The sequence below is a fragment of the Pseudomonas sp. YQ_5 genome (assembly GCF_043103305.1).
In the GTDB taxonomy this organism is placed as follows: Bacteria; Pseudomonadota; Gammaproteobacteria; order Pseudomonadales; family Pseudomonadaceae; genus Aquipseudomonas; species Aquipseudomonas putida_Y.
This window is the reverse complement of record NZ_JBICJS010000063.1, coordinates 1-56,094: the sequence shown is the minus strand read 5'-3', so window position 1 is coordinate 56,094 and position 56,094 is coordinate 1. Positions and strand designations below refer to the sequence as shown.

Sequence of the window (56,094 nt, the reverse complement as noted above, 5' to 3'; positions counted from 1 at the left end):
ATCAGCATGAGCAGGCTCATGTAGAGCAGCCACCCGGCGCACTGCAACAGCACTGTCTGGAGCCTTTGCATGTTCAGCATCCGTCGAGAATTCGGGAAAGGGGGGGCAGCGAGGGGGCGGCTCTTGTCGAGTGCCTCATCGCTGCCCGGCCGGGCACTTACCAGCAGATGCCTTCGGTACGGTTGGTGGTGCAGGTCGGTTTGTTCATGAACCCGACCAGGTCGATCACCTGCTTGCCGGCTGGCGCTTGCAGGGCCAGCGCACGGAACTGCTCGTCACGGTTGCCGAGGACGATGATGTCGGCGTTGTCGATCACCTGCTGCAAGTCGGCGTTGAGCAGCGACGACACATGGGGGATCTTCGACTCGATGTAGTCCTTGTTGGCGCCGTGGACGCGGGCGTACTGGACGTTCTCGTCGTAGATGTCCAGCTGGTAGCCCTTGCCGATCAAGCGTTCGGCCAGTTCCACCAGCGGGCTTTCGCGCAGGTCGTCGGTGCCGGCCTTGAAGCTCAGGCCCAGCAGGGCGACCTTGCGCTTGTCGTGGGCTTCGATCAGCTCGAAGGCGTTCTGCACCTGCGATTCGTTGCTGCGCATCAGCGAGTCGAGCAGCGGTGCTCGGACATCGAGGCTGGCGGCGCGATAGGTGAGGGCGCGTACGTCCTTGGGCAGGCACGAGCCACCGAAGGCGAAGCCTGGGCGCATGTAGTACTGGGACAGGTTGAGGACCTTGTCCTGGCAGACCACGTCCATCACTTCACGGCCATCGACGCCCACGGCCTTGGCGATGTTGCCGATTTCGTTGGCGAAGGTGACCTTGGTGGCGTGCCATACGTTGCAGGTGTACTTGATCATCTCGGCCACCTCGATCGGCTTGCGGATCACCGGGGCATCGAGTTCTTCGTACAGGGCCTGGAGGATGTCACCGCTGGCGCTGTCCAGTTCGCCGATGACCGTCATCGGTGGCTGGTCGTAGTCCTTGATCGCGGTGCTTTCACGCAGGAATTCCGGGTTGACCGCCACACCGAAGTCGACGCCAGCCTTCTTGCCCGAGCAATCTTCGAGGATCGGGATGACCACGTTCTTGACGGTGCCAGGCAGCACGGTGCTGCGCACCACGATGGTGTGACGGCGGGTGGTGTCACGCAGCACATAGCCGATTTCGCGGCACACCGACTCGATGTACTCCAGGCCCAGGTCGCCGTTTTTCTTGCTGGGGGTACCCACGCAGATCATCGACACGTCGCTGGCGCGGATGGCTTCGGCGAAGTCGGTAGTGCCGCGCAGGCGGCCATTGGCGATGCCCTGTTGCAGCAGTGCTTCCAGGCCAGGTTCGACGATGGGCGACTTGCCCTGGTTGATCAGGTCGATCTTGGTGCTGGACACGTCCACACCGATCACTTCATGGCCACGCGCCGTCAGGCAGCCTGCACAGACTGCACCCACATAACCCAAACCAAAGATGCTGATACGCATCGCTATCACCTCATGTGTTTATCACGCCGACACCTCCGAAGAGAGCCGGGCTGGGTTGATTAACAACAGTTTTCGGGCGCACGGATCCATGGCGAATGCACACTTCGCCGAGCGCAGGCAAAATAAATCCGGAGCGCAAAAAGTTATGCACTCAAAGTTGGCACTCGATAGCCATTAATTAAAAAACGTGCCCTGAAATGCAGCCGTCTTTATTGCAATGCGCTACTTGGCGCGTTGCTGTGCTTGTTTTTTCAAGTGGATAAATCCTTTGAAATCAACCACTAGGACGATTTTTAAGGGGCGCGTCTCTCCTGCATGGACAAGGTCTTCGGGGGTTTCCGTAATACCTGTCGAATTTCTCATGGCGGGCAGTGGATACCCGCCGCTGTCATCTGTAAGTCATCTCTCACAGCCCGTAGGCAGGAAAATCGTTACGGCACTATGAGCGATTGGCTTCGGCAGAAGTTCCTGAGCCAGTTTCACTCGAATGAAAGATTTCTAAATATTTATTCAGTTGCGGACAGTTTCAAATTGATAGCACGCGGGTGTTTCACCCCCGTGTATCAAGGACGTAACTGTTGCGAGATATTTTTATGCCAGCATCTGAAAAATTTTTTCAGAATTCGTCAAAAAAGGTATGAACGGTCTTATGGCGTTTGACGATAAAGGGAGGTGTGCCGGATTTTTGGCGTCGAATTTGTGGCGTGATGGCGGTTTGCAGCGTGCCCTGTTGCAGGGCAGAGGGGATCACGGCAACTGACCTCTTCGCAGCTTTAGCCGCGAAGAGGGCGTGGCAGGCTCACTCCGCGGGGTGATCGCGCAGGAACACCAAATGGTCCGGCTTGGACTGCTCGGCACTGTAGTAGTAACCCTGAGCATCGAACTGCTTGAGCTGTTCCGGGGTGCTGATGCGCTGCTGGATGACGAAGCGGCTCATCATGCCGCGGGCTTTCTTGGCGTAGAAGCTGATGATCTTGTACTGGCCGTTTTTCTGGTCCTTGAAGTCGACGTTGATCACCCGGGCCTTCAGGGCGCTGCGTTTCACTGCACTGAAATACTCGTTACTGGCCAGGTTCAACAGCACGTCATCGCCTTGGTCGGCCAGGGCCTGGTTCAGCCATTCGCTGATGCGCGTGCCCCAGAAGGCGTACAGGTCCTTGCCGCGGGCGTTGGCCAGCTTGGTGCCCATCTCCAGGCGGTAGGGCTGCATCAGGTCGAGCGGGCGCAGCAGGCCATATAGGCCCGAGAGCATGCGCAGGTGGCCCTGGGCGTAGCTGAAGTCGTCTTCACTCAAGCTCTCGGCATCGAGGCCGGTGTATACGTCACCCTTGAACGCCAGCAGCGCCTGCTTGGCATTGGCCGGGGTGAAGTCTGGGGTCCAGCTGCCAAAGCGCGCAGCATTCAGGCCGGCGAGCTTGTCGGACAGGTGCATCAGCTCGCTGATCTGCGCCGGCGACAGTTCGCGCAACTGCTGGATCAGGGCCTGGGATTCATCCAGGTACTGGGGCAGGGTGAAACGCTCGGTCACTGGCGGGGTGTCGTAGTCGAGGGTCTTGGCGGGGGAAATCACCGTCAGCATCGGGTCGGCTCCTGGCATCGTTGGCCGAGGATTCTACGGGGTGGGCGGTGCAAGTCCAAACTATGGCGACGATAGTCACAGACCATGGTCGGTGCAGGCGCTATAGTTCGCGTTTTGCCGTTGCGGAGCCTTCCACTGTGCGCATTGCTTCTGCTTTGCTGGCCTGCCTGCTGAGCCTGGCCGTGCAAGCCGCCCCTTCACCCCAGGTCAGCCTGGACCGCAGTCTGTGGCCCGAACAGCTGGACAGCCCGGCGCTGTTCGATGTGGCCTCTCGGGCAGAAATCCTTTCGTTCGCCCAAGTACTGCACGAAAGTGAGTTGCTGGATGACGCGACCCTGGCGGCCCGGCTGGGGCTGCGGCAGATCAACCTGCAGAAGGTGCGCCAGGTTCGGGCGCGCATGTGGCTGCGGTTGTGGGAGGGTTATCAACAGGCTCAGCGCAGTTGTGAGCAGGATGCCTCATTCTGCTACCCGGTTACGTCCATGGCGGAGTTACGCACACAAGCGGCAACGTTCGCCACCGATGTCGGTGCGTTCTATACCGGTTGGGTCGAGCCTAGCCACCAGTTCCATGTACGTTACCTGGACGAGCAACTGCGCAAGGCGGCGTTGCTACCGCAGACCAGCAGTGAAATTGAGCGGTTGTCTTCGCGCGAGCGCAAGGGTGACGAACTGAACGACCGCATGTTCCTGCTGACCTTTGTCGGCGGGCCCGGCCCCGAGGGGGGCAGTACGGATCTACTCACCGATTACCTGCGCCGGCAAAAGCTCGAAGGCACGTTCTTCACGCTCGGTAACCGTTTGCAGCAACGTCGTGATGGCGCCTCGGTACACGCCTTGCGCCAGCTCTATGGCGGGCAGTGCGTGGGCATCCAGGGGTGGGAATACCGCTCCCATGCGCAGTGGATCGACTGGCAGGATTCGCTGCGGCGCAGCCAGGCGCAGGTGCAGGCTGATCTGCCCGAGCAGTATGTACCGCTGTTCAGCCCACCTTATGGCCAGCGCCGGGCTGACGGCGAGGCGTTCATGGCCCGCCAGCAGTTGCGGGTATCGTTGTGGGACATCGATGCCCAGGATGACGGTGTATTGAGCGCAGAGGCGTCCGCGCAGCGCGTATTGACCCTGATGCTGTTGTGGCGCAAGGGTGTGATCCAGTTTCATGACAGCCTTCCCAAGGCGCAGCCGGCGGTGGAATGGCTGCTGCGCAATACCGCGCAAAGCGGTATCGGCTGGGAGGATTGCCGCGAATACGGATACCGCGAATAGAGGGTATGACTTTTGAGCGTAGTCCCCTCTGACGCTGGCGCCAAGGCCTCTTCGTCAATCGGAAAAATAAACTTCAAAAATACGTAAAAGTGCTTTTTTCGGTCATGGTTTTTGCGGTATGAAGAAACCAGACAGCCGATTCCTGCAGCACAGGTGGCGTCATCCGGGCTCACCTGGCCAGGTTCGCTTCCCGCCCGTAACAACGCGGATACGGGGACAGCGGCAGTCACTCTGCGGCGTAACAGACCACGCCGTGTGGCTTCGACATAAGGTGACCGAGTATGGATGACCAAGGACGCAACCCTTCCTCCAGCAAGCCAATCCTGTATGTGCTCGATACCAACGTCCTGATTCACGACCCTAACGCGTTACTGAACTTCGAGGAGCACCATGTCGCCATCCCGATGACGGTGCTGGAGGAACTCGACAAGCTCAAGACCGGCAAACAGAGCATCGCCGCCGAATGCCGCCAGGCCATCCGCCTGATAGACCAGACCCTCGGTGACGCTTCGCCCAGCGATGTCGAGCAGGGCGTGCCGATCCAGCGCAACAAGAGTGGCCCCAAGGGGTTCCTGTCCATCCTGATGACCCCGCGCAACGAGCCGAACAAGCTGCTGCCGGAAAACCTCAACGACAACATCATCATCAACCAGTTGCTCGAAGTTCGGGCCCGGCGCACCGACCTGGATGTCGTGCTGGTCACCAAAGACATCAACATGCGCCTGAAGGCGCGCGCTTGCGGTATAGCGGCTGAGGACTACAGCACCGACCAACTGGTCGATGACGTGTCCCTGTTGTCCAAGGGCTACCATTCGGTCACCGGCTCGTTCTGGGACCGCGTGAGCAAGGTCGATACCCGTCAGGAGCGTGGCCGCACCTGGCATCGGGTGCAGATGATCGACAACCTGCCAGCCGTGCACGTCAACGAGTTCATCATCGATGAGCAGGGCTTCGTCGGATGGATCAAGGGCATCCGTGACGACGAACTGCTACTGCTCGACCTGCACCAGGAACCGTTGCTGCATCAGGAAGCCTGGGGCCTGAAACCACGCGACATTCACCAAAGCCTGGCACTGTTCGCCCTGCTGGACCCGGATATCCACCTGGTGAACCTGACCGGCGCCGCCGGCTCCGGTAAAACCATCCTGGCGCTGGCTGCGGCCATCGAGCAAACCATGGTCAGCAAGCGCTACCGGCGCATCATCGCCACCCGCAGCGTGCAGGGGCTGGACCAGGAGATTGGCTTCCTGCCGGGCACCGAAGCAGAGAAGATGGAGCCGTGGCTGGGCGCCATCACCGACAACCTCGAAGCTTTGCACATGGATGACGAAAGCACCCATGGCAGCGTCGAATACATCCTCGAGCGCGTGCCGCTGCAGTTCAAATCGCTGAACTACATCCGTGGCCGTAGCTTCCAGCAGAGCCTGATCCTGATTGACGAGTGCCAGAACCTGACGCCGCACCAGATGAAAACCATCATCACCCGTGCCGGCTCCGGGTCCAAGGTGGTCTGCCTGGGCAACCTCGCGCAGATCGACACCCCCTACCTGTCCGCGACCAGCTCGGGGCTGACCTACCTGACCGAGCGCTTCAAGGACTTCCCAAATGGCGTGCACATCACCCTGCAGGGCGTGCCTCGCTCGGTGCTGGCCGAGTACGCCGAGTCGCATTTGTAAACCATGTAGCCGGGCAGATTACTGCCCGGCCTCTTCACGGGCACGCCCGCTCACAGGATGTCCACTTGAATCGAGATCGTGGAGCGCCTGTAGGAGCGGGCGTGCCCGTGAAGAGGCCAAACCTGGCGACACATATCTCTGCTCAAACCTGACCCACAGGTTTACACTGCGAACTCCCTTCACAGGAGCAGAGCAGTGCTGACACATCTTGATTCCCAGGGGCGGGCCAACATGGTCGACGTCACTGAAAAGGCCGTGACCGAGCGCGAGGCTACCGCCGAGGCGCGGGTGCGCATGTTGCCGCAGACCTTGCAGATGATCGTCGACGGTGAACACCCCAAGGGTGACGTGTTCGCCGTGGCGCGCATTGCCGGGATACAGGCGGCGAAAAAAACCAGCGACCTGATTCCGCTGTGCCACCCGCTGATGCTCACCAGCGTCAAGGTCGAGCTCAGCGCCGAGGGACAGGATGCCGTGCGCATCGTCGCCCGCTGCAAGCTGGCCGGGCAGACCGGCGTGGAGATGGAGGCGCTGACCGCCGCCAGTGTGGCCGCGCTGACGATCTATGACATGTGCAAGGCTGTGGATAAAGGTATGGTCATCGAGCAGGTGCGCCTGCTGGAAAAACTCGGTGGCAAGAGTGGCCATTACAAGGTGGAGGCGTGATGAAGGTCAAGGTGATGTACTTCGCCCGTTACCGCGAACTGTTGGGCGTGGATGCCGAGCGGGTGGAGGGGGCGTTCAAGGTGCTTGATGATGTGCGCCAGGCCTTGGTAGCCAAGGGCGGGCAGTACGAAGTGCTGGCCGAGCAGAACCTGATGTGCGCGCGCAACGAAGAGCTGTGCAAGCTCGATGAACCGCTGGAAGAGGGCGATGAAGTGGCGTTCTTCCCGCCGGTGACCGGAGGCTGAACATGGCTGTGCGAGTACAGGAAGGCGCGTTCGACCCCGGGGCCGAGACCAATGCCATGCATGCGGCCAATGTGGGCGTGGGCGCGGTGGTCGGTTTTGTCGGCTATGTGCGGGATTTCAACGATGGCCGCGAAGTGGCGGGGATGTTCCTCGAGCACTATCCGGGCATGACCGAAAAGGCCCTGGCCAAGATCGTCGTCGAGGCCGAGCAGCGTTGGCCGCTGTTGAAGGTGGAGGTGCTGCACCGCATCGGTGCGCTGGAGCCGGGTGAACCGATTGTGTTCGTGGGGGTAGCCAGTGCCCATCGACAGGCGGCGTTCGATGCCTGCAACTTCATCATGGACTACCTGAAAACCCGGGCGCCGTTCTGGAAGAAGGAGAATACCCAGGAAGGGCCAAGGTGGGTGGAGGGGAAACAGAGTGACCAGGATGCGGCGCAGCGCTGGTAATCAAGGCGCCACCGATCGCCTGTAGGAGCGGGTTTACCCGCGAAGGGGCCGGGCCTGCTGGCCAATCTCCACCCGCCGTTCACCGTTGCCGCCACTACCGTATTCGCGGGTAAACCCGCTCCTACAGGGGGCCTTGTGTCGCGAAAGGGCCGCGTAGCGGCCCCCGGACAATCTCTGCATTAAAGCCGAAATCCCGGGGCCGCTGCGCGGCCCAATCGCGACACAAGGCCGCTCCCACAGGAGGCATGCAGCCCGCTTAGGGTCAGTGATGCTTGCGCGGCACCGGCTTGAGCAGCTCATCCGGCGGCATCTCGCACTTGATCTTGCGCCCCAGCAGCTCTTCGATCGCCGGCAACTGATACGAGTCGTCCTCACCGGCAAAGCTGATCGACACACCGCTGGTGCCGGCACGACCGGTACGGCCAATGCGGTGCACGTAATCGTCAGGGTCTTCCGGCAGGGTGAAGTTGATCACGTGGCTGATGCCATCGATATGGATCCCGCGCCCGGCCACGTCGGTGGCCACCAGCACGGTGATGCGCCCTTCGCGGAAGCTCTCCAGCGTGCGGATGCGCTTGTGCTGCGGCACGTCGCCCGACAGCTGGGCGGCATTGATGCCGTCGCGCACCAGCTTTTCTTCGATGCGCCGCACTTCGTCCTTGCGGTTGGCGAACACCATCACCCGTTCCCACTTGTTCTGGGTCACCAGGTTGTACAGCAGTTTGTACTTGTCGCTGCCGGCCACCGCATACACGTGTTGCTCGACCGTTTCGCTGGCCACGTTCTCCGGCTCGATCTCGACGATGGCCGGGTTGGTGGTCCACTGCTTGGCCAGGTTCATCACATCGTCGGTGAAGGTGGCGGAGAACAGCAGGGTCTGGCGCTCGCTTTTCGGCGGTGTCTGACGAATGATTTGGCGGACCTGGGGGATGAAACCCATATCGAGCATGCGGTCGGCTTCGTCAAGCACCATCACCTCGACCATGTCCAGGTGCACTTCGCCGCGCTGGTTGAAGTCCAGCAGGCGGCCCGGGGTAGCCACCAGGATATCGCAGTGGCGCGCCTCCAGGGCTTTGAGCTGTTTGTCGAAGTCCATGCCACCGACGAAGCTCATCACGTTCAGGCCGGTGTACTTGGTCAGGGCAGCGGCGTCCTTGGCGATCTGTACCACCAGCTCGCGGGTGGGGGCAATGATCAGCGCGCGCGGTTCGCCCATGTAGCGCTCTTTAGGCGGTGGCGTCTGCTGCAACTGGGAAATGATCGAGATCAGGAAGGCGGCTGTCTTGCCGGTACCCGTCTGGGCCCGGCCGATGGCGTCCTGGCCACGCAGGGTGTAACCCAGGACCTGCGCCTGGATCGGCGTGCAGTACGGGAAGCCCAGGTCGTGGATAGCGTGCATCAGCTCGTTGGACAGCTTGAAGTCGTGGAAGCGGGTTTTGCCTTCCTGTGGCTCGACCACGAAGTCTTCGGGCTTCCACAGGCTCGCCTGTGGCTTGGGCTTGCGTTCGCGACGCGGTTTGTCCTTGGCCGGCTGGTCGGCAGGTGGTGTAGCGGCGGCAGCTGGCTCAGCCTTGGGAGCGGGGTTGGCATGTGTTGCGGCCGGTATTGTCGCGGGCCGGGCTTCCGGCGTCACGCTGGCAGCAGGAGCGGCGGCTTGCGGCGCGGCCTCTCCCTTGCCGAATATTTTTCTGAGTGCTTTGAGCACGGTCGTCTCATCAACTGATTAAGGAATGTACGCCGGGCAGTGTAATGCAAGATCCGGGCGCGGCGTAGCGGAATACGCCCACAACTACAAGCGAGGCAACCTATTGCAGCTGCTTGCTCAGCCAGTCGTGGATATCGTTCAGCTCTTCGACCACCACTTCGTGTTCCATCGGGTATTCGTACCAGCGGGCAGCGACGCCCCAGATGTTCAGGTACTCGAATGCGGTGCGGCCCATGGACGGGATTACCACTGGGTCATGCACGCCATGCAGGCACAGGGCCGGGGTTCGTTGCTGGCAGGCACTCAACTGGTGCTGGTCATTGAAAGTGGGGGCATAGGTGGACAGGGCGATCACTCCGCCCAGTGCCTCCTGCCACTTTATATAGGCAGTGTGCAGCACCACCGCGCCGCCCTGGGAGAAGCCGGCCAGGAAGATCCGCGACAGGTTGATGCCTTTGGCCTGCTCGGCCTTGATCAGTGCGACCACCTGCTCGGCAGACTCTTCCAGCTGCGCTTCGTCGATGGCGCGGGCCGGGGTCATGGCCTTGATGTCATACCAGCTGGGCATGGCATAGCCGCCGTTGATGGTCACGGGGCGGGTCGGTGCCTGGGGCATGATGAAGCGTGTGCTGAGCAAGCGCTCCTGCATGAATTCGGCCACAGGTAGGAAGTCGTAACGGTCGGCCCCCAGACCGTGCAACCAGATCACACAGGCGTCAGCGGTTTTCTGTGGTTCGAGAATCAGCGGGTTGGTCATGACTGCTCCGAAAGTGTGCGGGTCTTGTTTTGGCGTGCGTGAAAAGTAGGCACCGGGAATGATTGTCGGAAAAAGAATGTCGCAACGATACAACTTTTCCTACTTGACGAGCGCTTAAACGCTACAGCGCGACAATCTGGTACGCGCTTTGCAGTTCAACCTGTGATGCAAAGGGCAGGCCGTGACGGTAACACCCTCTGCACGCGAAGGCTGTCACAGAACAGTCCATTGCGCCAATTGACCCAATAACAAGCCAATACGGGTCGGATACGCCTCAAAAGGGTGCGGTGCAATTCCGGCTCGATACAACAAGAGCGATTTGGAGGTTGTGAATGAAGATGTTGAAAACCACCCTGGCAGTCCTGACCGCTGCCGCTGCGCTGGGCGCCGTGAGCAATGCCCAGGCCGGCGCCACCTATGATGCGGTCAAGAAGAAGGGCTTCGTCCAGTGTGGCGTGAGCGACGGTCTTCCAGGCTTCTCGGTACCTGATGCGAAGGGCAAGATCGTCGGCATCGACGCCGATGTCTGCCGCGCCGTGGCCGCCGCCATATTCGGCGATGCCACCAAGGTCAAGTTCAGCCAGCTCAACGCCAAGGAACGCTTCACTGCCCTGCAATCGGGCGAGGTCGATGTGCTGTCGCGTAACACCACCTGGACCAGCTCGCGCGATGCCGGCATGGGTCTGGTATTCACGGGTGTCACCTACTATGACGGCGTTGGCTTCCTGGTCAACAAGAAGCTCGGCGTTTCCAGCGCCAAAGAGCTCGATGGCGCGACCATCTGCATCCAGGCCGGTACCACCACCGAGCTGAACGTCTCGGACTTCTTCCGCGCCAATGGCCTGAAGTACACCCCGATTACCTTCGACACCTCTGACGAGAGCGCCAAATCGCTGGAGTCTGGCCGTTGCGACGTGCTGACTTCGGACAAATCGCAGCTGTTCGCCCAGCGCTCCAAACTGGCCGCGCCGACCGAATACGTGGTGTTGCCGGAAACCATCTCCAAGGAACCGCTGGGCCCGGTAGTGCGTAAAGGCGACGAGGATTGGTTCAGCATCGTCAAGTGGACCCTGTTCGCCATGCTCAACGCCGAAGAGGCGGGCATCACCTCCAAGAACGTCGAGGCCGAAGCCAAGTCCACCAAGAACCCGGATGTCGCCCGACTGCTGGGTGCGGATGGCGAGTACGGCAAGGACCTCAAGCTGCCCAAAGACTGGGTAGTGCAGATCGTCAAGCAAGTGGGTAACTATGGCGAAGTGTTCGAGAAGAACCTGGGCCAGAACACTAACCTGAAGATCGACCGTGGCATGAACGCCCTGTGGAACAACGGCGGCATCCAGTACGCGCCTCCAGTGCGCTGATGGCTGCACCCTGCGGCGGCATTCGGCCGCCGCAGGTTGTTCGGAACCCTACTTTCCGGGGCATTTCATGCAAAATCGAATCGGCGCACAAAAGGGGCTATCCCTGAATGATCCGCGTGTGCGCGCGTGGCTGTTCCAGATTCTCACGATCGTCTTCGTGGTCGGTCTGGGCTGGTACCTGTTCCACAACACGCAGACCAACCTTCAACACCGGGGCATCACCTCGGGCTTCGAGTTCCTCGACCGCAGTGCCGGCTTCGGCATCGCCCAGCACCTGATCCCCTATGTGGAATCCGACAGTTATGCGCGGGTGTTCGTCATCGGCCTGCTCAATACGCTGTTGGTGACCTTCATCGGCATCATTCTGGCGACGATACTGGGCTTCATCATCGGTGTGGCTCGCCTGTCACCGAACTGGATGATCAACAAACTGGCGACCGTGTATGTGGAAACCTTCCGCAACATTCCGCCGTTGTTGCAGATCCTGTTCTGGTACTTCGCCGTGTTCCTGACTCTGCCGGGACCGCGGGGCAGCATCAACTTCGATGACAAGTTCTTCATCAGCAACCGTGGCTTGAACATGCCTGGCGCGACCATGGCTGATGGCTTCTGGCCATTTGTGGTGGCCTTGGCAATAGCCATTGCCGCTATAGCCGTGATGGTGCGCTACGCCAACAAGCGCTTCAACGAAACTGGTGTGCCGTTCCACAAGTTCTGGGCAGGGCTGTTGCTGTTCATCGCCATCCCGAGCCTGAGCGTGCTGTTGTTCGGCAGCCCGGTAACCTGGGATATGCCGCAGCTCAAGGGCTTCAACTTCGTCGGGGGCTGGGTGCTGATCCCAGAGCTGCTGGCGCTGACCTTGGCGCTGACTATCTATACGGCAGCCTTCATCGCCGAAATCGTGCGTTCCGGCATCCGTTCGGTCAGCCATGGCCAGACCGAAGCGGCTCGCTCGTTGGGCCTGCGCGAGGGCCCGACCCTGCGCAAGGTGATCATCCCCCAGGCACTGAGGGTGATCATTCCGCCGCTGACCAGCCAGTACCTGAACCTGGCGAAGAACTCGTCGCTGGCGGCCGGTATCGGCTATCCGGAGATGGTCTCGCTGTTCGCCGGTACCGTGCTCAACCAGACCGGACAAGCCATCGAGGTGATCGCCATCACCATGAGCGTCTATCTCGCCATCAGCATCAGCATTTCGCTGCTGATGAACTGGTACAACAAGCGCATTGCGCTGATCGAGCGATGAGGATACGCCCGTGAATGCCCATGTTTTCAAACCTGACATGCCGCCACCGGTGAAAACCGTCGGCGTGCTCGCATGGATGCGCACCAATCTGTTCTCCAACTGGCTCAACACGCTGCTGACCTTGTTCGCGATCTACCTGATATGGCTGATTGTGCCGCCATTGCTACAGTGGGCGTTGCTCGACGCCAACTGGGTCGGCACCACCCGTGCCGATTGCACCAAGGAGGGCGCCTGCTGGGTGTTCGTGCAGCAGCGCTTCGGCCAGTTCATGTACGGCTACTACCCCACCGAGCTGCGCTGGCGCGTGGACCTGACCGTGTGGCTTGCAGTCATCGGCGCCGCGCCATTGTTCATCAAGCGTTTCCCGCGCAAGGCCATCTACGGCCTGGCCTTCCTGGTGCTGTACCCGGTGTTGGCCTACACCCTGCTGCATGGGGGGTATCTGGGCCTGCAAAACGTACCCACCAGCCAGTGGGGCGGGCTGATGCTGACCCTGGTGATCGCTACCGTGGGCATTGTCGGCGCCTTGCCTTTGGGCATCCTGCTGGCCCTGGGCCGGCGTTCGAGGATGCCGGCCGTGAAGGTGGTGTGTGTGACCTTCATCGAGTTCTGGCGCGGCGTACCGCTGATCACCGTGTTGTTCATGTCGTCGGTGATGTTGCCGCTGTTCCTGCCCGAAGGCATGAGCTTCGACAAGCTGCTGCGGGCGATGATCGGTGTAATCCTGTTCCAGTCGGCGTACATCGCCGAGGTGGTGCGTGGCGGCCTGCAGGCCATCCCCAAGGGTCAGTACGAAGCCGCCGCGGCCATGGGCCTTGGCTACTGGCGCTCGATGGGGCTGGTGATCCTGCCGCAGGCGCTGAAGCTTGTGATTCCCGGCATCGTCAACACCTTCATTGCCCTGTTCAAGGACACCAGCCTGGTGATCATCATCGGCCTGTTCGACCTGCTGAACAGCGTCAAGCAAGCAGCCGCAGACCCGGCCTGGCTGGGCATGGCCACCGAGGGCTACGTGTTCGCCGCCCTGGTGTTCTGGATTTTCTGTTTCGGTATGTCCCGCTACTCCATGCATCTGGAGCGCAAGCTGGACACTGGCCACAAGCGTTAGGAGTTTCGAAATGAGTGAAGCGATCAAGCAGCCTGCTGGCCCCGAAGGCATCATCCAGATGCAGGGTGTGAACAAGTGGTATGGCCAGTTCCATGTGCTCAAGGACATCAACCTGAACGTGCGCCAGGGCGAACGCATCGTGCTGTGCGGGCCATCCGGCTCGGGCAAGTCCACCACCATCCGCTGCCTTAACCGTCTGGAAGAGCACCAGCAAGGGCGTATCGTGGTCGATGGCGTGGAGCTGACCAACGACCTCAAGCAGATCGAGGCCATCCGCCGCGAGGTGGGCATGGTGTTCCAGCACTTCAACCTGTTCCCGCACCTGAGCATTCTGGAGAACTGCACCCTGGCGCCAATGTGGGTGCGCAAGATGCCACGGCGCAAGGCCGAGGAAATTGCCATGCACTACCTGGAGCGTGTGCGGATTCCGGAGCAGGCACACAAGTACCCCGGGCAGTTGTCCGGCGGCCAGCAGCAGCGTGTGGCCATCGCCCGCGCGTTGTGCATGAAGCCCAAGATCATGCTGTTCGACGAGCCGACGTCGGCACTGGACCCGGAAATGGTCAAGGAAGTACTCGATACCATGGTGGGCCTGGCCGAGGATGGCATGACCATGCTCTGTGTGACCCACGAAATGGGCTTTGCCCGTACCGTGGCGAACCGGGTTATCTTCATGGACAAGGGCGAGATTGTGGAGCAGGCCGCGCCGGATGATTTCTTCGACCGGCCGCGCAGTGACCGGACCAAGTTGTTCCTCAGCCAGATCCTCCACTGATGCTGTTTGGGCTGCGCGGCAGCCCTTCGCGGGCACGCCCGCTCCCACAGGTTTAGCGCTGGCTTTGGAGCCTACTTAAATCCTGTGGGAGCGGGCGTGCCCGCGAAGGGCCGCAACGCAGCCCCGGCTTTATTTATTTTCCTGGCTGGCAGCCGGCGCCGGCGGCGGCCGCAGCCCCACCTCGGCGATCAGTTTCAACGGCTGCCCGTTGCGCATCACCTCAATGGTGATCTTCTCGTTGGGCTTGATCCGCGCTACCTGGTTCATCGACTTGCGCCCGTCTCCGGCCGGCTCGCCATTGATGCTCAGGATCACGTCACCCAGTTGCAGCCCGGCCTTGGCGGCTGGCCCTTCGCGGAAGATGCCCGCCACCACGATGCCTGGGCGGTCCTTCATGCCGAACGACTCTGCCAGCTCCTGGCTCAGTGGCTGTACTTCGATGCCCAGCCAGCCACGTATCACCTGGCCATGTTCGACGATCGACTTCATCACCTCCAGTGCCAGCTTTACCGGGATGGCGAAGCCGATGCCCTGCGAGCCGCCGGACTTGGAGAAGATCGCGGTATTGATGCCGATCAGGTTGCCATTGGCATCCACCAGCGCACCACCGGAGTTGCCTGGGTTGATCGCCGCGTCGGTCTGGATGAAGTCTTCGTAGTTGTTAAGCCCCAGCTGATTGCGGCCAGTGGCGCTGATGATGCCCATGGTCACAGTCTGGCCGACGCCGAACGGGTTGCCGATGGCCAGCGACACGTCGCCGATGCGAATGTTGTCGGAACGGCCGATGGTGATTGCCGGCAGGTTCTTCAAGTCGATCTTCAGCACCGCAAGGTCGGTTTCCGGGTCGCTGCCGATCACGCGGGCCAAAGTCTCGCGGCCATCCTTCAGGGCGACGACGATCTGGTCGGCGCCGCTGGTGACATGGTTGTTGGTCAGCAGGTAGCCCTCAGGGCTCATGATTACCGCCGAGCCCAGGCTTGATTCCCAGCGGCGCTGTTTGGGCAGGTTGTCACCGAAGAAGCGGCGGAACTGCGGGTCCTCGAACAGCGGGTGGGCGCTTTTGTTCACCACCTTGGTGGTGTACAGGTTGGCCACCGCCGGGGCGGCCAAGGTCACGGCGTCGGCGTACGACACCGGACCTTGCATGATCCGCGTGGTCTGTGGCGCTTGCTGCAGGTTGACGTCCTGGCTGGGCAGCCCGACCCATTGCGGAAAACGCTGGATGATCAGCATGGCGATCAGTATGCCGGTAAGCAGGGGCCAGCCGAAGTAACGCAAAGCCTTGAACATGAACGAATCCTGGAAAGAGCAGGGGCCAGCGGCCTGGCAGTGGGGCATGAGCGCGCGCGATCATACACCGGTTCCCCCAGTGACGGCGACGGCCCATAATGGCCGGCATTATACGGGCGTTCGTCAGGCGTTGCGCCCGAGAAAAGCGCAGTTTTCGAGGAGATTTTCATGGCCGTTGCTCTAAGTACCCTGGTCGAGGAAGCCGAGCGTTATCTGGGCAGCGCGAAGATCCAGGATTATTGCCCAAATGGCCTGCAGGTCGAAGGCCGGCCGCAGGTCAGCCGTATTGTCAGTGGTGTTACCGCCAGCCAGGCATTGCTGGATGCCGCGGTCGAGGCCGAGGCCGATCTGGTGCTGGTGCACCATGGTTATTTCTGGAAGGGCGAGAACCCGTGCATCACCGGGATTCGCCAGCGTCGCCTGAAGACCTTGCTGAATAACGATATCAGTCTGCTGGCGTTTCACCTGCCCTTGGACGTGCACCCGGAAGTCGGCAACAACGTGCAACTGGCGCGGCAACTGGAGATCACTGTCGAAGGGCCACTTGACCCGGAAAACCCCAAAGTGGTCGGGCTGATCGGTTCGCTGGCCGAATCCATGACCGCGCGCGATTTTGCCCGTCGGGTTCAAGGCGTGCTGGGGCGTGAGCCGTTGCTGGTCGAAGGCAACGACATGATCCGCCGGGTGGGCTGGTGCACCGGCGGCGGGCAGGGCTATATCGACACGGCGATTGCCGCCGGGGTGGACCTGTACCTGACCGGTGAGGCGTCCGAGCAGACCTACCACAGTGCGCGCGAGAATGGCGTCAGCTTCATTGCCGCCGGGCACCATGCCACCGAGCGCTATGGCGTGCAGGCGCTGGGCGATTACCTGGCACGACGGTTCGCGGTGGAGCACCTGTTCATCGATTGCCCTAATCCCATCTGATAGCGGTGTCGCCCTCTTCGCGGCAAACCCGTTCCTACACGGGCCTGTAGGAGCGGATTCACCCGCGAAGAGGCCGGCCCTGCCAGCCCAAACCCCCAGTCATATCGTTAGATTTTTTCGATCTAGCCAGCCTCCTAAATAGAAGCAGCCGCTGTGATAAAGTGGCTCGCTCGAACACGGCCCGCAGGCCGTCCATAAGATCGTTTTTCGTGAGTAGCCATGGTCGACAAACTGACGCACTTGAAACAGCTGGAGGCGGAGAGCATCCACATCATCCGCGAGGTGGCCGCCGAGTTCGACAACCCGGTGATGCTGTACTCGATCGGCAAGGACTCCGCCGTGATGCTGCACCTGGCGCGCAAGGCCTTCTTCCCGGGCAAGCTGCCGTTCCCGGTGATGCACGTCGACACCCAGTGGAAATTCCAGGAGATGTACAGCTTCCGCGACAAGATGGTCGAGGAAATGGGCCTGGAGCTGATCACCCACGTCAACCCCGAGGGTGTGGCGCAGGGTATCAACCCGTTCACCCATGGCAGCTCCAAGCATACCGACATCATGAAGACCCAGGGCCTGAAGCAGGCGTTGGACAAGCATGGTTTCGACGCTGCCTTCGGTGGCGCGCGCCGCGACGAAGAGAAGTCGCGGGCCAAGGAGCGTGTGTATTCGTTCCGTGACAGCAAGCACCGCTGGGACCCGAAGAACCAGCGCCCCGAGCTGTGGAACGTTTACAACGGCAAGGTCAACAAGGGTGAGTCGATCCGCGTCTTCCCGTTGTCGAACTGGACCGAACTGGACATCTGGCAGTACATCTACCTTGAAGGCATCCCGATCGTGCCGCTGTACTTCGCCGCCGAGCGTGAAGTCATCGAGAAGAACGGCACCCTGATCATGATCGACGACGAGCGCATCCTCGAGCACCTCTCCGAGGAAGAAAAAGCCCGCATCGTCAAGAAGAAGGTGCGTTTCCGTACCCTCGGCTGCTACCCGCTGACGGGCGCTGTCGAATCGGAAGCCGAGACCCTGACGGACATCATTCAGGAAATGCTCCTGACCCGTACGTCCGAACGCCAGGGCCGTGTCATCGATCACGATGGCGCCGGTTCCATGGAAGACAAGAAACGCCAAGGCTACTTCTAATTTCAGGGTTACTCCATGTCGCACCAATCTGATCTGATCAGCGAGGACATCCTCGCCTACCTGGCCCAGCATGAGCGCAAGGAACTGCTGCGCTTCCTGACTTGCGGCAACGTTGACGACGGCAAGAGCACCCTGATCGGGCGCCTGCTGCACGATTCGAAGATGATCTACGAGGACCACCTCGAGGCCATCACCCGTGATTCGAAAAAAGTCGGCACCACCGGCGAAGAAGTCGACCTGGCGCTGCTGGTAGATGGCCTGCAGGCCGAGCGCGAGCAGGGCATCACCATCGATGTCGCCTACCGCTATTTCTCCACCGCCAAGCGCAAGTTCATCATCGCCGACACCCCGGGCCACGAGCAGTACACCCGCAACATGGCCACCGGTGCGTCCACCTGCGACCTGGCGATCATCCTGGTCGATGCCCGCTACGGTGTGCAGACCCAGACCCGTCGCCACAGCTACATCGCGTCGTTGCTGGGCATCAAGCACATCGTGGTCGCGGTCAACAAGATGGACCTGAAGGGCTTCGATGAAGGCGTCTTCGAGTCGATCAAGGCCGACTACCTGAAGTTTGCCGAAGCCATCAACCTGACCCCGAGCAGCCTGCACTTCGTGCCGATGTCGGCGCTCAAGGGTGACAACGTGGTCAACCACAGCGAGCAATCGCCGTGGTACGCCGGCCCGACGCTGATGGAAATCCTCGAAACCGTCGAGGTTTCGGCCGACCGCAACTTCACCGACCTGCGTTTCCCGGTGCAGTACGTCAACCGTCCCAACCTGAACTTCCGCGGCTTCGCTGGCACCATTGCCAGCGGCGTGGTGCACAAAGGTGACGAGATTGTCGTGCTGCCGTCGGGCAAGAGCAGCCGGGTCAAGTCCATCGTCACCTACGAAGGTGAACTGGAAAACGCCGGCCCAGGCCAGGCCGTGACCCTGACCATGGAAGACGAGATCGACATCTCCCGTGGCGACCTGCTGGTACATGCCGACAACGTCCCGCCGGTAACTGACCACTTCGACGCCATGCTGGTGTGGATGGCCGAGGAGCCGATGCTCCCGGGCAAGAAATACGACATCAAGCGTGCCACCAGCTACGTACCAGGCTCGATTGCCAGCATCACCCACAAGGTCGATGTGAACACCCTGGAGCAGGGCGCTGCCAGCGCGCTGCAGCTGAACGAGATCGGTCGCGTCAAGGTTGCCCTGGACACCTCGATTGCCCTGGACGGTTACGACAGCAACCGCACCACCGGTGCGTTCATCGTCATCGACCGCCTGACCAATGGCACCGTTGGCGCCGGCATGATCATCGCCCCGCCCGTGTTGCCTCACGGCAGCACCGGCCATCATGGCAAGCAGGCCCACGTGTCCACCGAAGAGCGCGCCCTGCGCTTCGGCCAGCAGCCAGCCACCGTGCTGTTCAGCGGCCTGTCGGGTGCTGGCAAGAGCACCTTGGCTTATGCCGTGGAGCGCAAGCTGTTCGACATGGGCCGCGCGGTGTACGTGCTCGACGGCCAGAACCTGCGTCACGACCTGAACAAGGGCCTGCCACAGGACCGCGCCGGCCGCACCGAGAACTGGCGCCGCGCCGCCCACGTGGCGCGCCAGTTCAACGAAGCCGGCATGCTGACCCTGGCTGCGTTCGTGGCCCCGGATGCCGAAGGCCGCGAACAGGCCAAGGCGCTGATCGGCAAGGAGCGCCTGGTGACCGTTTACGTCCAGGCCTCGCCGCTGGTCTGCCGCGAGCGTGACCCGCAAGGCCTGTACGCTGCCGGTGGCGACAACATCCCGGGTGAGAGCTTCCCGTTCGATGTGCCGCTGGATGCTGATCTTGTGATCGACACCCAGGCCACCAGCGTGGACGAAGGCGTGAAACAGGTGCTGGACGTGCTGCGTCAGCGTGGCGCGATCTAAGCGCTAGCCTGCAAGGAGAACCCCGCTTCGGCGGGGTTTTTTGTCTCGCGTTCAGGATCCTTCCCACTGTTCGGAAGGATCTGTCCTAGATATGTTTCTCCGACACCGGTATCACCCGCCTTTCCTTGACTGCTTTGTACGAAAAACTCGAATAGATCTCCTTCACCCCCGGCAACCGCTGCAGCACCTCCCGGGTAAATTCCCCAAACGACTCCAGGTCCCGTGCCAGGATTTCCAGCAGAAAGTCATAGCGCCCGGAGATGTTGTGGCAGGCGACGATTTCGGGAATTTCCATCAGCCGCTGTTCGAACGCCAGCGCCATGTCCTTGGTGTGCGAGTCCATCATGATGCTGACGAACGCGGTCACGCCAAACCCCAGCGACTTGGGCGAGAGGATGGCCTGGTAGCCGGTGATGTAGCCGTTTTCTTCCAGCAGCTTGACCCGTCGCCAGCAGGGCGAGGTGGTCAGTGCCACCTGATCGGCGAGTTCGGCAACGGTGAGGCGGGCGTTGTCCTGCAAGGCGGCGAGCAGGGCACGGTCGGTGCGGTCGAGGCTTGAAGGCATATTTTGCCCTCCTGGTCCGGTGATTATTGTTTTTGTTCCAGAAAGCACGCCTATGTGTAGGCTATTTTGGAAAAAATTGGGCAGCTCGGTGGCATAAGCTTACAACAAACCACAAGAGGCCGTTGCCATGCGCGACTCCCACGACAACACCGGTTTTTCCACGCGGGCCATTCACCATGGCTACGACCCGCTGTCCCACGGTGGCGCCTTGGTGCCGCCGGTGTACCAGACGGCCACCTATGCCTTCCCCACTGTTGAGTACGGCGCTGCCTGCTTCGCCGGAGAGGAGGCGGGGCACTTCTACAGCCGCATCTCCAACCCCACGCTGGCCTTGCTGGAGCAGCGCATGGCTTCGCTTGAGGGCGGTGAGGCGGGCTTGGCGTTGGCATCAGGGATGGGTGCGATTACCTCAACCATCTGGACCCTGCTACGGCCTGGCGATGAGCTGATTGTGGGGCGCACCTTGTATGGCTGCACCTTCGCTTTTCTGCACCACGGTATTGGTGAGTTCGGCGTCAAAGTACGCCATGTCGATCTCAACGATGCCAAGGCTCTGAAGGCGGCGATCAACAGCAAAACACGGATGATCTACTTCGAAACACCGGCCAACCCCAATATGCAGCTTGTGGACATTGAGGCGGTTGTCGAGGCGGTGCGGGGGCATGATGTGCATGTTGTGGTCGATAACACCTACTGTACGCCGTACCTGCAGCGGCCACTGGAGCTGGGGGCGGACCTGGTGGTGCACTCGGCAACCAAGTACCTCAGTGGCCACGGTGATATCACTGCGGGTTTGGTGGTGGGGCGCAAGGCGTTGGTCGATCGCATTCGCCTGGAAGGGCTGAAGGATATGACCGGGGCGGTGCTGTCACCGCATGACGCGGCGTTGCTGATGCGCGGTATCAAGACCCTGGCCCTGCGAATGGACCGGCATTGCGCCAATGCTCAGAAGGTGGCCGAATTTCTGGCTCGGCAGCCGCAGGTGGAATTGATTCATTACCCGGGGCTACCGTCTTTTGCCCAGTACGCGTTGGCCCAGCGACAGATGCGTTTGCCTGGGGGGATGATTGCGTTTGAGCTCAAGGGTGGCATTGAGGCGGGGCGGCGCTTCATGAATGCGCTGCAGCTCTTTGCCCGGGCGGTGAGCCTGGGAGATGCCGAGTCGCTGGCGCAGCATCCGGCGAGTATGACGCATTCTAGCTACACGCCGCAGGAGCGGGCGCATCATGGGATATCGGAGGGGTTGGTGCGTCTGTCGGTGGGGCTGGAGGATGTGGAGGACCTGCTGGCAGATGTCGAACAGGCATTGCAGGCCTGCTGTTAGGTTGCCCGCGAAGGGGCCAGTGAATCCAGCCCACAAAAAAGGCCTCTTGCGAGGCCTTTTGCATGTTCAGCAGATCAACGCTTGAGCCCGTAGCTCTCATCCAGCATGCCCGGCGAGTTGGGCGCTTTCGGCGCATAGTCGCGCGGCACTTCGGCGGTGTCTTTAGGCGGGGTCAGGCGGTCACGTGGGCCTTGCGGCGCATCGGAGTGCAGTGCAGCCAGCAGGCGTTGGCGAGTGACGTCATCGAGGGCCAGGCTGTTGGCGCCTTCAGCCAGGTGATCCTGTACGTCCTGGTAGCTCTGGGTCAGTTTCTTGACCAGCATGGCGGTGCTGTTGAAGTGGGTGACCACTTCGTTCTGGTAGCTGTCGAAGCGCTTCTGGATGTCATCCAGTTGACGCTGGGTGTTGCTCGGCGCCGCGTTGGGCAGCAGGCGGGCAACAATGAAACCGACTGCCACACCGATGACCAAGGCCAGGGTTGGCAACAACCAAACAAGGAGCGAGAGTTCCACGAGTCCTTCCTCTATAAACGGCTTTGCTTTACGTTAACGGCTCAGACCTGCGCTGTATACCGCGAGCGATCGCAAATCAGAACAGAATTTCACACCTAGACGAATCGACCCTTCCCGAGGTCACGGAGTAGTGCCTTGCTTGTCCGCGAAACCCCCTTGTTCATCGATGGCCCTTGCGGCCAGCTTGAAGCTTTGTACCTCGACGTGGCGCAAGCCCGTGGCGCGGTGCTGATCTGCCATCCTAACCCGGTCCAGGGCGGCACCATGCTCAACAAGGTTGTCTCGACCCTGCAGCGCACCGCACGTGATGCCGGTTATGTGACCCTGCGTTTCAACTACCGTGGCGTCGGCCAGAGTGCTGGCAGCCATGACATGGGCGCTGGTGAAGTGGCTGATTCAGAGGCCGCTGCAGCATGGCTGCGTGCCAGGCACCCCGGGCTACCGCTGGTGCTGATGGGCTTTTCGTTCGGTGGTTTCGTTGCCACCAGCCTGGCCGGGCGCCTTGAAACAGCAGGTGTCGAGTTGCAGCACCTGTTCATGATCGCCCCGGCAGTCATGCGCCTGACCGCCGAATTTCCGCTGCCGCAGCGCTGCCCGATCACCGTGGTGCAGCCGGACGCCGACGAAGTCGTCGCGCCGCAGCTGGTTTACGAATGGTCCGACAGCCTGTCGCGTCCCCATGAGCTGCTGAAAGTGGCAGAATGCGGACACTTCTTCCATGGCAAGCTGACCGATCTGAAGGATCTGCTGCTGCCGCGCCTTTCGAACTGAGCCAAGCCTGAATAAGCGAACACCCATGACCACGCGCATTCTTACCGGTATCACCACCACCGGCACTCCGCACCTGGGCAACTACGCCGGCGCCATCCGCCCGGCGATCCGTGCCAGCCAGCAGCCCGGTGTCGACTCGTTCTACTTCCTGGCCGACTACCACGCCCTGATCAAGTGCGACGACCCGCTGCGCATCCAGCGCTCGCGCCTGGAAATCGCCGCCACCTGGCTGGCCGGTGGCCTGGACCCGGACAAGGTGACCTTCTATCGCCAGTCCGACATCCCGGAAATCCCCGAGCTGACCTGGCTGCTGACCTGCGTTGCTGCCAAAGGCCTGCTGAACCGTGCGCATGCCTACAAGGCCTCGGTGGACAAGAACGTCGAGAACGGCGAAGACCCGGACGCCGGCGTGACCATGGGCCTGTTCAGCTACCCGGTGCTGATGGCCGCCGATATCCTGATGTTCAACGCCAACAAGGTGCCGGTCGGTCGTGACCAGATCCAGCACGTGGAAATGGCCCGCGATATCGGTCAGCGCTTCAATCATCTGTTCGGTCAAGGCAAGGACTTCTTCGCCTTGCCGGAGGCTGTGATCGAAGAAAGCGTGGCGACCCTGCCGGGCCTGGATGGGCGCAAAATGTCCAAAAGCTATGACAACACCATCCCGTTGTTCACCAGCGCCAAGGATATGAAAGACGCCATCTCGCGCATCGTCACCGACTCGCGTGCGCCAGGTGAGGCGAAAGACCCGGACAACGCGCACCTGTTCACCCTGTACCAGGCCTTCTCGACGCCTGAGCAATGCGCCGGGTTCCGCGAAGAGCTGCTGCAGGGCCTGGGCTGGGGCGATGCCAAGCAGCGCCTGTTCCAGCTGCTGGACGGCCAGCTGGCCGAGAAGCGCGAGTACTATCACCAACTGATCGCCCGGCCGGCGGACCTGGAAGACATCCTGCTGGCCGGCGCCGCCAAGGCCCGCAAGATCGCCACGCCGTTCCTCGAGCAGCTGCGCGAGGCCGTTGGCTTGCGTTCGTTCCGCAGCAGCGTGCAGGCCAGCACCGAGGTGAAGAAGAAGGCTGCCAAGAGCGCACGCTTCGTCAGCTTCCGTGACGAAGACGGCAGCTTCCGTTTCCGCCTGCTGGCCGCCGACGGTGAGCAACTGCTGCTGTCGCGCAGCTTCGCCGACGGCAAAAGTGCTGGCGCCGTGAGCAAGCAGTTGCAGCAAGGTGGCGAGGCGGATGTCCGCGTCGAAGGCCTGAGCTTCGGCCTGTGGCTCGATGGCGAGCAGGTCGCCGAAGGGCCGCAGTTCGAAAGCGCCGAAGCCCGTGATGCTGCCATCGAAGGTCTGCGTGTAGCGCTTCAACCATTGTAGGAGCGAGTTTACTCGCGAACACCGGCAAGGCCGGTGCCATCCAGCGCATAAGCTATGCTGGATGAGGCATATTGACGCAAGTCTGATTGCCATTAAGCGGGCCTGTCGCTACAGTGACGGCCCGTTTTTTGTTGCCTCGCTAACGAATCATGACTCCCTTAGAACGCTATCAAGCAGATCTGAAACGTCCCGACTTCTTCCATGACGCGGCGCAGGAAACTGCGGTGCGTCACCTCCAGCGCCTGTACGATGACCTGGTGCACGCGCAGAACAACAAGCCGGGCGTGTTCGGCAAGCTGTTCGGCAAGAAGGAGCAGACCCCGGTCAAGGGCCTGTACTTCTGGGGTGGGGTGGGGCGAGGCAAGACCTACCTGGTTGATACCTTCTACGAAGCGCTGCCGTTCAAGCAGAAGATGCGTACGCACTTCCACCGCTTCATGAAGCGTGTGCACGAGGAAATGAAAACCCTCAAGGGCGAGAAGAACCCGCTGACCATCATCGCCAAGCGCTTCAGCGAAGAAGCCAAGGTGATCTGCTTCGACGAATTCTTCGTGTCGGACATTACCGACGCCATGATCCTCGGCACCTTGATGGAAGAGCTGTTCAAGAATGGCGTGTCGCTGGTGGCCACCTCCAACATCGTGCCGGACGGCCTGTACAAGGATGGCCTGCAGCGTGCGCGCTTCCTGCCGGCCATCGCCATGATCAAGCAGTACACCGACGTGGTGAACGTCGATAGCGGGGTCGACTACCGTCTGCGTCACCTGGAGCAGGCTGAACTGTTCCACTTCCCACTCGATGACGCGGCGCACCAGAGCATGCGCGCCAGCTTCAAGGCGCTCACCCCTGAGTGCACCCAGGCGATCGAAAACGACGTGCTGATGATCGAGAACCGCCCGATCAATGCCCTGCGTACTTGCGACGACGTCGCCTGGTTTGACTTCCGCGCCCTGTGCGACGGGCCGCGTAGCCAGAACGACTACATTGAACTGGGCAAGATCTTCCACGCCGTATTGCTCAGCAACGTAGAGCAGATGGGTGTCACCACCGACGACATCGCCCGTCGTTTCATCAACATGGTGGACGAGTTTTACGATCGCAACGTCAAGCTGATCATCTCGGCCGAGGTGGAGTTGAAGGACCTGTATACCGGTGGGCGTCTGAGCTTCGAGTTCCAGCGTACCCTGAGCCGGTTGCTGGAGATGCAGTCGCACGAATTCCTGGCGCGCGCGCACAAGCCTTAACGGCAGCGGCAAGCTTCAGGCGGCAAGGAACATTCAGGGCAACGCGCCATCCGCCCTGGTTTTCCTTGTCGCTTCAAGCGCGAAACCTGCCGCTCTGGAGGCCTCTCAGGCTTCCTGCATGAACTGCTGCCGATACTGGTTCGGCGACAACTCGGTGTGCTGGCGGAACAGCCGCGCAAAGAAACTGGCATCGTCATACCCCACCTCGTAACTGATGGTCTTGATGCTTTTGCGCGTACTCGACAACAACCCCTTGGCTGTTTCGATGCGTAGCCGTTGCAGGTAGTGCAGGGGCTTGTCACCTGTTGCGCCCTGGAAGCGGCGCATGAAGTTGCGGATGCTCATGCCGTGGTTGCGGGCCACATCCTCAAAGCGGAACTTGTCGGCGAAGTGCTCCTCCAGCCAGTGCTGGATCTGCAGGATGATCAGGTCCTGGTGCAGCTTCTGCCCGCCAAAGCCCATGCGCCCCGGGGTGTAGTTGCGTTGTACTTCGTAGAGGATATCGCGGGACACCGCACGGGCCACGTTGGCGCCGCAGAAGCGTTCGATCAGGTAGATGTACAGGTCGCAAGCTGAAGTTGCACCGCCGGCGCAATAGATATTGTCGGCATCGGTCAGGTGCTTGTCCTGGTTCAGGCGGATCTGCGGGAAGCGTTCGGCAAAGCTGTTGAAGAAGCGCCAGTAGGTGGTCGCCTCCTTGCCATCGAGCAGGCCGGATTCGGCCAGCCAGAACACGCCACTGGCCTCGGCGCACAGCACCGCGCCACGCGCGTGCTGTTCACGCAGCCACGGCAGCACCTGAGGATAACGTTGCAGCAGGTTGTCGAAATCATCCCAGTAGGCCGGGAGGATGATCACATCGGCGTCGTCCAGGCCGCCGTCAACCGGTAACTGCACATTGCTGAAGCTGTCCACGGGCTGGCTGTCGGGGCTCACCAGGCGGATTTCGAACATGGGCTGCAAGCCCAGGCCCAGCTGCTTGCTGTAGCGCAGACTGGCGAGGTGGAAGAAGTCCTTGGCCTGCATCAAGGTCGAAGCGAACACCTTGTCAATGGCCAGGATGCTGACGCGCCGCAGCGACGCTGAGGGTTGGGTAAACATCATTGTCATTGTTCTTATAGGGTAGAGTGGTCAATCACCGGCTGGATCGTCTTATTTTTTGGCGATTGTGTCTACCCCATGGAACAGCGGCGCGCAGTGTTTGGCTCAAGGCGCCGGGTTGGGTTGTTCCTGATGAATGGCTTCGATCGCTGTCAGCAGATCGGCGCTCAGGTTCAGTTCAAGGCTGGCCAGGTTGCTGTCCAACTGCTGCAGGCTGGTGGCGCCAATGATGTTGCTGGTCACGAACGGCTGTCGGGTGACGAACGCCAGGGCCATTTGCGCCGGGTCCAGGCCGTGCTCGCGGGCCAGCTGCACGTAGCGGCTGCAGGCCGCCACGGTCTGTGGGTTGGAGTAACGGGCAAAGCGGCTGAACAGGGTCAGGCGTGCATTGTCCGGCCGTGCGCCGTTCTCGTACTTGCCAGAAAGCATGCCGAATGCCAGCGGCGAATAGGCCAGCAGGCCACATTGCTCGCGTATGGCCACTTCTGCCAGGCCCACCTCGAAGCTGCGGTTGAGCAGGTTGTACGGGTTCTGGATCGATACCGCCCGCGGCCAGCCATGGCTCTCGGCCAGTTGCAGGAATTTCATGGTGCCCCACGGCGTTTCGTTGGACAGGCCGATATGACGGATCTTGCCCGCACGTACCTGCTCGTCGAGCACCTGGAGGGTTTCTTCCAGTGGGGTGAAGTGATCCTGCGGCAGGTGCTGGTAGCCCAGCTTGCCGAAGAAGTTGGTGCTGCGCTCTGGCCAGTGCAACTGGTACAGGTCGATCCGGTCGGTCTGCAGGCGCTTCAGGCTTTCGTCCAGCGCCGCGACGATGTGCTGACGGTTGTGCTTGAGCTGCCCGTCGCGGATATGGCTGATGCCGTTGCCCGGGCCTGCAACCTTGCTGGCCAGGATCCACGCGTCGCGGTCGCCATGTTCACGGAACCAGTTGCCGATGATGCGCTCGGTGGCTGCGTAGGTTTCCGGGCGTGGAGGGACCGGGTACATCTCGGCGGTGTCGATGAAGTTGACCCCGGCGGCCTTGGCCCGGGCAATTTGTGCGAAGGCCTCGGCCTGGATGTTCTGCTCGCCCCAGGTCATGGTGCCCAGGCACAGGGCGCTGACGTTGAGGTCGGTACGGCCGAGCTGGCGGTATTCCATCGGTTATTCACTCCTTGGCGATAGAAGCCAATCAAAGCAGGTTGAAATTTTTCGCGCAATCTGGATAATTCAGCCCCTCTCCGCGTGGCGGAAGTGATGCACCATCACGCAGGAAGAACCCCGTCGAACATTGGCGTGCCCGACCCGAGCCCCCAAAAGCGTCTGTGTTCGGCTGCGCGCTTGCCCTTGGCAAGCTGTGCACTATCCAGTAAGATTCGCCGTCTATTTTTCGCTGGGCGGCCTCTGAGGCTTTAGAGAATGAAAACTTTTACTGCTAAACCGGAAACAGTAAAGCGCGAGTGGTTCGTAGTCGACGCCGCTGGCCAGACCCTGGGTCGTCTGGCTACCGAAATCGCTACCCGTCTGCGTGGCAAACACAAACCAGAATACACCCCTCACGTTGACACCGGCGACTACATCGTCGTTATCAACGCCGAGCAGGTTCGTGTGACTGGTGCCAAGTCTTCCGACAAAATGTACTACTCCCACTCCGGTTTCCCAGGCGGTATCAAGGAAATCAACTTCGAGAAGTTGATCGCCAAGGCCCCTGAGCGTGTTATCGAAACTGCGGTCAAGGGCATGCTGCCTAAGAACCCGCTGGGTCGCGACATGTACCGCAAGCTGAAAGTGTACGCGGGTGCTGCTCACCCACACACTGCTCAGCAGCCTCAAGAACTGAAGATCTAACGGGATAGTTCATTATGTCGGCGACTCAAAATTACGGCACTGGCCGTCGCAAGACCGCAACCGCTCGCGTATTCCTGCGTCCGGGTACTGGTAACATTTCCATCAACAACCGTTCTCTGGACGTGTTCTTCGGTCGCGAAACCGCTCGCATGGTTGTTCGCCAGCCGCTCGAGCTGACTGAATCCGTTGAGAAATTCGACATCTATGTCACCGTTTCCGGTGGTGGTGTCAGCGGTCAAGCCGGTGCGATCCGTCACGGTATCACCCGCGCTCTGATGGAATACGACGAAACCCTGCGTGGCGCTCTGCGTCGTGCTGGCTACGTCACCCGCGACGCTCGTGAAGTTGAGCGTAAGAAAGTGGGTCTGCGTAAAGCGCGTAAGCGTCCTCAGTACTCCAAGCGTTAATACCGCTTCGGCAGTCGAAAAAAGCCCGGTTCCTTGGAACCGGGCTTTTTTTTTAGGCTTGAACTAACCTGTCAGCAGTCAGTGGCCGCTTGTCGCATAGACGCAGATCAAGCAAAGCGCGGGTTGTCGCCCTTGCCGGGGTAATCACCTTGTCAGTGTGTGGATTTGTTTCTTACCATGGCGGCCAATTTTTAGTGCCATTGACACAACCTAAGTACAGGCCAGGTCCAACTGGCCAAGCAAGCTGATGGGAGAGGACTGAATGAGCAATGACGGCGTCAACGCAGGCCGGCGCCGCTTCCTCGTAGCCGCGACATCCGTGGTCGGGGCAGCGGGGGCAGTGGGGGCTGCGGTACCGTTCGTGGGGTCATGGTTTCCCAGTGCCAAGGCGAAAGCCGCAGGTGCACCGGTGAAGGTCAACGTCGCCAAGGTCGAGGCAGGGCAGCAGATGGTGGCCGAGTGGCGTGGCCAGCCCGTATTCATCGTGCGGCGAACTGAGGAAATCCTTGGCAATCTGAAAAAAATCACGGCTGACCTGTCCGATCCCGAGTCCAAGGCCTCGGTACAGCCGGCGTACGTCGACCCTGAGGTTCGCTCGATCAAGCCGGAAATTCTCATTCTCGTCGGCCTGTGCACGCACCTGGGCTGTTCGCCCCTCTTTCGGCCGGAAGTGGCACCCGCTGACCTCGGGCCGAAATGGGTAGGTGGTTATTTCTGCCCGTGCCACGGCTCCCGCTATGACCTGGCTGGTCGTGTCTACAAGTCCCAGCCGGCGCCTCTTAACCTGCCCGTGCCACCGCACTCTTATGAGTCGGACGAGATCATCGTCATTGGCGTCGACCAGGAGAAAGCATGATGAGCAAGTTCATGGACTGGATTGATGCTCGCTTCCCCGCCACCAAGATGTGGGAAGACCACCTGAGCAAGTATTACGCACCCAAGAACTTCAACTTCCTGTACTTCTTTGGCTCGCTGGCATTGCTGGTGCTGGTCAACCAGATCGTGACCGGCGTGTGGCTGACCATGAGCTTCACGCCCTCGGCGGAAGAGGCGTTTGCCTCGGTCGAGTACATCATGCGTGACGTGGAATACGGCTGGATCCTGCGCTACCTGCACTCCACGGGTGCGTCAGCGTTCTTCATCGTGGTCTACCTGCACATGTTCCGCGGCCTGCTCTACGGCTCTTATCAGAAGCCTCGTGAGCTGGTCTGGCTGTTCGGCATGCTGATCTATCTGGCGCTGATGGCTGAAGCGTTCATGGGCTACCTGCTGCCATGGGGGCAGATGTCGTACTGGGGCGCCCAGGTGATCATCTCGCTGTTCGGTGCCATCCCGGTGATCGGTGGCGACCTTACTCAGTGGATCCGCGGTGACTACCTGATCTCGGGTATCACCCTGAACCGCTTCTTCGCCCTGCACGTGGTTGCCCTGCCAATCGTGATTCTTGGCCTGGTGGTGCTGCACATCCTCGCCCTGCACGAAGTGGGTTCGAACAACCCTGATGGTGTCGACATCAAGAAGAAAAAGGACGAAAACGGTATTCCGCTGGATGGCATTCCGTTCCACCCGTACTACACCGTCAAGGACATTGTCGGCGTGGTGGTTTTCCTCTTCGTGTTCTGCGCCGTGGTGTTCTTCTTCCCTGAAATGGGCGGTTACTTCCTGGAGAAACCGAACTTCGAGCAGGCCAACGCTTTCAAGACGCCAGCGCACATCGCGCCGGTGTGGTACTTCACACCGTTCTACGCAATCCTGCGCGCGGTGCCTGACAAGTTGATGGGCGTCATTGCCATGGGTGCGGCCATCGCCGTGCTGTTCGTGCTGCCCTGGCTCGACCGCAGCCCGGTACGCTCCATGCGTTACAAGGGTTGGATCAGCAAGGCCTTCCTGCTGGTGTTCTGCGTGGCCTTCGTCATCCTCGGTGTGCTGGGCGTACTGGCACCGACACCTGGGCGTACCTTGTTGTCGCAGGTGTGCACGGTGCTGTACTTCGCCTACTTCCTGCTGATGCCGTTCTATACAAGGCTCGAGAAGACCAAACCGGTTCCGGAAAGGGTGACTGGCTGATGAAAAAGTTGATTGCAGTATTGTTGCTGGCAGTGATGCCTGCCTTTTCCTTCGCTGCCGAAGAGGGCATGGAGCTGGACAAGGTCGATATCGACCTGACTGACAAAGCCGCCATGCAGGACGGTGCGCGCACCTTCGCCAACTATTGCATGGGTTGCCACAGTGCCAAGTTCCAGCGTTACGAGCGGGTGGCTGATGACCTGGGCATCCCGCATGAACTGATGCTCGAGAAGCTGGTGTTCACGGGTGCCAAGATTGGTGACCACATGCAGATCGGCATGAAGCCCAGCGATGCCAAGACCTGGTTCGGTGCCGCGCCGCCCGACCTGACCCTGGTGGCCCGCGTACGCGGTACCGACTGGCTTTACACCTACCTGCGCAGCTTCTATGAGGATCCATCGCGCCCTTACGGGGTGAACAACAAGGTGTTCCCGAACGTCGGCATGCCTAACGTGCTGGTTGGTCTGCAAGGCAACCAGGTGGTAGGTTGCAAGCAGGTGCAGACTGTGGTCGATGGCAAGAAGCAATTCGACCCGTTGACCGGCAGCCCGTTGACCCATGAAGCTTGCGATCAGCTGACCATTACGCCGAATTCCGGTACCCTGACGACCGAGCAGTTCGACGAGAAGGTCAAGAACCTTGTGACCTTCCTGGCCTATTCGGCCAACCCAGTCAAGCTGGAAAGCCAGCGCATCGGTACCTATGTGCTGCTGTACCTGGCTTTCTTCTTCGTATTCGCCTACTTGCTCAAGCGTGAATACTGGAAGGACGTGCACTGATCACGCAGTAGTTTCTGGTTGTTGAACGCGCCCGGGGTGGCCTAGCAGTATTGCCAGGCCACCCCGGGCGCGTTTTCATTTAAAGTTGCACAAGCATCCGTGCGAGGAGCCGCTACATGGGCGCAACCAACAGGTTAGCCTGCTATTCCGATCCCGCTGATCACTATTCTCATCGGGTGCGCCTGGTTCTGGCCGAGAAGGGCGTCAGCGTGCAGTTTATCGATGTCGATCCCGCCCGCCTGCCGCCGAAGCTGGCCGAGGTCAATCCTTACGGCAGCGTGCCGACCTTGGTCGACCGTGACCTGGCGTTGTATGAATCGACCGTGGTAATGGAATACCTTGAGGAACGTTACCCGCACCCGCCGCTGATGCCGGTATACCCGGTTGCGCGTGGCAACAGCCGTCTGCTGATGCACCGCATCCAGCGCGACTGGTGTGCCTTGGCTGATACCGTGCTTGACCCGCGTAGCAGTGAAGCTGCCCGAACCGAGGCGCGCAAGGCCTTGCGCGAAAGCCTGACCGGGGTCTCGCCGTTGTTCAGCGAGTTCGCCTGCTTCATGAGTGATGAGCAAAGCCTGGTCGATTGCTGTCTATTGCCCATACTCTGGCGTTTGCCGGTGTTGGGTATCGAGTTGCCGCGGCAAGCCAAGCCGCTGCTGGATTACATGGAGCGCCAGTTCGCCCGCGAGCCTTTCCAGGCGAGCCTGTCCTCCGTAGAACGTGAAATGCGCAAGCTTTAAGGAGCCGTTGATGAACTCCAGTCGCCCCTATCTGGTTCGAGCACTGTACGAGTGGATCGTCGACAACGATTGCACGCCCCATATGCTGGTCAATGCCGAATTCCCGAAAGTTCAGGTGCCGGATGGTTTCGCCAGTGATGGCCAGATCGTCTTGAATATCTCGCCAAGTGCCGTGCGCAGCCTGCACATGGACAATGACGCGGTCAGCTTTGAGGGGCGCTTCAGTGGCGTGGCTCACTCGCTGTTCGTGCCGGTTGGTGCCATCCTGGGTATCTACGCCCGCGAAAACGGCCAGGGTATGGTCTTCGAGCTGGAGCCGTCTTCGATGGATGGCGACGAGCTGGAAGGCGATGATGTGCAGCCGGATGACGATGGCCCGCCAGACGATGGAGGGCAGCCGCCGCGTCCGAGTGGTCGGCCAAGCCTGAAAGTGGTCAAGTAACAAAAAAGGCGATCCAGAAGGATCGCCTTTTTGCTGGCAGTGAGTTTTCTGGCGCCTGTGAGCCCGGGCGTCGCCCGCGTGGCGCATCGCGCGCAGCAGGACGCAATATCGAGTCATGCGCCAAGGCGTTCGCGTGCAGATCCCACAGGGTTAATTGGCCCGAAACAAACGTAGGAGCGAGCGCCAGCTCGCGATGCGCCGCGCGGGCGGCGCCCGCTCTCACAGGCGCTATAAATCTCAATGCAGACCAATCAGTCGATGTACTCAAACAGCTTGACGATCTTCTGCACCCCCGACACGCCCTGCACTACGGCAGTGGCCGAGTTGGCTTCTTGGCGGGTGACCAGGCCAAGCAGGTAGACGATGCCGTTTTCGGTAATCACCTTGATGCGCGAGCTGGGCACGGCACTGTCAGTCAGCATCTGGGTCTTGATCTTGGTGGTCAGCCAGGCGTCGTTGTTGCGCGCCAGAATGGAGGAAGGCTGCATCACTTGCAGCTCGTTGTGCACTCTCTTGACTCGCTGTACCTGGCTGGCGGTTTGCTCAGCGAGGCTCTTGAGGTCGGCGCGCGGGGTCTGGCCGGCCAGCAGGACGATGCCGTTGTAGCTGCTGACAACGATGTGCGAGCCCTTGTCCAGGTCTGGGCTGGCCTTGGAAATGTTCACGGCGGCCTTGGTTTCGATCAGCGAGTCGTCGATCTTGCTGCCAATGGTGCGCGTGCCGCGATCGTCCTCGATCGGCGAATTGCGGGTAGAGGTGAGTACCGAGCTGCAACCAGTGACGCTCAGGCACAGGGTCAGGGCCATCAGGCCGAGGCGCATAGGGGTCATTCTTCACTCCCGAACAGTTGGCTGTCGATCAGATCGCAAAGGCAGTGGATCGCCAGCAGGTGGACTTCCTGGATGCGCGCAGTAACTGTCGAAGGCACGCGGATTTCCACGTCCTCGGGCAGCAGCAGCGAAGCCATGCCGCCGCCGTCGCGACCAGTCAATGCTACGACAATCATTTCACGGTCATGCGCGGCCTGGATCGCCTGGATCACGTTGGCCGAATTGCCGCTGGTGGAGATCGCCAGCAGAACGTCACCGGGTTGGCCCAGGGCGCGGATCTGCTTGGAAAAGACTTCGTTGTAGCTGTAGTCGTTGGCGATCGAGGTCAGGGTCGAGCTGTCGGTGGTCAGCGCGATGGCTGGCAGGCTGGGACGCTCGCGCTCGAAGCGGTTGAGCAGCTCCGATGAAAAGTGCTGGGCATCGCCGGCCGAGCCGCCGTTGCCGCAGGCGAGCATCTTGCCCTCGTTGAGCAGCGCATTGACCATGACCAGGCTGGCCTGCTCGATGTGCGGTGCCAGGATGTCCATTGCCTGTTGCTTGGTTTCGATGCTGGCCTCGAACAGCCGGCGAATTCGGGATTGCATGTCCATCTGGTGACCTTAAATGGGGCGGTGGCCTTTGCTACGCGCAACTACGACCAGCCCGCGATACATAGAGCAAAAAAAACGAAGTGGGTTCAGCATTCGAAGGCGTTTTTCAGCCATTGAAGCGGTCTGCCTGCATGGTGGCTGCCCTGCAGGGCGACTACGTCGAAGCGGCAGGGGTGGTTGCCCCAGTGGGGCTCCTTCTGCAGGAACAGGCTGGCGGCGAGCACCAACCGTTTCTGCTTGCGCCAGTCGATGCTGTCGAGGGCGCCTCCGAAGCCCGCGTGCAACCGGTAGCGGACTTCGACGAATACTACTGTATCGGCGTCGAGCATGACCAGATCAAGCTCGCCGCCTTTGCATCGCCAGTTACGCACCAGCAACTGCAGCCCTTGCCCCTGAAGGTACTCAAGGGCTTGGGTTTCTGCCGCTTGCCCGGCACGGGTAGGCGATGCTGCGGCCATCAACGCACGGTGTCAGGCAGGCGCTTGACTTGGCCGCCAGTAAACTCGGCCCATGGCAACTGGCGCTCGACGCGCTGGTTGGCATTGATGCTCAGGCTGCCCGAAAGCCCCAGGATGCGGTTGTCCGGAAGCGCTTTCAGTTGGCCCAGGCGCGGCGCCAGGCTGTAGGCATCGACGCCCATGGCGTACAGGCGGCCGAGGCTGCCAGCGGCTTGCGGCCACTGCTGTACAACCTGTTGACGCAGACTGTTGCTGGTGTCGAGCAGCCACGGTGTTTCGCAGAAGCGGATGCCGTTCATGTCATTGTACTGGTTGACGTCACCGCTGGCGCTGTACAGGTTCGAGGTGGCATAGACCGGCACGTCACCGGCGTACTGGAAGTTCAGGGTCGGCTTGATCTGCTGCGCCTGTTGCGGGGTCGAGGCGAGGAAGATGAAGTCGATGTCCTGGCGGCGCGACGGTTGTGCCGCGATGCTGCCGCCCACCGTGCTTTGCAGGCTTTTGGCGCGGCCTTCGCTTTGGCGCAACTGGAATAGGTCGGCAATCTGTTGGGCCAGGGCGACCGGCTGAGCGATACGCTCGGCGGCGAGCAGGGTTCCGCCATTGCCTTCCCAGTCCTGACGGAAGGCGGCCAGGACACGGTCACCCCATTCGCCGCTCGGTACCAGGGCTACGGCGCGGACCATGCCGTCGGCGCGGGCGCGGCGGGAGACTTCACGGGCTTCGTCTTCGGCAGCCAGGCCGAACTGGAACAGTTGCGGCGGGGCTTTCTGGCCGGCGTCGGCGTAGTTCAGGGCCAGTGTGGTGATCGGCAATTGCGGTTTGGCGGCCAGCTGCTTGACCAGCGGTTTTTCCAGCGGGCCAATGACCAGTTGCACGCCGGCGGCCTGCGCTTGGCGATAGAAATCGTCCAGCGAGCCGATGCGCGAGCTGTCGAATACCTGCACGGCAGGTGCCGGCTGGCCGGTCTGCTGGGCTTGGAAGTGGGCGGCCATGAAGCCATCGCGCAGGGCGCGGGCAACGCCGGCCAGTGGGCCTTCCTGAGGCAGCAGCAGGGCGATCTTGGTCAGCGGCTGGCTGGCAAGTTCCTTGAGCTTGATCAGGGCCAGCGGCAGTTGCTGAGCGGCAGGGTGGTCCGGATGCTGTTTGACCCAGGTCTCGATGGCCGCTTGCTGCTGCTCCAGGGTGCCGGCGCTTTTCACGGCGAACGCCAGGCTGGTCCAGCCTGCCAGGGCCTGATCGTTGGTTGGTTGCTGCAGTTGCTCTGCAGGCAGCGAGGCGATCAGGGCCCAGATGGCGTTATTGTTGGCGCTGGCGGCCTGGCCGCTGAGCAGTGGCGCCAGCAGAATGCGCTGCTGTGCGGCAGCCAGGGCCTGGCCATCGGCTTCGAGCGCGGCGGCGTGCACGGTGTAGGTACGCGCTTGCAGCTCTGGCGGCAGCTCGGCAAGGCGCTGCAGGCTGGGGTGGGCCAGGGCGGTCAGCGCTGCTTTGGGCTGGTTGCGGCTCATGGCCAGTTCAGCCGCTAGGGTGCTGGCGAACACTTGCTGGGCCGGCTTGAGCGTGTCCAGCGGGACCTGCTCGAGAATGCGTGCGGCGCGTGGGAAGTCCTTCTGCTTGAAGGCCAGGTCGGCCGCGCTCAGGCGCAGCAGGGCGGCGTCTTCTGCAGACTTGCTGGAGGCGGCCTTTTCAAGCAGTTGCTCGATGCTGGCGTCCGGGGTGCGTGGCAGTTCGCCCAGGCTGGATGAGGGCGAGCTGGCGCAGGCTGCCAGCAGGGCGGCGAGGCAGAGGGCTGTGAGCAGCCGCAGGCAAGCGATCATGTAAAGGTCCTGTTACTCGATCAAGTTGGCCGACAATTGTACCCAAGCACTGGCCGGGGCGCGATGTTGCTGTGTCGATCCTTCACTATAGGTGGCTTGTTCCTGATCGCCGGCGAAGTTCTTTACGCCCTGTTGCAGGCGCTCGGGCTACAATGGCGCCTTTGATCCGAATGACAGGTGTGCGCAGTGACTGATGTGGCAGGGGCTTCGAAATCCACGGTGGGGACGCTGTATGTGGTGGCAACCCCCATCGGCAACCTCGACGACATGAGCGCCCGGGCGCTGAAAGTGCTGGCGGACGTGGCCCTGATCGCCGCCGAAGACACCCGTCATTCGATCCGCCTGCTGCAACACTTTGGCATCGACACGCCGTTGGCCGCTTGTCATGAGCACAACGAGCGCGACGAAGGCGGGCGTTTTCTCTCCAAACTGCTGGCGGGTGAAAATGTGGCATTGGTCTCCGATGCCGGCACACCTCTGATTTCCGACCCAGGCTACCACCTGGTGCGACAGGCGCGTGCCGCAGGGGTGAGCGTGGTGCCCGTGCCGGGTGCCTGTGCCTTGATCGCCGCGCTATCGGCGGCAGGCCTACCGTCGGACCGCTTCATCTTCGAAGGCTTCCTGCCGGCCAAGCAGGCAGGGCGCCGGGCGCGCCTGGAGCAAGTGAGGGAAGAGCCGCGCACGTTGATCTTCTATGAAGCCCCGCATCGAATCCTGGAATGTCTTGAAGACATGGAGGCGGTATTTGGTGGCGATCGCCCGGCGTTACTGGCGCGCGAACTGACCAAGACCTTCGAGACCCTCAAGGGCTTGCCGCTGGCTGAGTTGCGGGCTTTCGTCGCTGGCGACAGCAACCAGCAGCGCGGTGAATGCGTGGTGCTGGTCGGCGGTTGGAGCGCGCCGGAGGGCGAGCAGGCCATCAGTGCCGAAGCTCAGCGAGTGCTCGACCTGCTATTGGCGGAGTTGCCACTGAAGCGGGCAGCGGCGCTTGCAGCGGAAATTACCGGGGTGCGCAAGAACCTGTTGTATCAACTTGCCCTGGAAAAGCAGAAAGCTGAGTAGTGGCAGTTTGATATAGATGTCGGTATCGCTTGTTCTTGCGCGCGCGTGCCGGTAACCTTGGCGGCGGAGAGTCGATCGGACAGTCGCTGCCTGTTTTTGTTCCGCAACTTTTTGTTGTGTGAGCAGCAGGGGGAGGAAAGTCCGGGCTCCATAGGGCAGAGTGCCAGGTAACGCCTGGGAGGCGTGAGCCTACGGAAAGTGCCACAGAAAATAACCGCCTAAGCACTTCGGTGCCGGTAAGGGTGAAAAGGTGCGGTAAGAGCGCACCGCACGGCTGGCAACAGTTCGTGGCTAGGTAAACCCCACTCGGAGCAAGACCAAATAGGGTTCCATCAGGCGTGGCCCGCGTCGGAACCGGGTAGGTTGCTAGAGGCGTCCAGTGATGGCCGTCGTAGAGGAATGACTGTCCTCGACAAAACCCGGCTTACAGATCGACTCTCCACCTTTCTTCCCCTGCTTGAATCGATAGCAGATCCCCTCTGGTAATACCGAAAAAATCTTACTCTTAATAAATTACTTTAACTTCGAACTCCATTCGCTTGCGTGGGTTTGATTTTTCTCGTGTTTTTTTCTCTCTGGCAGTCCTTCCACATTCCGTTGTTGCGCTAAATCTCGGTCCTGTAAGGCTTTTCCTTATGAACGTGCCTTGACGGTGCTGCGGGCGGATTCCTATAGTGTGCGCAAGTGGCAGAAAGTGGGATGAAGTGGGTTTTCTGGCACAAAAAAGCTAACATTGTGGGGAATCACAGCCGTGTTCCGCGGAGCCAACGCCGTCAGCCTCGATGCCAAGGGCCGTCTCGCCATGCCGAGCCGGTACCGTGACGAGCTCGACTCACGTTGCAATGGCCAACTGATCGTGACCATTGACGCCGTAGACCCCTGCTTGTGTGTTTATCCCCTCGATGAGTGGGAACAGATAGAAGCCAAGTTACGTGCCTTGCCATCGTTGCGTGAGGAAAACCGCCGCCTGCAGCGTTTGCTGATCGGTAATGCGGTTGACCTGGAGCTCGATGGCAGTGGGCGTTTCCTGGTGCCGCCCCGCCTGCGTGAGTACGCCAAGCTCGACAAGAAGGCGATGCTGGTGGGGCAACTGAACAAATTCCAGCTGTGGGATGAAGATGCCTGGAACGTGGTTTCGGCAGCCGACCTTGCAGCTATTCAACAACCGGGCGCCATGCCCGACGAATTGCGTGACCTGATCCTGTGACCATAGATAGCGGCTTCAACCACATTACCGTCCTGCTCGACGAAGCTGTCGAGGCATTGGCCCTGCGCCCCGACGGTTGCTATCTGGACGGCACTTTCGGCCGTGGCGGACACAGTCGTCTGATCCTCAGCAAGCTCGGGCCGCAAGGGCGGCTCTTGGGCTTCGACAAAGATCCACAGGCGATTGCCACGGGGCAAGCGCTGGCGGCCGAAGACGGCCGCTTTGTCATTGTGCAGCGCAGTTTTGCCGAACTGGGCACGGAGGTGGCAGCGCGCGGCCTGCACGGCAAGGTCAGTGGTGTATTGCTGGACCTGGGCGTGTCCTCGCCGCAGCTGGATGACCCAGAGCGTGGCTTCAGCTTCCTCAATGATGGCCCGCTGGACATGCGCATGAACCCGGACCAAGGCATCAGTGCCGCCGAGTTCATCGCCACTGCGCCCGTGGAAGAAATCGCCCGTGTCTTCAAGGAGTACGGTGAGGAACGCTTTGCCGGGCGCATGGCGCGTGCAGTGGTCGAGCGCCGCGAAAAACAGCCCTTCACCCGTACCGCCGACCTGGCGGAGGTGCTCAAAGTGGCCAATCCGGCTTGGGAAAAGGGCAAGAATCCGGCTACCCGTGCCTTCCAGGGCCTTCGTATTCACGTCAACAACGAGCTGGGTGATCTGGAGGCTGGCCTTGAGGCTGCGCTGGATGCGCTCGAAGTCGGTGGTCGCTTGGCGGTCATCAGTTTCCACTCGCTGGAAGATCGTATCGTCAAGCTGTTCATGCGCAAGCTGGTGAAGGGTGAGGCCGACAACCTGCCGCGGAACCTGCCGGTTCAGCACAAGGTCTTCGAGCCGAAAATCAAGCTCATCGGCAAGGCCCAGTTCGCCTCCGAGGCCGAGCTCAAGGCCAACCCACGCTCGCGTAGCGCCGTAATGCGCGTGGCGGAGAAGCTGCGGTGAGCAGGCTATTTGCCAAACCCTTGCCAGGCGGAAGCTTCCTGATGCTTCTGCTGTTCATCAGCGTACTGGTTTCGGCCATTGCCGTGTCCTACAGTGCGCACTGGAACCGTCAGCTGCTCAACACCCTGTACGGTGAATTGAACGAGCGCGACAAGGCTCAGGCTGAATGGGGCCGGTTGATTCTTGAGCAGAGTACCTGGACCGCTGCCAGTCGCATCGAGAGCCTGGCCTCCGAGCAATTGAACATGCGCGTGCCGTCAGCTGACGAAGTCCGGATGGTGGCGCCATGATGAAGCTCGAAGGCGCACTCTACCCGTGGCGCTTCCGTGTTGTGATCGGCTTGCTGGCGATCATGGTCGGTGCCATTTGCTGGCGCATCATCGACCTGCAGGTAGTTGACCGTGACTTCCTCAAGGGCCAGGGCGATGCGCGCAGCCTGCGTCACATCCCCATCCCGGCGCACCGCGGTTTGATTACCGACCGCAACGGTGAGCCATTGGCCGTGAGCACCCCGGTCACCACCTTGTGGGCCAACCCCAAAGAGATGCAGGCCTCCAAGGAGCGCTGGCCGCAATTGGCCGCAGCGCTGGGGCAAAACCCGCAGCAGTTGACCGAGCGCCTGACCCAGCAGGCCAACAAAGAGTTCATCTACCTGGTCCGGGGTCTGACCCCCGAGCAGGGCCAGCACGTGCTCGACCTCAAAGTGCCAGGTGTGTATGGCCTGGAAGAATTCCGCCGCTTCTATCCGGCCGGTGATGTGACTGCGCATATGGTCGGCTTTACCGACCTCGATGACCACGGTCGCGAAGGGGTGGAGCTGGCCTATGACGAGTGGCTGGCCGGTGTGCCCGGCAAGCGTCAGGTGATCAAGGACCGGCGCGGCCGGTTGATCAAGGACATTCAGGTAACCAAGAACGCCAAGGCCGGGAAGACCTTGGCGTTGTCCATAGACCTGCGCCTGCAGTACCTGGCTACCCGCGAGCTGCGCAACGCCATTGCCGAGCAGGACGCCAAGGCCGGCAGCCTGGTGATCATGGACGTCAAGACCGGTGAGGTCCTGGCCATGGTCAACCAGCCGACCTACAACCCCAACAACCGCCGTAGCATGTTCCCGTCAGCCATGCGTAACCGGGCGATCATCGACGTGTTCGAGCCGGGCTCCACGGTCAAGCCGATCTCCATGAGTGCGGCGCTGCAGAGCGGCCGCTGGAAGCCGAGCGACAAGGTCGAGGTTTACCCTGGCAGCCTTCAGATCGGTCGTTACACCATCAGGGATGTGTCGCGCAGCGAGGGTCCGATTCTTGATTTGACCGGCATCCTGATCAACTCCAGTAACGTTGGCATGAGCAAGATCGCCTTCGACATCGGCGGCGAGGCCATCTACCGGGTCATGTCCCAGGTCGGCCTGGGCCAGTACACCGGCCTTGGCTTCCCGGGCGAGCGTGTCGGCAACCTGCCCAACCACCGTGAGTGGCGCAAGGCCGAGACCGCAACCCTGTCCTATGGCTACGGCGTATCGGTCACCGCCCTGCAGCTGGTGCATGCCTACGCGGCGCTGGCCAACGACGGCAAGATGGTGCCGCTGTCGATCATCAAGCTCGACAAGACACCAGAAGCGGTGCAGGCCATCCCGAAAGAAGTCGCCGAAACCGTTCAGGGCATGCTGCAGCAGGTGATCGAAGCGCCGCGCGGCGTCTTCCGTGCCCAGGTGCCGTTCTATCACGTGGCCGGCAAGTCCGGCACCGCGCGTAAGGCCACCGTGGGTGCCAAGGGGTACACCGAAAACGCCTACCGCTCGCTGTTCGCCGGCTTCGGGCCAATGAGTGACCCGCGCTACGCCATCGTTGTGGTCATCGACGAGCCGAGAAAGGGGGGGTACTTCGGTGGCCTGGTTTCGGCACCTGTATTCAGCAAGGTCATGTCCGGCACCCTGCGCCTGATGAACGTGCCGCCAGACAACCTGCCGCCACCTGCACCCGCGGTGCAATCGCAAGTCAATGCAGCAGCCGCCAAGGGAGGGCGTGGATGATGACAATGCCATTAAGCAAGCTTTTCGCCCACGCCAGCCGTGATCCGTTGATTCGTGAGCTGACCCTGGACAGCCGCAGTGTGCGCCCGGGTGACTTGTTCCTGGCCGTACCGGGCGCCAAGGTCGATGGTCGCGAGCACATTGCCGACGCCCTGGCCCGTGGCGCTGCCGCCGTGGCCTATGAAGAGCAGGGTGCCAACGTGCTGCCGCTGACCGATGTGCCGCTGATTCCGGTCAAAGGGCTGATCGCTCAGCTGTCAGATATCGCCGGGCGCTTCTATGGTGAACCGAGCCGCCAGTTGAATCTGGTCGGCGTGACCGGCACCAACGGCAAGACAAGCGTTACCCAACTGGTAGCCCAAGCGCTCGACCTGCTTGGCCAGCGCTGCGGCCTGATTGGCACCCTGGGTACTGGCTTCTTCGGCGAGTTGCAGAGCGGTCGCCTGACCACGCCCGACCCGATTGCCGTGCAATCGACCCTCAACGACCTCAAGAAAGGCGGCGCCAAGGCCGTGGCCATGGAAGTGTCTTCCCATGCCCTGGAGCAAGGCCGGGTTGCCGCACTGGAATTCGACATCGCGGTAATGACCAACCTGTCCCGCGACCACCTCGACTATCACGGCAGCATGGAAGCCTATGAGGCCGCCAAGGCCAAGCTGTTCGCCTGGCCGAGCCTGCGTTGCCAGGTGGTCAACCTGGATGACGCCTTTGGTCGTCGTCTGGCCGCCGACTTTGCGCGCCGCCCGAGTGTCGACCATATCGAAACCCGACTGCTGAGCTACAGCCTGGAACGCCCTGAGGCCTCGCTGTTCTGCCGCGAAGCCGTGTTCAGTGACGATGGCGTGCGCGCCACAATCGTCACTGCCCAAGGTGAGCGTATCTTGCGCAGTCAACTGCTGGGCCGCTTCAACCTGAGCAACATGCTTGCCGCTGTGGCGACCCTGCTGGCGCTGGACTATGCGCTGGACGAGATCCTCAAGGTCACGCCGCAACTGCAGGGGCCGGTCGGTCGTATGCAGCGCCTGGGTGGCGGCGACAAGCCGCTGGTGGTGGTCGACTACGCACACACACCGGATGCACTTGAAAAAGTACTCGAGGCCCTGCGCCCGCACGCTCATGGCAAGCTGTTGTGCCTGTTCGGCTGCGGCGGTGACCGTGATCGCGGCAAGCGCCCGCTGATGGCCGAAGTGGCCGAGCGCCTGGCTGACCGCGTACTGGTCACCGACGACAACCCGCGTACTGAAGACCCGTTGCGCATCTTCGATGATATCCGCCCCGGTTTCGCCAGGCCTGACGACGTCGAGTTCGTCGCCGGCCGTGGCGAAGCCATTGCGCACCTGATCGCCACTGCCGCTGCCAACGATGTGATCGTGCTGGCTGGTAAGGGGCACGAGGATTATCAGGAGATCAATGGCGAGCGCCATGATTTCTCCGATTTGACCGAAGCCGAAAAGGCACTTGCAGCCTGGGAGGCTCCACATGCTTAAGCCGCTGTCACTCAGCCAGCTGACCACTGCCCTGAATGGTCAACACATCGGTGCCGACGCCACGTTTACCGGTGTCAGCATCGATAGCCGCAGTGTCAGCGCCGGGCAACTGTTCGTCGCCCTGGCCGGCCCGCGTTTCGATGGCCATGACTACTTGGCAGACGTGAAAGCCAAAGGCGCAGTAGCCGCCCTGGTCGAGCGTGAAGTGGCCGGTGTCGACCTGCCGCAGTTGCTGGTCAAGGATTGCCGGGTAGCACTGGGTCAGCTCGGCGCCCTGAACCGCGCCGCTTTCGACAAGCCTGTAGTGGCCATTACCGGTTCCAGCGGCAAGACCACGGTCAAGGAAATGCTCGCCAGTATCCTGCGCACCCGTGGCCTGGTTCACGCCACCCGCGGCAACTTGAACAATGACCTCGGCGCGCCGCTGACACTGCTGGAGATCGCCCCGGAGCACAGCGCGGCAGTGATCGAGCTGGGCGCCTCGCGCATTGGCGAAATCCGCTACACCGTAGGCCTGACACAACCGCAGGTGGTCATCATCAATAACGCCGGTACTGCCCACGTTGGCGAATTCGGCGGCCCGGACAAGATCGTCGAAGCCAAGGGCGAAATTCTCGAAGGCCTGGGCGAGGGCGGTATTGCCATCCTCAACCTGGACGACAAAGCTTTTGACATCTGGAAGGCGCGTGCCGGTACGCACAAAGTCGTCAGTTTCGCACGCAGCAACCCGAAGGCCGATTTCCACGCTTCAGACATTGGTCGCGATGCCCGCGGCTGCCCGTCGTTCACCCTGCATGGCGCCACGGAAACGGTGGCCGTGCAACTCAATGTGCTGGGTGAACACAACGTCAGCAACGCCCTGGCCGCCGCCGCCGCTGCACATGCCGTTGGTCTGAGCCTGAGCGGCATTGCCGCAGGCCTGGCGGCCGTGCAACCGGTCAAGGGACGTACCGTGGCGCAGATCGCGCCGAACGGGGTGCGGGTAATCGACGACAGTTACAACGCAAATCCCACCTCTATGTGCGCAGCCATTGATATACTCGCCGGCTTTTCCGGGCGCACCGTTCTGGTGCTTGGGGATATCGGCGAATTGGGGCAATGGGCGGAAGAAGGCCACCGTCAGGTGGGTGACTACGCGCGTGGCAAGGTCGACGCCCTGTACGCAGTAGGTTCCAACATGACACATGCGGTCAGGGCGTTCGGCGCTAATGGCCGCCATTTCGCTACTCAAGCTGAGCTGATCGATGCGGTTAGTGCCGAGAATGCCAGTGACACCACTATCTTGATCAAGGGCTCGCGCAGCGCTGCGATGGAAAACGTCGTGGCGGCATTGTGCGGTGCCAGCGGGGAGAAACATTAATGCTGCTGCTGTTGGCCGAGTATCTGCAACAGTTCCACAAAGGCTTCGCGGTCTTTCAGTACCTGTCCCTGCGCGGGATTCTTGGTGTACTGACCGCGTTGTCCCTGGCGCTGTGGCTGGGCCCCTGGATGATCCGTACCCTGCAAATTCGCCAGATCGGCCAGGCCGTGCGTAACGACGGCCCGCAATCGCACCTGTCCAAGTCCGGCACCCCGACCATGGGTGGTGCGCTGATTCTGTCGGCCATTGCCATCAGCACCTTGCTGTGGGCCGACCTGAGCAACCGCTATGTGTGGGTTGTGCTGATCGTTACCCTGGCGTTCGGTGCCATTGGCTGGGTCGACGACTACCGCAAGGTGATCGAAAAGAACTCCCGTGGCCTTCCGAGCCGCTGGAAGTACTTCTGGCAGTCGGTGTTCGGCCTGGCGGCAGCGGTGTTCCTGTACAAGACCGCGCCAACCAGCGTCGAGACCACGCTGATCCTGCCGTTCATCAAGGATGTCACCATTCCGCTGGGCGTTGGCTTCGTAGTGCTGACCTACTTCGTCATTGTCGGCTCGAGCAACGCGGTCAACCTCACCGATGGCCTCGACGGCCTGGCAATCATGCCGACGGTAATGGTCGGCGGCGCACTGGGCATCTTCTGCTACCTGTCGGGTAACGTGAAGTTTGCCGAGTACCTGCTGATCCCCTACGTGCCGGGGTCGGGCGAGCTGATCGTGTTCTGCGGCGCGCTGATCGGTGCCGGCCTGGGCTTCCTGTGGTTCAACACTTACCCGGCGCAAGTGTTCATGGGTGACGTCGGCGCGCTGGCGCTGGGCGCCGCGCTGGGCACCATCGCCGTCATCGTGCGCCAGGAAATCGTGCTGTTCATCATGGGCGGCATCTTCGTGGTGGAAACCCTGTCGGTGGTGATCCAGGTCGCCTCCTTCAAGCTGACCGGCAAACGCGTGTTCCGCATGGCGCCGATTCACCACCACTTTGAACTCAAGGGCTGGCCAGAGCCTCGGGTGATCGTCCGATTCTGGATCATCACCGTGATACTGGTATTGATTGGCCTTGCAACCCTGAAACTGAGGTAGATGAGCGTGTCTTTGATCGCTTCCGACCAATTCCGCATCGTTGTCGGCCTCGGCAAGAGCGGCATGTCCCTGGTTCGCTTCCTGGCGAGCCGGGGCATTGCCTTTGCGGTCGCCGATACCCGCGAGCAACCGCCGGAACTGGAAACCCTGCGCCGTGATTACCCGCAGGTGGAAGTGCGCTGTGGTGAGCTGGACGTGGACTTCCTGTGCCGCGCCAACGAATTGTATGTGAGCCCCGGTCTGGCCTTGGCCACGCCGGCCTTGCAGCAGGCGGCCGCGCGAGGCGTGAAGCTGTCTGGCGACATCGAGCTGTTTGCTCGCCATGCCAAGGCGCCGATCATTGCCATCAGCGGTTCCAACGCCAAGAGCACCGTCACGACGCTGGTCGGTGAAATGGCCGCCAAGGCCGGTAAACGCGTGGCCGTGGGCGGTAACCTCGGTACTCCGGCGCTCGACCTGCTGGCCGATGACATCGAGCTGTACGTGCTGGAGCTTTCCAGCTTCCAGCTGGAAACCACTGACCAGCTCAACGCCGAAGTGGCGACCGTACTGAACATCAGCGAAGACCACATGGACCGCTATAGCGGCCTTCCGGCCTACCACCTGGCCAAGCACCGCATCTTCCGCGGGGCCAGGCAGGTGGTGGTGAACCGTCAGGATGCCCTCAGCCGACCATTGCCTGTGGAAGGCCGCCCATGCTGGACCTTTGGCCTCAGCCAGCCGGACTTCAAGGCCTTCGGCCTGCGCGAAGTGGGCGGTGAAAAATACCTGGCGTTCGAGTTCCAGGCACTGATGCCGGCGCGTGAACTGAAGGTTCGTGGCGCCCACAACCAGAGCAACGCCCTTGCGGCACTGGCCTTGGGCCATGCTGCCGGTCTGCCGTTCGAGCCGATGCTCAATGCCCTGCGCGAGTTTGGTGGCCTGGCCCACCGTTGCCAGTGGGTGCGCGAGCGTAACGGCGTCAACTGGTACGACGACTCCAAGGCCACCAACGTCGGTGCTGCCCTGGCCGCCATTGAAGGCTTGGGCGCCGATATCGAAGGCAAGCTGGTGCTAATCGCGGGTGGTGATGGCAAAGGTGCCGAGTTCACTGCGTTGCGCGAACCGGTCAAGCGTTACTGCCGCGCCGTGGTGTTGCTTGGCCGTGATGCCGAGCGCCTGGCCGAGGCCTTGGGCGATGCCGTGCCGCTGGTTCGGGTCAAGACCCTTGACGATGCTGTGCAGCGATGCGCCGAGCTGGCCCAGGACGGCGATGCCGTGCTGCTGTCGCCTGCATGCGCCAGCCTCGACATGTTCAAGAACTTCGAGGAGCGTGGACGCCTGTTCGCCCAGGCAGCGGGAGGTCTTGCATGATCTTCGGCATCTTCAAACCCTATCCGTCGCCGCTGATCAGCGGCCGTGGCGTCGACCTGGACTTCCCGATGCTCGCCGGTTGCCTGGCCTTGCTGGGCCTGGGCCTGGTAATGATCACTTCGGCATCCTCGGAAGTGGCTGCTGTACAGTCGGGCAACCCGCTGTATCACATGTTCCGCCACCTGGTGTACGTGTTCCTTGGCCTGGTGGCCTGTGGTGCGACCCTGCTGGTGCCGATCGCCACTTGGCAGCGCATGGGTTTCATGATGCTGATTGGTGCCTTCGGCCTGCTGGTACTGGTACTGGTGCCGGGCATCGGCCGTGAAGTCAACGGCTCCATGCGCTGGATCGGTTTCAGCTTCTTCAACGTGCAGCCTTCAGAAATCGCCAAGGTGTTCGTGGTCATCTACCTGGCCGGCTACCTGGTACGCCGACAGACTGAGGTGCGCGAAACCTGGATGGGCTTCTTCAAGCCGTTCATCGTGCTGCTGCCCATGGCCGCCTTGCTGCTGATGGAGCCGGACTTTGGCGCCACCGTGGTGATGATGGGCGCGGCGGCGGCCATGTTGTTTCTGGGTGGGGTGGGGCTGTTCCGCTTCAGCCTGATGGTGGCGCTGGCGGTGCTGGCGGTATTTGTCCTGGTACAGGCGCAGCCGTACCGGATGGCGCGCCTTATTACGTTCACCGACCCCTGGGCCGACCAGTTCGGTTCGGGCTACCAGCTGACCCAGGCACTGATTGCCTTCGGCCGTGGCGAGTGGCTGGGTGTTGGTCTGGGCAACAGCGTGCAGAAGCAGTTCTACCTGCCTGAAGCGCACACCGACTTCGTGTTCTCGGTACTGGCGGAAGAACTGGGCGTGGTCGGCTCGCTGGTGACCGTAGCACTGTTCGTGTTCGTTACCGTGCGCGCCCTGTACATCGGCCTGTGGGCCGAGAAAGCCAAACAGTTCTTTGCCGCCTACATGGCGTTCGGCCTGGCTTTCCTGTGGATTGGCCAGTTCCTGATCAACATCGGTGTGAACGTCGGCCTGCTGCCGACCAAGGGCCTGACCCTGCCGTTTCTCAGTTACGGGGGGAGTTCGCTGGTGATCTGTTGCGCCTGCGTAGGGCTGTTGCTGCGCATCGAGTGGGAGAGCCGCACGCACCTGGGCAGTGAGGAGCACGAATTTAGCGAAAGCGATTTTGCCGAGGAGACCAGTCATGGCCGCTGAAGGCAAAAATGTACTGATCATGGCCGGCGGTACCGGGGGGCACGTATTCCCGGCGCTGGCCTGCGCCCGTGAGTTCCAGAAGCGCGGTTACAGCGTGCACTGGCTGGGTACCCCGCGTGGCATTGAGAACGAGCTGGTGCCACAGGCGGGTTTGCCACTGCATCTGATCCAGGTCAGCGGTTTGCGCGGCAAAGGCAAGCTGTCGTTGCTCAAGGCACCGTTCACGTTGGTCAAGGCCGTGCTGCAGGCACGGCGCATCATTCGCCAGCTCAAGCCCGTATGTGTCCTGGGCTTTGGCGGCTATGTGACCGGCCCCGGCGGCGTGGCCGCGCGGCTGTGCGGCGTGCCACTGGTGATCCATGAGCAGAACGCCAGGGCCGGTACCGCCAATCGGTTGCTGGTGCCACTCTCGGCGCGGGTCTGCGAAGCTTTCCCGAACACCTTCGAGGCCAGCGACAAACGTCGCACCACCGGTAACCCGGTGCGCCCGGAGCTCTTCATGGAGGAGCAACGCGCGCCCTTGGGCGAGCGCCGTGCACGCCTGTTGGTACTGGGTGGCAGCCTGGGTGCGGAACCATTGAACAAATTGTTGCCTAAGGCCCTGTCCGAAGTGCCCGCCGCGCTGCGGCCAGAGGTATTCCACCAGGCCGGCAAGCAACACGCGCCGATCACCGCCGAGCGTTATCACGAGGCGGGCGTCGCGGCTCAGGTAGAGCCTTTCATCAAAGACATGGCCCAGGCTTATGGCTGGGCCGACCTGGTGGTGTGCCGGGCCGGTGCCCTGACCGTCAGCGAACTGGCGGCAGCAGGCCTGCCTTCGATGCTGGTGCCTTTGCCCCATGCGATCGACGATCACCAGACCCACAACGCCCAATATCTGGCCCGCGAAGGCGCTGCCTTCCTGATGCCACAAGCGACAACTGGCGCAGCGCAACTCGCTGAACGCCTGAACGAGGTGCTGATGCAACCCGAGAAACTCAACGTCATGGCAGGCACCGCACGGCGCCTGGCCAAACCTGCTGCAACCAGCACCGTGGTCGATATCTGCCTGGAGGTGGCCCATGGTTGAGAGCCAGAAAGCCATGCCCCAGCCGAAGATGGGCCGTATTCGCCGCATTCACTTCGTCGGCATCGGCGGCGTGGGTATGTGCGGTATTGCCGAAGTGTTGCTGAACCTGGGCTATGAAGTGTCCGGTTCGGACCTTAAAGCCTCGCCAGTTACCGAGCGCCTGGAGTCCTTCGGCGCTGAGATCTTTGTCGGCCACCGCGCCGAGAACGCCGCCACCGCCGATGTGCTGGTGGTGTCCAGCGCCATCAACCCGGCCAACCCGGAAGTTGCCACCGCCCTCGAGCGACGCATTCCGGTGGTGCCGCGTGCCGAGATGCTCGCCGAGCTGATGCGTTACCGCCATGGCGTGGCCGTTGCCGGTACTCACGGCAAGACCACCACGACCAGCCTGCTGGCTTCGGTGTTCGCCGCCGGTGGCCTGGACCCGACCTTCGTCATCGGTGGCCGCCTTACCGCTGCTGGCACCAATGCCCAGCTGGGCACCAGCCGCTACCTGATCGCCGAAGCAGACGAAAGCGATGCCAGCTTCCTGCACCTGCAGCCGATGGTGGCGGTGGTCACCAACATCGATGCCGACCACATGGCGACCTACGAAGGTGACTTCAACAAGCTGAAGAAAACCTTCGTCGAGTTCCTGCACAACCTGCCGTTCTATGGCCTGGCGGTGATGTGCCTGGACGACCCGGTGGTTCGCGAGATCCTGCCGCAGGTGAAGCGCCCGACCGTGACCTATGGCTTCAGCGAAGAGGCCGACATCCGCGCCATCAATGTACGTCAGCAGGGCATGCAGACCCACTTCACCGTGCTGCGCCGTGATCGCGAGCCGTTGGAGGTTTCGGTGAACATGCCCGGCAACCACAACGTGCTCAACGCCCTGGCCACCATTGCCATCGCCACTGACGAAGGCATTACTGACGAGGCCATCATCCAGGGCCTGTCCGGCTTCCAGGGTGTCGGCCGTCGCTTCCAGGTGTACGGCGAGCTGCCGGTCGAAGGCGGCAGTGTGATGCTGGTCGACGACTACGGCCATCACCCGACCGAAGTGGCGGCGGTAATCAAGGCTGTGCGCGGTGGCTGGCCAAGCCGCCGCCTGGTGATCGTCTACCAGCCGCACCGTTACAGCCGCACCCGCGACCTGTACGACGATTTCGTCCAGGTGCTGGGTGATGCCAACGTGCTGCTGCTGATGGAGGTCTACCCGGCCGGTGAAGAGCCGATCCCCGGTGCCGACAGCCGTCAGCTGTGCCACAGCATCCGCCAGCGCGGCAAGCTGGACCCGATCTACATCGAGCGCGGCGCCGAGCTGGCGCCGCTGGTCAAGCCACTGCTGCGCGCTGGCGACATCCTGCTCTGCCAGGGTGCCGGTGATGTTGGCGGCCTGGCCCCGCAGTTGATGAAAAGCCCGCTGTTCGCAGGCGCCAAGCAGGAGAAGTCGAAATGACCAGCGCCTACGACAAGCTGCACTCGACCCTGGACGTCAAGGCGTTCGGCCGCGTCGCCGTGCTGTACGGTGGCAAGAGCGCCGAGCGTGAAGTGTCGCTGAAATCCGGCGCCGCAGTGATCGATGCGCTGAGCACTGCCGGCGTCGATGTGGTCGCCATCGACGTCGGTGATGACCTGCTCGCACGCCTGCAAAGCGAGAAGATCGACCGCGCCTTCATCATCCTTCACGGCCGTGGTGGTGAAGACGGGAGCATGCAAGGCTTGCTGGAGTGCCTGGGCATCCCTTACACCGGCAGCGGCATCCTGGCTTCGGCGCTGGCGATGGACAAGCTGCGCACCAAGCAGGTGTGGCAGAGCCTGGGCATTCCCACACCACGCCACGCGGTGCTGGCGAGCGAAAGCGATTGTTTGCAGGCCAGTACGGAACTGGGCTTCCCGCTTATCGTCAAACCCGCCCATGAAGGCTCTAGCATCGGCATGGCCAAGGTGAACAGCGCCCAGGAACTGGTCGCCGCCTGGCAGGATGCCGCCAAATACGATTCCCAGGTACTGGTGGAGCAGTGGATCCACGGCCCGGAGTTCACCATCGCGGTACTGCGCGGCCAGGTGCTGCCGCCGATCGCCTTGGGTACGCCGCATGTGTTCTACGACTACGACGCCAAGTACATCGCCAACGACACCCAGTACCGCATCCCCTGCGGGCTGGATAGCGTCAAGGAACAAGAGCTGATCGACCTGACTGCGCGCGCCTGCAATGCCATTGGCATCGAGGGCTGGGGGCGGCTGGACGTGATGCAGGACGAGCAGGGCCGGTTCTGGCTGCTCGAAGTCAACACTGCACCGGGCATGACAGATCATAGCCTGGTGCCCATGGCGGCCCGCGCGGCTGGCCTGGACTTCCAGCAACTGGTGCTGGCAATCCTGGCCGAAAGCGTGGCGACGCGAGGCTAATAACCATGCAAGGCGCGATGATACGTCAGCAGCAACCCGTTACCGGCCGTAACAAGCCGGTGCCGCGTGGTGCCAGCCGGCTGGTGGCCGACGAGCCCGTATCGGCGCGCCTGCCCAGGCCAAGCCTGGGCGGCCTCAAGCGCTTGCTGTGGCCGGTGTTGCTGGTGGCGGCCGGCTTTGGTGCCTACGAGGGCGCCGTTCGCCTGATGCCGTACGCCGACCGCCCGATCACCAAGGTCGATGTGCAGGGCGACCTCAGCTACATCAGTCAGCAGTCGGTGCAGCAGCGTATCGCGCCCTATGTGGCGGCGAGCTTCTTCAGCGTCGACCTGCCGGCGATGCGGGCCGAGCTGGAGCAGATGCCGTGGATCGCCCACGCCGAAGTGCGCCGGGTATGGCCCGACGAGGTGGTAATCCGCCTTGAAGAACAGCTGCCGGTGGCACGCTGGGGTGATGCAGCCCTGCTCAACAACCAGGGTCAGGCTTTCGCCCCGCGCGAGCTGGCCAATTATGAGCATTTGCCGCAGCTGGCCGGGCCGCAGCGTGCTCAGCAACAAGTCATGCAGCAGTATCAGGTATTGAGCCAGATGCTGCGCCCCCTGGGCTTTTCCATCGCTCGCCTGGAGCTGCGCGAGCGAGGCAGCTGGTTCCTGACCACCGGTGCGAGCAGTGCCGGGCCAGGCATCGAGTTGCTGCTGGGGCGCGATCATCTGGTGGAGAAGATGCGCCGTTTCATTGCCATTTACGACAAGACACTCAAAGACCAGATCACCACTATCGCCCGCATTGATCTGCGTTATTCCAACGGACTTGCCGTTGGTTGGCGGGAACCGATTGCACCGACGACGGCCCAACCCGCCGTTGCGAAGAATTAGAGAGAGACAGGACCATGGCAAACGCGCATAGCGGCAAAATGATCGTCGGGCTGGACATTGGCACCTCCAAGGTGGTGGCGCTGGTGGGCGAAGTGGGCGAAGACGGCACCCTGGAAATCGTCGGGATCGGCACTCATCCGTCCCGTGGCCTGAAAAAAGGCGTGGTGGTGAACATCGAGTCCACCGTGCAGTCGATCCAGCGCGCCGTGGAAGAGGCGCAACTGATGGCCGGCTGCCGTATCCACTCGGCGTTCGTCGGTGTGGCCGGTAATCACATCCGCAGCCTGAACTCCCACGGCATCGTCGCCATCCGTGACCGCGAGGTCAGCCTGGCCGACCTGGAGCGCGTACTCGACGCCGCCCAGGCCGTGGCGATTCCGGCGGACCAGCGCGTGCTGCACACCTTGCCGCAGGACTACGTGATCGACAACCAGGAAGGCGTGCGCGAGCCGCTGGGCATGTCTGGCGTGCGCCTGGAAGCCAAGGTTCACGTGGTCACTTGCGCAGTCAACGCCGCCCAGAACATCGAGAAGTGTGTGCGCCGCTGCGGCCTGGAAATCGACGACATCATCCTCGAACAGCTGGCTTCGGCCTACTCGGTACTGACCGATGATGAAAAAGAGCTGGGCGTGTGCCTGGTGGACATCGGTGGTGGCACCACCGACATCGCCATCTTCACCGAGGGCGCCATCCGCCACACGGCGGTCATCCCGATTGCTGGCGACCAGGTGACCAACGACATCGCCATGGCCCTGCGTACCCCGACCCAGTACGCCGAGGAGATCAAGATCCGCTACGCCTGTGCCCTGGCCAAACTGGCTGGCGCGGGCGAGACCATCAAGGTGCCGAGCGTGGGCGATCGCCCACCGCGCGAGCTGTCGCGCCAGGCCCTGGCCGAGGTGGTGGAGCCACGTTACGACGAGCTCTTCACCCTGATCCAGGCCGAACTGCGCCGCAGCGGCTACGAAGACCTGGTGCCCGCCGGCATCGTCCTTACCGGCGGCACCGCGAAGATGGAAGGTGCCGTGGAACTGGCCGAAGAAATCTTCCACATGCCGGTACGCCTGGGCGTGCCGCACAGCGTTCGGGGGCTGAGCGACGTGGTGCGCAACCCGATCTATTCCACTGGTGTGGGCTTGCTCACCTACGGCCTGCTCAAGCAGTCCGAGGACTTGGCCCTGACCGGTAACAGCAACAGCAGCAGCAACAGCTATGGCGATGAACCGAAGGCCCCAGTGCTTGAACGTTTCAAGAAGTGGGTCCAGGGCAACTTCTAAGTTTCAAAGCAGTAGTGGTAGGCGCAACAACTAGAGAACTGTAAGGAGAGGGAAAATGTTCGAGCTCGTAGACAACGTCCCGCAAAGCCCGGTCATCAAGGTGATCGGCGTTGGTGGTGGTGGCGGCAACGCCGTCAATCACATGGTCAAGAGCAGCATCGAAGGCGTGGAATTCATCTGCGCCAACACCGATGCCCAGGCGCTGAAAAACATTGGCGCGCGCACCATCCTGCAATTGGGCACTGGCGTGACCAAGGGCCTGGGTGCCGGTGCCAATCCGGAGGTCGGCCGTCAGGCCGCGCTGGAAGACCGTGAGCGCATCGCTGAAGTGCTGCAGGGCACCAACATGGTGTTCATCACCACCGGCATGGGTGGCGGTACCGGTACCGGTGCTGCGCCAATCATTGCCGAAGTGGCCAAGGAAATGGGTATCCTCACCGTTGCAGTGGTGACTCGTCCGTTCCCGTTCGAAGGCCGCAAGCGCATGCAGATCGCCGATGAAGGCATCCGCATGCTGGCTGAAAGCGTCGACTCGTTGATCACCATCCCCAACGAGAAGCTGCTGACCATCCTGGGCAAGGATGCCAGCCTGCTGTCCGCCTTCGCCAAGGCTGACGATGTACTGGCTGGTGCCGTACGCGGTATCTCCGACATCATCAAGCGCCCCGGCATGATCAACGTCGACTTCGCCGACGTGCGTACCGTGATGGGTGAAATGGGCATGGCCATGATGGGTACTGGCTGCGCCAGCGGCCCGAACCGTGCGCGCGAAGCCACCGAGGCAGCTATCCGTAACCCGCTGCTGGAAGACGTCAACCTGCAGGGCGCCCGCGGTATCCTGGTGAACATCACCGCAGGCCCGGACCTGTCGCTGGGTGAGTACTCCGACGTGGGTAGCATCATCGAAGCCTTCGCCTCCGACCACGCGATGGTCAAGGTCGGCACCGTGATCGACCCGGACATGCGCGACGAATTGCACGTGACCGTGGTGGCCACTGGTCTGGGCGCACGCATCGAGAAGCCTGTGAAGGTGGTCGACAATACCCTGCAGACTGCCCAGCAGGCATACGAAGCGTCCAATCCTGCGCCGGTGCGCCAGGAGCAGCCAGCGGTCAACTACCGTGACCTGGAGCGCCCGACCGTCATGCGCAACCAGGCGCATGCAGGTGCTGCCGCAGCCGCTAAACTGAACCCTCAGGATGACCTGGACTACCTCGATATCCCGGCATTCCTGCGTCGTCAGGCTGATTAATGGAATTTATCAGGGGTATAAAGGTGATTGGTATTCATCAAAGGTTGGGTCTGTTATCATCCCCAGCCTTTGTTGATACCTGTTCGCAATTTGCGCTGAAGCGGCCAATGCCATGATTAAACAACGCACCCTGAAGAATACCATCCGTGCCACAGGTGTCGGTCTGCACTCCGGGGAGAAGGTTTACCTGACCCTCAAGCCTGCACCTGTTGACACCGGCATCGTCTTCCGCCGCGCCGACCTCGACCCTGTGGTCGAAATCCCTGCGCGTGCGGCCAACGTCGGCGAGACAACCATGTCGACGACGTTGGTCAACGGTGACGTCAAGGTCGATACGGTCGAGCACCTGCTCTCCGCCATGGCGGGCCTGGGCATCGATAACGCCTACGTCGAGCTCTCCGCCTCGGAAGTGCCGATCATGGATGGCAGCGCCGGTCCTTTTGTATTCCTGATTCAGTCTGCCGGCCTGGAAGAACAGGACGCAGCCAAGAAGTTCATCCGCATCCTGCGTGAGGTAACCGTGGAAGAGGGCGACAAGCGCGCCACGTTCCTGCCTTTCGAAGGTTTCAAGGTGAGCTTCGAGATCGATTTCGATCACCCGGTGCTTCGCAACCGGACCCAGAGCGCCAGCGTCGACTTTTCCAGCACCTCGTTCGTGAAGGAAGTCAGCCGCGCGCGTACTTTTGGCTTCATGCGTGACATCGAGTACCTGCGCAAGCACAACCTTGCGTTGGGTGGCAGTGTCGAGAACGCCATCGTGGTCGATGAGGACGGCGTGCTCAACGAAGACGGCCTTCGTTACGAAGACGAATTCGTCAAGCACAAGATCCTCGACGCCATCGGCGATCTGTACCTGCTGGGCAACAGCCTGATCGGCGAGTTCAAGGGCTTCAAGTCCGGCCACGCGCTGAACAACCAGCTGTTGCGCAAGCTGATTGCTGAAACCGATGCCTGGGAAGTGGTCACTTTCGAAGATGCCAGTACGGCACCGATCTCGTACATGCGCCCTGTTGCGGCCGTGTAAGTTCGAACACTCTCTAGTTCATTAAGGCCACCTTCGGGTGGC

Annotated in this window: 54 protein-coding genes and 1 other RNA gene (1 of these 55 only partly in view); 41 read left to right on the top strand and 14 right to left on the bottom strand. The window is 61.5% G+C overall.

Features of this window, described 5'->3' with window-relative positions; all coding sequences use genetic code 11:
- The 3 genes from ACF8EA_RS15170 to yaaA all read right to left on the bottom strand — a co-directional run.
- A protein-coding gene (locus ACF8EA_RS15170; protein ID WP_084852064.1) for a glycosyltransferase family 2 protein crosses the window boundary here: on the bottom strand, positions 1–71 show its beginning. 1,411 nt of this gene lie to the left of the window's left edge; the window shows 71 of its 1,482 coding nt (coding positions 1–71); its start codon is at positions 69–71; the stop codon falls past the left edge of the window.
- A gap of 86 nt (positions 72–157) precedes the next feature.
- Entirely contained in the window at positions 158–1,474 is a 1,317-nt protein-coding gene (locus ACF8EA_RS15165; protein WP_392522464.1) for a nucleotide sugar dehydrogenase, read from the bottom strand.
- A gap of 799 nt (positions 1,475–2,273) precedes the next feature.
- Complete coding sequence (yaaA, locus tag ACF8EA_RS15160) at positions 2,274–3,053, bottom strand: peroxide stress protein YaaA (protein ID WP_010952418.1); 780 nt, start codon at positions 3,051–3,053, stop codon at positions 2,274–2,276.
- A 137-nt stretch (positions 3,054–3,190) separates the two neighbouring features.
- Here yaaA and ACF8EA_RS15155 point away from each other — a divergent pair, with 137 nt between their 5' ends.
- From ACF8EA_RS15155 to moaE, 5 genes are all read left to right on the top strand, one after another.
- Positions 3,191–4,318, top strand: coding sequence for a polysaccharide deacetylase family protein (locus tag ACF8EA_RS15155; protein WP_392522462.1), 1,128 nt, complete (start codon positions 3,191–3,193; stop codon positions 4,316–4,318).
- Between the two features lie 281 nt (positions 4,319–4,599).
- A complete protein-coding gene (locus ACF8EA_RS15150) occupies positions 4,600–5,994 on the top strand; it encodes a PhoH family protein (RefSeq protein ID WP_021784121.1) in 1,395 nt (464 codons plus the stop codon).
- A 195-nt stretch (positions 5,995–6,189) separates the two neighbouring features.
- Positions 6,190–6,660, top strand: coding sequence for a cyclic pyranopterin monophosphate synthase MoaC (gene moaC / locus ACF8EA_RS15145; RefSeq protein ID WP_003251775.1), 471 nt, complete (start codon positions 6,190–6,192; stop codon positions 6,658–6,660).
- Entirely contained in the window at positions 6,660–6,905 is a 246-nt protein-coding gene (gene moaD / locus ACF8EA_RS15140; RefSeq protein ID WP_003251777.1) for a molybdopterin converting factor subunit 1, read from the top strand. Before moaC ends, moaD begins: the two co-directional genes overlap by 1 nt.
- Before the next feature lie 2 nt (positions 6,906–6,907).
- Positions 6,908–7,354 (top strand): molybdopterin synthase catalytic subunit MoaE, encoded by a 447-nt coding sequence (gene moaE / locus ACF8EA_RS15135; RefSeq protein ID WP_021784123.1) that lies wholly within the window; start codon positions 6,908–6,910, stop codon positions 7,352–7,354.
- Positions 7,355–7,616: 262 nt separating this feature from the next.
- Here moaE and rhlB read toward each other — a convergent pair whose 3' ends face one another.
- Both rhlB and ACF8EA_RS15125 read right to left on the bottom strand, forming a co-directional pair.
- Positions 7,617–9,059: an ATP-dependent RNA helicase RhlB gene (rhlB, locus tag ACF8EA_RS15130; protein ID WP_084852054.1), complete on the bottom strand. Its 1,443-nt coding sequence runs from the start codon at positions 9,057–9,059 to the stop codon at positions 7,617–7,619.
- Between the two features lie 100 nt (positions 9,060–9,159).
- On the bottom strand, positions 9,160–9,816 hold the full coding sequence (locus ACF8EA_RS15125) for an alpha/beta hydrolase (protein WP_021784125.1): 657 nt from the start codon (positions 9,814–9,816) through the stop codon (positions 9,160–9,162).
- Positions 9,817–10,148: 332 nt separating this feature from the next.
- Between ACF8EA_RS15125 and ACF8EA_RS15120 the strand changes: the two genes are divergently transcribed.
- The 4 genes from ACF8EA_RS15120 to ACF8EA_RS15105 all read left to right on the top strand — a co-directional run bounded on the left by ACF8EA_RS15120 (position 10,149) and on the right by ACF8EA_RS15105 (position 14,306).
- Positions 10,149–11,177, top strand: coding sequence for an amino acid ABC transporter substrate-binding protein (locus ACF8EA_RS15120; RefSeq protein ID WP_392522460.1), 1,029 nt, complete (start codon positions 10,149–10,151; stop codon positions 11,175–11,177).
- Between the two features lie 67 nt (positions 11,178–11,244).
- The gene (locus ACF8EA_RS15115) at positions 11,245–12,423 is read left to right on the top strand and encodes an amino acid ABC transporter permease (protein ID WP_103463046.1); all 1,179 of its coding nucleotides are present in this window, start codon (positions 11,245–11,247) and stop codon (positions 12,421–12,423) included.
- A 10-nt stretch (positions 12,424–12,433) separates the two neighbouring features.
- Positions 12,434–13,531, top strand: coding sequence for an amino acid ABC transporter permease (locus tag ACF8EA_RS15110; protein WP_021784128.1), 1,098 nt, complete (start codon positions 12,434–12,436; stop codon positions 13,529–13,531).
- Positions 13,532–13,541: 10 nt separating this feature from the next.
- Positions 13,542–14,306 (top strand): amino acid ABC transporter ATP-binding protein, encoded by a 765-nt coding sequence (locus ACF8EA_RS15105; RefSeq protein WP_003251792.1) that lies wholly within the window; start codon positions 13,542–13,544, stop codon positions 14,304–14,306.
- 129 nt (positions 14,307–14,435) lie between these two features.
- Here the strand turns inward: ACF8EA_RS15105 and algW are convergent, their stop codons facing one another.
- On the bottom strand, positions 14,436–15,596 hold the full coding sequence (algW, locus tag ACF8EA_RS15100; RefSeq protein WP_021784129.1) for a Do family serine endopeptidase AlgW: 1,161 nt from the start codon (positions 15,594–15,596) through the stop codon (positions 14,436–14,438).
- A gap of 168 nt (positions 15,597–15,764) precedes the next feature.
- Between algW and ACF8EA_RS15095 the strand changes: the two genes are divergently transcribed.
- From ACF8EA_RS15095 to cysN, 3 genes are all read left to right on the top strand, one after another.
- The gene (locus tag ACF8EA_RS15095; RefSeq protein WP_021784130.1) at positions 15,765–16,523 is read left to right on the top strand and encodes a Nif3-like dinuclear metal center hexameric protein; all 759 of its coding nucleotides are present in this window, start codon (positions 15,765–15,767) and stop codon (positions 16,521–16,523) included.
- Between the two features lie 219 nt (positions 16,524–16,742).
- Positions 16,743–17,660 (top strand): sulfate adenylyltransferase subunit CysD, encoded by a 918-nt coding sequence (gene cysD, locus ACF8EA_RS15090; RefSeq protein ID WP_003251799.1) that lies wholly within the window; start codon positions 16,743–16,745, stop codon positions 17,658–17,660.
- A gap of 15 nt (positions 17,661–17,675) precedes the next feature.
- On the top strand, positions 17,676–19,577 hold the full coding sequence (gene cysN / locus ACF8EA_RS15085) for a sulfate adenylyltransferase subunit CysN (protein ID WP_084852049.1): 1,902 nt from the start codon (positions 17,676–17,678) through the stop codon (positions 19,575–19,577).
- Positions 19,578–19,662: 85 nt separating this feature from the next.
- Here the strand turns inward: cysN and ACF8EA_RS15080 are convergent, their stop codons facing one another.
- Positions 19,663–20,142, bottom strand: a complete 480-nt coding sequence (locus ACF8EA_RS15080; RefSeq protein ID WP_003251803.1) for an Lrp/AsnC family transcriptional regulator — start codon at positions 20,140–20,142, stop codon at positions 19,663–19,665.
- 127 nt (positions 20,143–20,269) lie between these two features.
- On the opposite strand from ACF8EA_RS15080, the gene ACF8EA_RS15075 reads away from it, so the two are divergent.
- Positions 20,270–21,466 (top strand): methionine gamma-lyase, encoded by a 1,197-nt coding sequence (locus tag ACF8EA_RS15075; protein WP_021784133.1) that lies wholly within the window; start codon positions 20,270–20,272, stop codon positions 21,464–21,466.
- A 74-nt stretch (positions 21,467–21,540) separates the two neighbouring features.
- Here the strand turns inward: ACF8EA_RS15075 and ACF8EA_RS15070 are convergent, their stop codons facing one another.
- Positions 21,541–21,978 carry a YhcB family protein gene (locus ACF8EA_RS15070; RefSeq protein WP_010952432.1) on the bottom strand — a complete coding sequence of 146 codons (438 nt, stop codon included), beginning with the start codon at positions 21,976–21,978 and terminating at the stop codon, positions 21,541–21,543.
- 135 nt (positions 21,979–22,113) lie between these two features.
- Between ACF8EA_RS15070 and ACF8EA_RS15065 the strand changes: the two genes are divergently transcribed.
- The 3 genes from ACF8EA_RS15065 (at position 22,114) to zapE (ending at position 25,362) form a co-directional block, all read left to right on the top strand.
- On the top strand, positions 22,114–22,749 hold the full coding sequence (locus ACF8EA_RS15065) for an alpha/beta hydrolase (protein ID WP_392520108.1): 636 nt from the start codon (positions 22,114–22,116) through the stop codon (positions 22,747–22,749).
- A gap of 25 nt (positions 22,750–22,774) precedes the next feature.
- The gene (locus ACF8EA_RS15060; RefSeq protein WP_392522458.1) at positions 22,775–24,118 is read left to right on the top strand and encodes a tryptophan--tRNA ligase; all 1,344 of its coding nucleotides are present in this window, start codon (positions 22,775–22,777) and stop codon (positions 24,116–24,118) included.
- 149 nt (positions 24,119–24,267) lie between these two features.
- Positions 24,268–25,362 carry a cell division protein ZapE gene (zapE, locus tag ACF8EA_RS15055; RefSeq protein ID WP_014592295.1) on the top strand — a complete coding sequence of 365 codons (1,095 nt, stop codon included), beginning with the start codon at positions 24,268–24,270 and terminating at the stop codon, positions 25,360–25,362.
- A gap of 105 nt (positions 25,363–25,467) precedes the next feature.
- On the opposite strand, the gene ACF8EA_RS15050 is transcribed toward zapE, so the two are convergent.
- On the bottom strand, positions 25,468–26,388 hold the full coding sequence (locus ACF8EA_RS15050) for a GlxA family transcriptional regulator (RefSeq protein ID WP_172402841.1): 921 nt from the start codon (positions 26,386–26,388) through the stop codon (positions 25,468–25,470).
- 180 nt (positions 26,389–26,568) lie between these two features.
- Positions 26,569–27,609, bottom strand: a complete 1,041-nt coding sequence (locus tag ACF8EA_RS15045) for an NADP(H)-dependent aldo-keto reductase (protein WP_176682601.1) — start codon at positions 27,607–27,609, stop codon at positions 26,569–26,571.
- A gap of 258 nt (positions 27,610–27,867) precedes the next feature.
- On the opposite strand from ACF8EA_RS15045, the gene rplM reads away from it, so the two are divergent.
- From rplM to ACF8EA_RS15010, 7 genes are all read left to right on the top strand, one after another.
- Entirely contained in the window at positions 27,868–28,296 is a 429-nt protein-coding gene (rplM, locus tag ACF8EA_RS15040) for a 50S ribosomal protein L13 (RefSeq protein ID WP_003251819.1), read from the top strand.
- Positions 28,297–28,310: 14 nt separating this feature from the next.
- On the top strand, positions 28,311–28,703 hold the full coding sequence (gene rpsI / locus ACF8EA_RS15035; RefSeq protein ID WP_003251821.1) for a 30S ribosomal protein S9: 393 nt from the start codon (positions 28,311–28,313) through the stop codon (positions 28,701–28,703).
- 262 nt (positions 28,704–28,965) lie between these two features.
- Positions 28,966–29,559, top strand: a complete 594-nt coding sequence (gene petA, locus ACF8EA_RS15030; RefSeq protein WP_028697484.1) for a ubiquinol-cytochrome c reductase iron-sulfur subunit — start codon at positions 28,966–28,968, stop codon at positions 29,557–29,559.
- Positions 29,559–30,770, top strand: a complete 1,212-nt coding sequence (locus ACF8EA_RS15025; protein ID WP_028697485.1) for a cytochrome bc complex cytochrome b subunit — start codon at positions 29,559–29,561, stop codon at positions 30,768–30,770. The genes petA and ACF8EA_RS15025 overlap by 1 nt, the downstream gene beginning before the upstream one ends.
- Positions 30,770–31,549 (top strand): cytochrome c1, encoded by a 780-nt coding sequence (locus tag ACF8EA_RS15020; RefSeq protein ID WP_021784141.1) that lies wholly within the window; start codon positions 30,770–30,772, stop codon positions 31,547–31,549. The genes ACF8EA_RS15025 and ACF8EA_RS15020 overlap by 1 nt, the downstream gene beginning before the upstream one ends.
- Positions 31,550–31,665: 116 nt before the next feature.
- Complete coding sequence (locus ACF8EA_RS15015; RefSeq protein WP_021784142.1) at positions 31,666–32,289, top strand: glutathione S-transferase N-terminal domain-containing protein; 624 nt, start codon at positions 31,666–31,668, stop codon at positions 32,287–32,289.
- Positions 32,290–32,299: 10 nt separating this feature from the next.
- Positions 32,300–32,731 carry a ClpXP protease specificity-enhancing factor gene (locus ACF8EA_RS15010; protein WP_392522456.1) on the top strand — a complete coding sequence of 144 codons (432 nt, stop codon included), beginning with the start codon at positions 32,300–32,302 and terminating at the stop codon, positions 32,729–32,731.
- A 251-nt stretch (positions 32,732–32,982) separates the two neighbouring features.
- Here the strand turns inward: ACF8EA_RS15010 and ACF8EA_RS15005 are convergent, their stop codons facing one another.
- From ACF8EA_RS15005 to ACF8EA_RS14990, 4 genes are all read right to left on the bottom strand, one after another.
- The gene (locus tag ACF8EA_RS15005) at positions 32,983–33,561 is read right to left on the bottom strand and encodes a BON domain-containing protein (protein ID WP_021784144.1); all 579 of its coding nucleotides are present in this window, start codon (positions 33,559–33,561) and stop codon (positions 32,983–32,985) included.
- Positions 33,558–34,151 (bottom strand): phosphoheptose isomerase, encoded by a 594-nt coding sequence (locus tag ACF8EA_RS15000; protein WP_012053657.1) that lies wholly within the window; start codon positions 34,149–34,151, stop codon positions 33,558–33,560. The genes ACF8EA_RS15005 and ACF8EA_RS15000 overlap by 4 nt, the downstream gene beginning before the upstream one ends.
- An 86-nt stretch (positions 34,152–34,237) precedes the next feature.
- Complete coding sequence (locus ACF8EA_RS14995; protein WP_021784145.1) at positions 34,238–34,609, bottom strand: YraN family protein; 372 nt, start codon at positions 34,607–34,609, stop codon at positions 34,238–34,240.
- The gene (locus ACF8EA_RS14990) at positions 34,609–36,426 is read right to left on the bottom strand and encodes a penicillin-binding protein activator (protein WP_275966809.1); all 1,818 of its coding nucleotides are present in this window, start codon (positions 36,424–36,426) and stop codon (positions 34,609–34,611) included. Before ACF8EA_RS14990 ends, ACF8EA_RS14995 begins: the two co-directional genes overlap by 1 nt.
- 186 nt (positions 36,427–36,612) lie before the next feature.
- Between ACF8EA_RS14990 and rsmI the strand changes: the two genes are divergently transcribed.
- The 18 genes from rsmI to lpxC all read left to right on the top strand — a co-directional run bounded on the left by rsmI (position 36,613) and on the right by lpxC (position 56,052).
- On the top strand, positions 36,613–37,488 hold the full coding sequence (gene rsmI, locus ACF8EA_RS14985; protein ID WP_014592287.1) for a 16S rRNA (cytidine(1402)-2'-O)-methyltransferase: 876 nt from the start codon (positions 36,613–36,615) through the stop codon (positions 37,486–37,488).
- A 67-nt stretch (positions 37,489–37,555) separates the two neighbouring features.
- An RNA gene (rnpB, locus tag ACF8EA_RS14980) (RNase P RNA component class A) lies at positions 37,556–37,931 on the top strand.
- A 308-nt stretch (positions 37,932–38,239) separates the two neighbouring features.
- Positions 38,240–38,695: a division/cell wall cluster transcriptional repressor MraZ gene (gene mraZ, locus ACF8EA_RS14975; RefSeq protein ID WP_021784148.1), complete on the top strand. Its 456-nt coding sequence runs from the start codon at positions 38,240–38,242 to the stop codon at positions 38,693–38,695.
- On the top strand, positions 38,692–39,639 hold the full coding sequence (rsmH, locus tag ACF8EA_RS14970; RefSeq protein ID WP_021784149.1) for a 16S rRNA (cytosine(1402)-N(4))-methyltransferase RsmH: 948 nt from the start codon (positions 38,692–38,694) through the stop codon (positions 39,637–39,639). The genes mraZ and rsmH overlap by 4 nt, the downstream gene beginning before the upstream one ends.
- Entirely contained in the window at positions 39,636–39,929 is a 294-nt protein-coding gene (gene ftsL / locus ACF8EA_RS14965) for a cell division protein FtsL (RefSeq protein WP_021784150.1), read from the top strand. Before rsmH ends, ftsL begins: the two co-directional genes overlap by 4 nt.
- A complete protein-coding gene (locus ACF8EA_RS14960; protein ID WP_162149598.1) occupies positions 39,929–41,668 on the top strand; it encodes a penicillin-binding protein 2 in 1,740 nt (579 codons plus the stop codon). Before ftsL ends, ACF8EA_RS14960 begins: the two co-directional genes overlap by 1 nt.
- Entirely contained in the window at positions 41,665–43,155 is a 1,491-nt protein-coding gene (locus ACF8EA_RS14955) for a UDP-N-acetylmuramoyl-L-alanyl-D-glutamate--2,6-diaminopimelate ligase (protein WP_392522454.1), read from the top strand. Before ACF8EA_RS14960 ends, ACF8EA_RS14955 begins: the two co-directional genes overlap by 4 nt.
- Positions 43,148–44,515 carry a UDP-N-acetylmuramoyl-tripeptide--D-alanyl-D-alanine ligase gene (gene murF, locus ACF8EA_RS14950; RefSeq protein ID WP_392522453.1) on the top strand — a complete coding sequence of 456 codons (1,368 nt, stop codon included), beginning with the start codon at positions 43,148–43,150 and terminating at the stop codon, positions 44,513–44,515. Before ACF8EA_RS14955 ends, murF begins: the two co-directional genes overlap by 8 nt.
- Positions 44,515–45,597, top strand: a complete 1,083-nt coding sequence (gene mraY, locus ACF8EA_RS14945) for a phospho-N-acetylmuramoyl-pentapeptide-transferase (RefSeq protein ID WP_016498046.1) — start codon at positions 44,515–44,517, stop codon at positions 45,595–45,597. Before murF ends, mraY begins: the two co-directional genes overlap by 1 nt.
- A 6-nt stretch (positions 45,598–45,603) precedes the next feature.
- The gene (gene murD, locus ACF8EA_RS14940; RefSeq protein WP_392522451.1) at positions 45,604–46,950 is read left to right on the top strand and encodes a UDP-N-acetylmuramoyl-L-alanine--D-glutamate ligase; all 1,347 of its coding nucleotides are present in this window, start codon (positions 45,604–45,606) and stop codon (positions 46,948–46,950) included.
- Positions 46,947–48,161 carry a putative lipid II flippase FtsW gene (gene ftsW / locus ACF8EA_RS14935; RefSeq protein WP_021784155.1) on the top strand — a complete coding sequence of 405 codons (1,215 nt, stop codon included), beginning with the start codon at positions 46,947–46,949 and terminating at the stop codon, positions 48,159–48,161. Before murD ends, ftsW begins: the two co-directional genes overlap by 4 nt.
- Complete coding sequence (murG, locus tag ACF8EA_RS14930) at positions 48,151–49,230, top strand: undecaprenyldiphospho-muramoylpentapeptide beta-N-acetylglucosaminyltransferase (protein WP_021784156.1); 1,080 nt, start codon at positions 48,151–48,153, stop codon at positions 49,228–49,230. The genes ftsW and murG overlap by 11 nt, the downstream gene beginning before the upstream one ends.
- Positions 49,223–50,671, top strand: a complete 1,449-nt coding sequence (gene murC / locus ACF8EA_RS14925) for a UDP-N-acetylmuramate--L-alanine ligase (protein ID WP_176682614.1) — start codon at positions 49,223–49,225, stop codon at positions 50,669–50,671. Before murG ends, murC begins: the two co-directional genes overlap by 8 nt.
- Positions 50,668–51,624 (top strand): D-alanine--D-alanine ligase, encoded by a 957-nt coding sequence (locus tag ACF8EA_RS14920; protein ID WP_021784157.1) that lies wholly within the window; start codon positions 50,668–50,670, stop codon positions 51,622–51,624. The genes murC and ACF8EA_RS14920 overlap by 4 nt, the downstream gene beginning before the upstream one ends.
- A 5-nt stretch (positions 51,625–51,629) precedes the next feature.
- Complete coding sequence (locus tag ACF8EA_RS14915) at positions 51,630–52,499, top strand: cell division protein FtsQ/DivIB (protein WP_392522449.1); 870 nt, start codon at positions 51,630–51,632, stop codon at positions 52,497–52,499.
- A gap of 14 nt (positions 52,500–52,513) precedes the next feature.
- Positions 52,514–53,776: a cell division protein FtsA gene (ftsA, locus tag ACF8EA_RS14910; RefSeq protein WP_003251867.1), complete on the top strand. Its 1,263-nt coding sequence runs from the start codon at positions 52,514–52,516 to the stop codon at positions 53,774–53,776.
- A gap of 55 nt (positions 53,777–53,831) precedes the next feature.
- Positions 53,832–55,028, top strand: coding sequence for a cell division protein FtsZ (ftsZ, locus tag ACF8EA_RS14905; RefSeq protein ID WP_003251871.1), 1,197 nt, complete (start codon positions 53,832–53,834; stop codon positions 55,026–55,028).
- Between the two features lie 112 nt (positions 55,029–55,140).
- Entirely contained in the window at positions 55,141–56,052 is a 912-nt protein-coding gene (gene lpxC, locus ACF8EA_RS14900) for a UDP-3-O-acyl-N-acetylglucosamine deacetylase (protein WP_003251873.1), read from the top strand.
- Positions 56,053–56,094 lie beyond the last annotated feature (42 nt).

Coding starts and splice junctions, on each gene's coding strand:
- ACF8EA_RS15165 (WP_392522464.1), bottom strand. CDS start 1,474: ATGCGTATCAGCATCTTTGGTTTGGGTTATGTGGGTGCAGTCTGTGCA.
- yaaA (WP_010952418.1), bottom strand. CDS start 3,053: ATGCTGACGGTGATTTCCCCCGCCAAGACCCTCGACTACGACACCCCG.
- ACF8EA_RS15150 (WP_021784121.1), top strand. CDS start 4,600: ATGGATGACCAAGGACGCAACCCTTCCTCCAGCAAGCCAATCCTGTAT.
- moaD (WP_003251777.1), top strand. CDS start 6,660: ATGAAGGTCAAGGTGATGTACTTCGCCCGTTACCGCGAACTGTTGGGC.
- moaE (WP_021784123.1), top strand. CDS start 6,908: ATGGCTGTGCGAGTACAGGAAGGCGCGTTCGACCCCGGGGCCGAGACC.
- ACF8EA_RS15125 (WP_021784125.1), bottom strand. CDS start 9,816: ATGACCAACCCGCTGATTCTCGAACCACAGAAAACCGCTGACGCCTGT.
- ACF8EA_RS15120 (WP_392522460.1), top strand. CDS start 10,149: ATGAAGATGTTGAAAACCACCCTGGCAGTCCTGACCGCTGCCGCTGCG.
- ACF8EA_RS15115 (WP_103463046.1), top strand. CDS start 11,245: ATGCAAAATCGAATCGGCGCACAAAAGGGGCTATCCCTGAATGATCCG.
- ACF8EA_RS15105 (WP_003251792.1), top strand. CDS start 13,542: ATGAGTGAAGCGATCAAGCAGCCTGCTGGCCCCGAAGGCATCATCCAG.
- algW (WP_021784129.1), bottom strand. CDS start 15,596: ATGTTCAAGGCTTTGCGTTACTTCGGCTGGCCCCTGCTTACCGGCATA.
- ACF8EA_RS15095 (WP_021784130.1), top strand. CDS start 15,765: ATGGCCGTTGCTCTAAGTACCCTGGTCGAGGAAGCCGAGCGTTATCTG.
- cysD (WP_003251799.1), top strand. CDS start 16,743: ATGGTCGACAAACTGACGCACTTGAAACAGCTGGAGGCGGAGAGCATC.
- cysN (WP_084852049.1), top strand. CDS start 17,676: ATGTCGCACCAATCTGATCTGATCAGCGAGGACATCCTCGCCTACCTG.
- ACF8EA_RS15080 (WP_003251803.1), bottom strand. CDS start 20,142: ATGCCTTCAAGCCTCGACCGCACCGACCGTGCCCTGCTCGCCGCCTTG.
- ACF8EA_RS15075 (WP_021784133.1), top strand. CDS start 20,270: ATGCGCGACTCCCACGACAACACCGGTTTTTCCACGCGGGCCATTCAC.
- ACF8EA_RS15060 (WP_392522458.1), top strand. CDS start 22,775: ATGACCACGCGCATTCTTACCGGTATCACCACCACCGGCACTCCGCAC.
- zapE (WP_014592295.1), top strand. CDS start 24,268: ATGACTCCCTTAGAACGCTATCAAGCAGATCTGAAACGTCCCGACTTC.
- ACF8EA_RS15050 (WP_172402841.1), bottom strand. CDS start 26,388: ATGCAGGCCAAGGACTTCTTCCACCTCGCCAGTCTGCGCTACAGCAAG.
- ACF8EA_RS15045 (WP_176682601.1), bottom strand. CDS start 27,609: ATGGAATACCGCCAGCTCGGCCGTACCGACCTCAACGTCAGCGCCCTG.
- rplM (WP_003251819.1), top strand. CDS start 27,868: ATGAAAACTTTTACTGCTAAACCGGAAACAGTAAAGCGCGAGTGGTTC.
- rpsI (WP_003251821.1), top strand. CDS start 28,311: ATGTCGGCGACTCAAAATTACGGCACTGGCCGTCGCAAGACCGCAACC.
- petA (WP_028697484.1), top strand. CDS start 28,966: ATGAGCAATGACGGCGTCAACGCAGGCCGGCGCCGCTTCCTCGTAGCC.
- ACF8EA_RS15025 (WP_028697485.1), top strand. CDS start 29,559: ATGAGCAAGTTCATGGACTGGATTGATGCTCGCTTCCCCGCCACCAAG.
- ACF8EA_RS15020 (WP_021784141.1), top strand. CDS start 30,770: ATGAAAAAGTTGATTGCAGTATTGTTGCTGGCAGTGATGCCTGCCTTT.
- ACF8EA_RS15015 (WP_021784142.1), top strand. CDS start 31,666: ATGGGCGCAACCAACAGGTTAGCCTGCTATTCCGATCCCGCTGATCAC.
- ACF8EA_RS15010 (WP_392522456.1), top strand. CDS start 32,300: ATGAACTCCAGTCGCCCCTATCTGGTTCGAGCACTGTACGAGTGGATC.
- ACF8EA_RS15005 (WP_021784144.1), bottom strand. CDS start 33,561: ATGACCCCTATGCGCCTCGGCCTGATGGCCCTGACCCTGTGCCTGAGC.
- ACF8EA_RS15000 (WP_012053657.1), bottom strand. CDS start 34,151: ATGGACATGCAATCCCGAATTCGCCGGCTGTTCGAGGCCAGCATCGAA.
- ACF8EA_RS14995 (WP_021784145.1), bottom strand. CDS start 34,609: ATGGCCGCAGCATCGCCTACCCGTGCCGGGCAAGCGGCAGAAACCCAA.
- ACF8EA_RS14990 (WP_275966809.1), bottom strand. CDS start 36,426: ATGATCGCTTGCCTGCGGCTGCTCACAGCCCTCTGCCTCGCCGCCCTG.
- ACF8EA_RS14960 (WP_162149598.1), top strand. CDS start 39,929: ATGAAGCTCGAAGGCGCACTCTACCCGTGGCGCTTCCGTGTTGTGATC.
- ACF8EA_RS14955 (WP_392522454.1), top strand. CDS start 41,665: ATGATGACAATGCCATTAAGCAAGCTTTTCGCCCACGCCAGCCGTGAT.
- murF (WP_392522453.1), top strand. CDS start 43,148: ATGCTTAAGCCGCTGTCACTCAGCCAGCTGACCACTGCCCTGAATGGT.
- mraY (WP_016498046.1), top strand. CDS start 44,515: ATGCTGCTGCTGTTGGCCGAGTATCTGCAACAGTTCCACAAAGGCTTC.
- ftsW (WP_021784155.1), top strand. CDS start 46,947: ATGATCTTCGGCATCTTCAAACCCTATCCGTCGCCGCTGATCAGCGGC.
- murG (WP_021784156.1), top strand. CDS start 48,151: ATGGCCGCTGAAGGCAAAAATGTACTGATCATGGCCGGCGGTACCGGG.
- murC (WP_176682614.1), top strand. CDS start 49,223: ATGGTTGAGAGCCAGAAAGCCATGCCCCAGCCGAAGATGGGCCGTATT.
- ACF8EA_RS14920 (WP_021784157.1), top strand. CDS start 50,668: ATGACCAGCGCCTACGACAAGCTGCACTCGACCCTGGACGTCAAGGCG.
- ACF8EA_RS14915 (WP_392522449.1), top strand. CDS start 51,630: ATGCAAGGCGCGATGATACGTCAGCAGCAACCCGTTACCGGCCGTAAC.
- ftsA (WP_003251867.1), top strand. CDS start 52,514: ATGGCAAACGCGCATAGCGGCAAAATGATCGTCGGGCTGGACATTGGC.
- ftsZ (WP_003251871.1), top strand. CDS start 53,832: ATGTTCGAGCTCGTAGACAACGTCCCGCAAAGCCCGGTCATCAAGGTG.
- lpxC (WP_003251873.1), top strand. CDS start 55,141: ATGATTAAACAACGCACCCTGAAGAATACCATCCGTGCCACAGGTGTC.